This is a genomic window from Frankia torreyi (genome assembly GCF_000948395.1).
In the GTDB taxonomy this organism is placed as follows: Bacteria; Actinomycetota; Actinomycetes; order Frankiales; family Frankiaceae; genus Frankia; species Frankia torreyi.
The window spans coordinates 72,772-130,442 of sequence record NZ_JYFN01000009.1; the positions used below are offsets into that span (position 1 = coordinate 72,772).

The 57,671-nt window shown below is 73.6% G+C and carries 42 protein-coding genes, 1 tRNA gene and 4 pseudogenes (1 of these 47 running past the window's edge); 26 read left to right on the top strand and 21 right to left on the bottom strand.

Features of this window, described 5'->3' with window-relative positions; all coding sequences use genetic code 11:
• Together FF36_RS08030 and FF36_RS08035 are read right to left on the bottom strand one after the other, a co-directional pair.
• Window positions 1–5,907 (bottom strand): type I polyketide synthase (locus FF36_RS08030; RefSeq protein ID WP_052681006.1); only part of this gene is annotated, 5,907 nt, incomplete at its 3' end.
• A gap of 1,917 nt (window positions 5,908–7,824) precedes the next feature.
• Complete coding sequence (locus tag FF36_RS08035) at window positions 7,825–8,706, bottom strand: helix-turn-helix transcriptional regulator (RefSeq protein ID WP_044884354.1); 882 nt, start codon at window positions 8,704–8,706, stop codon at window positions 7,825–7,827.
• Between the two features lie 949 nt (window positions 8,707–9,655).
• On the opposite strand from FF36_RS08035, the gene FF36_RS08040 reads away from it, so the two are divergent.
• Window positions 9,656–10,168, top strand: coding sequence for a hypothetical protein (locus tag FF36_RS08040; protein WP_044884355.1), 513 nt, complete (start codon window positions 9,656–9,658; stop codon window positions 10,166–10,168).
• Window positions 10,169–10,324: 156 nt separating this feature from the next.
• Here FF36_RS08040 and FF36_RS35365 read toward each other — a convergent pair whose 3' ends face one another.
• The 3 genes from FF36_RS35365 to FF36_RS08055 form a co-directional block, all read right to left on the bottom strand.
• Window positions 10,325–14,341 carry a helix-turn-helix transcriptional regulator gene (locus FF36_RS35365; protein ID WP_157871708.1) on the bottom strand — a complete coding sequence of 1,339 codons (4,017 nt, stop codon included), beginning with the start codon at window positions 14,339–14,341 and terminating at the stop codon, window positions 10,325–10,327.
• Between the two features lie 756 nt (window positions 14,342–15,097).
• Window positions 15,098–15,397: a DUF4193 family protein gene (locus tag FF36_RS08050; RefSeq protein WP_009740125.1), complete on the bottom strand. Its 300-nt coding sequence runs from the start codon at window positions 15,395–15,397 to the stop codon at window positions 15,098–15,100.
• A gap of 442 nt (window positions 15,398–15,839) precedes the next feature.
• Entirely contained in the window at window positions 15,840–16,232 is a 393-nt protein-coding gene (locus FF36_RS08055; RefSeq protein ID WP_044884356.1) for a GroES family chaperonin, read from the bottom strand.
• A 454-nt stretch (window positions 16,233–16,686) separates the two neighbouring features.
• On the opposite strand from FF36_RS08055, the gene FF36_RS08060 reads away from it, so the two are divergent.
• The 4 genes from FF36_RS08060 to FF36_RS08075 all read left to right on the top strand — a co-directional run bounded on the left by FF36_RS08060 (window position 16,687) and on the right by FF36_RS08075 (window position 22,214).
• Window positions 16,687–17,349, top strand: a complete 663-nt coding sequence (locus tag FF36_RS08060) for a hypothetical protein (protein WP_044884357.1) — start codon at window positions 16,687–16,689, stop codon at window positions 17,347–17,349.
• A 233-nt stretch (window positions 17,350–17,582) separates the two neighbouring features.
• A complete protein-coding gene (locus tag FF36_RS08065) occupies window positions 17,583–20,105 on the top strand; it encodes a hypothetical protein (protein WP_044884358.1) in 2,523 nt (840 codons plus the stop codon).
• A 244-nt stretch (window positions 20,106–20,349) separates the two neighbouring features.
• Window positions 20,350–20,796, top strand: a complete 447-nt coding sequence (locus FF36_RS08070; protein WP_044884359.1) for an ATP-binding protein — start codon at window positions 20,350–20,352, stop codon at window positions 20,794–20,796.
• A 188-nt stretch (window positions 20,797–20,984) separates the two neighbouring features.
• Entirely contained in the window at window positions 20,985–22,214 is a 1,230-nt protein-coding gene (locus FF36_RS08075) for a lysylphosphatidylglycerol synthase transmembrane domain-containing protein (protein ID WP_313949795.1), read from the top strand.
• A 46-nt stretch (window positions 22,215–22,260) separates the two neighbouring features.
• Here FF36_RS08075 and FF36_RS08080 read toward each other — a convergent pair whose 3' ends face one another.
• Both FF36_RS08080 and FF36_RS37400 read right to left on the bottom strand, forming a co-directional pair.
• Window positions 22,261–22,863, bottom strand: a complete 603-nt coding sequence (locus FF36_RS08080) for a histidine phosphatase family protein (RefSeq protein WP_044884361.1) — start codon at window positions 22,861–22,863, stop codon at window positions 22,261–22,263.
• 172 nt (window positions 22,864–23,035) lie between these two features.
• A pseudogene (locus tag FF36_RS37400) lies at window positions 23,036–23,273 on the bottom strand (DUF3618 domain-containing protein); the annotation flags it as partial.
• 507 nt (window positions 23,274–23,780) lie between these two features.
• Between FF36_RS37400 and FF36_RS08090 the strand changes: the two are divergent.
• The 6 genes and pseudogenes from FF36_RS08090 to FF36_RS37405 form a co-directional block, all read left to right on the top strand.
• A complete protein-coding gene (locus tag FF36_RS08090; RefSeq protein WP_236705649.1) occupies window positions 23,781–24,683 on the top strand; it encodes a hypothetical protein in 903 nt (300 codons plus the stop codon).
• A gap of 503 nt (window positions 24,684–25,186) precedes the next feature.
• Window positions 25,187–25,762 carry an SCO family protein gene (locus FF36_RS08095; protein WP_044884363.1) on the top strand — a complete coding sequence of 192 codons (576 nt, stop codon included), beginning with the start codon at window positions 25,187–25,189 and terminating at the stop codon, window positions 25,760–25,762.
• Complete coding sequence (locus FF36_RS08100) at window positions 25,762–26,301, top strand: DoxX family protein (RefSeq protein WP_044884364.1); 540 nt, start codon at window positions 25,762–25,764, stop codon at window positions 26,299–26,301. The genes FF36_RS08095 and FF36_RS08100 overlap by 1 nt, the downstream gene beginning before the upstream one ends.
• A complete protein-coding gene (locus FF36_RS08105; protein ID WP_044884365.1) occupies window positions 26,285–27,223 on the top strand; it encodes a DsbA family protein in 939 nt (312 codons plus the stop codon). The genes FF36_RS08100 and FF36_RS08105 overlap by 17 nt, the downstream gene beginning before the upstream one ends.
• Before the next feature lie 184 nt (window positions 27,224–27,407).
• Window positions 27,408–27,763, top strand: a 356-nt coding sequence (locus FF36_RS08110) for a peroxiredoxin (protein ID WP_242422372.1), incomplete at its 3' end; no start/stop codon positions are given.
• Window position 27,764: 1 nt separating this feature from the next.
• Window positions 27,765–27,899, top strand: a pseudogene (locus tag FF36_RS37405) (peroxiredoxin); the annotation flags it as partial.
• Between the two features lie 49 nt (window positions 27,900–27,948).
• Here the strand turns inward: FF36_RS37405 and FF36_RS37410 are convergent.
• The gene (locus FF36_RS37410) at window positions 27,949–28,683 is read right to left on the bottom strand and encodes a hypothetical protein (protein ID WP_242422373.1); all 735 of its coding nucleotides are present in this window, start codon (window positions 28,681–28,683) and stop codon (window positions 27,949–27,951) included.
• Between the two features lie 318 nt (window positions 28,684–29,001).
• Between FF36_RS37410 and FF36_RS08120 the strand changes: the two genes are divergently transcribed.
• A tRNA-Leu gene (locus FF36_RS08120) sits at window positions 29,002–29,082 on the top strand.
• A 99-nt stretch (window positions 29,083–29,181) separates the two neighbouring features.
• On the opposite strand, the gene FF36_RS37415 is transcribed toward FF36_RS08120, so the two are convergent.
• The 4 genes from FF36_RS37415 to FF36_RS08145 all read right to left on the bottom strand — a co-directional run.
• A partial coding sequence (locus FF36_RS37415) for a tetratricopeptide repeat protein (protein WP_277912834.1) occupies window positions 29,182–31,234 on the bottom strand: 2,053 nt, incomplete at its 5' end.
• A 1,342-nt stretch (window positions 31,235–32,576) separates the two neighbouring features.
• Entirely contained in the window at window positions 32,577–33,914 is a 1,338-nt protein-coding gene (locus FF36_RS08135) for an esterase-like activity of phytase family protein (RefSeq protein ID WP_044884368.1), read from the bottom strand.
• 163 nt (window positions 33,915–34,077) lie between these two features.
• Window positions 34,078–35,346, bottom strand: a complete 1,269-nt coding sequence (locus FF36_RS08140; protein WP_044884427.1) for a cytochrome P450 family protein — start codon at window positions 35,344–35,346, stop codon at window positions 34,078–34,080.
• A gap of 113 nt (window positions 35,347–35,459) precedes the next feature.
• Window positions 35,460–35,906, bottom strand: coding sequence for a winged helix-turn-helix transcriptional regulator (locus FF36_RS08145; RefSeq protein ID WP_199865348.1), 447 nt, complete (start codon window positions 35,904–35,906; stop codon window positions 35,460–35,462).
• Window positions 35,907–36,086: 180 nt separating this feature from the next.
• On the opposite strand from FF36_RS08145, the gene FF36_RS08150 reads away from it, so the two are divergent.
• From FF36_RS08150 to FF36_RS08165, 4 genes are all read left to right on the top strand, one after another.
• Complete coding sequence (locus FF36_RS08150; protein WP_242418077.1) at window positions 36,087–36,653, top strand: NUDIX hydrolase; 567 nt, start codon at window positions 36,087–36,089, stop codon at window positions 36,651–36,653.
• A gap of 151 nt (window positions 36,654–36,804) precedes the next feature.
• Window positions 36,805–37,125 (top strand): putative quinol monooxygenase, encoded by a 321-nt coding sequence (locus FF36_RS08155; protein WP_044884369.1) that lies wholly within the window; start codon window positions 36,805–36,807, stop codon window positions 37,123–37,125.
• Window positions 37,126–37,225: 100 nt separating this feature from the next.
• A complete protein-coding gene (locus FF36_RS08160; protein WP_044884370.1) occupies window positions 37,226–38,098 on the top strand; it encodes an NAD(P)-dependent oxidoreductase in 873 nt (290 codons plus the stop codon).
• Between the two features lie 425 nt (window positions 38,099–38,523).
• Window positions 38,524–38,952, top strand: a complete 429-nt coding sequence (locus tag FF36_RS08165; RefSeq protein ID WP_044884371.1) for a DUF3307 domain-containing protein — start codon at window positions 38,524–38,526, stop codon at window positions 38,950–38,952.
• 33 nt (window positions 38,953–38,985) lie between these two features.
• Here the strand turns inward: FF36_RS08165 and FF36_RS08170 are convergent, their stop codons facing one another.
• Window positions 38,986–39,525 carry a hypothetical protein gene (locus tag FF36_RS08170; protein WP_044884372.1) on the bottom strand — a complete coding sequence of 180 codons (540 nt, stop codon included), beginning with the start codon at window positions 39,523–39,525 and terminating at the stop codon, window positions 38,986–38,988.
• A 935-nt stretch (window positions 39,526–40,460) separates the two neighbouring features.
• Here FF36_RS08170 and murI point away from each other — a divergent pair.
• The 4 genes from murI (at window position 40,461) to rdgB (ending at window position 43,689) form a co-directional block, all read left to right on the top strand.
• Complete coding sequence (gene murI, locus FF36_RS08175) at window positions 40,461–41,381, top strand: glutamate racemase (protein ID WP_044884373.1); 921 nt, start codon at window positions 40,461–40,463, stop codon at window positions 41,379–41,381.
• Window positions 41,378–42,124 (top strand): MBL fold metallo-hydrolase, encoded by a 747-nt coding sequence (locus FF36_RS08180; RefSeq protein WP_044884374.1) that lies wholly within the window; start codon window positions 41,378–41,380, stop codon window positions 42,122–42,124. The genes murI and FF36_RS08180 overlap by 4 nt, the downstream gene beginning before the upstream one ends.
• Window positions 42,125–42,247: 123 nt before the next feature.
• Window positions 42,248–42,967, top strand: a 720-nt coding sequence (gene rph / locus FF36_RS08185; RefSeq protein WP_242422374.1) for a ribonuclease PH, incomplete at its 3' end; no start/stop codon positions are given.
• A 113-nt stretch (window positions 42,968–43,080) separates the two neighbouring features.
• Window positions 43,081–43,689, top strand: a complete 609-nt coding sequence (gene rdgB / locus FF36_RS08190; RefSeq protein ID WP_044884430.1) for an RdgB/HAM1 family non-canonical purine NTP pyrophosphatase — start codon at window positions 43,081–43,083, stop codon at window positions 43,687–43,689.
• 158 nt (window positions 43,690–43,847) lie between these two features.
• Here rdgB and FF36_RS08195 read toward each other — a convergent pair whose 3' ends face one another.
• From FF36_RS08195 to FF36_RS08225, 8 genes and pseudogenes are all read right to left on the bottom strand, one after another.
• Window positions 43,848–44,795 (bottom strand): PLP-dependent cysteine synthase family protein, encoded by a 948-nt coding sequence (locus FF36_RS08195; protein ID WP_044884376.1) that lies wholly within the window; start codon window positions 44,793–44,795, stop codon window positions 43,848–43,850.
• Between the two features lie 21 nt (window positions 44,796–44,816).
• The gene (locus FF36_RS08200) at window positions 44,817–45,137 is read right to left on the bottom strand and encodes a MoaD/ThiS family protein (RefSeq protein ID WP_044884377.1); all 321 of its coding nucleotides are present in this window, start codon (window positions 45,135–45,137) and stop codon (window positions 44,817–44,819) included.
• A gap of 358 nt (window positions 45,138–45,495) precedes the next feature.
• Window positions 45,496–45,900, bottom strand: a complete 405-nt coding sequence (locus tag FF36_RS08205; protein WP_044884378.1) for a M67 family metallopeptidase — start codon at window positions 45,898–45,900, stop codon at window positions 45,496–45,498.
• 109 nt (window positions 45,901–46,009) lie between these two features.
• Window positions 46,010–46,549 (bottom strand): DUF2017 domain-containing protein, encoded by a 540-nt coding sequence (locus FF36_RS08210; protein ID WP_044884379.1) that lies wholly within the window; start codon window positions 46,547–46,549, stop codon window positions 46,010–46,012.
• A 1,057-nt stretch (window positions 46,550–47,606) separates the two neighbouring features.
• Window positions 47,607–47,897, bottom strand: a complete 291-nt coding sequence (gene clpS / locus FF36_RS08215) for an ATP-dependent Clp protease adapter ClpS (RefSeq protein ID WP_041938928.1) — start codon at window positions 47,895–47,897, stop codon at window positions 47,607–47,609.
• Window positions 47,898–48,007: 110 nt separating this feature from the next.
• Window positions 48,008–48,670 (bottom strand): NUDIX hydrolase, encoded by a 663-nt coding sequence (locus FF36_RS08220; RefSeq protein ID WP_044884431.1) that lies wholly within the window; start codon window positions 48,668–48,670, stop codon window positions 48,008–48,010.
• A gap of 250 nt (window positions 48,671–48,920) precedes the next feature.
• Window positions 48,921–49,400: pseudogene (locus tag FF36_RS37420) on the bottom strand (nicotinate phosphoribosyltransferase); the annotation flags it as partial.
• 1 nt (window position 49,401) lies between these two features.
• Window positions 49,402–50,552 (bottom strand): annotated as a pseudogene (locus FF36_RS08225) (nicotinate phosphoribosyltransferase); the annotation flags it as partial.
• Window positions 50,553–50,686: 134 nt separating this feature from the next.
• Between FF36_RS08225 and FF36_RS37425 the strand changes: the two are divergent.
• The 6 genes from FF36_RS37425 to FF36_RS08255 form a co-directional block, all read left to right on the top strand.
• Window positions 50,687–51,010: a hypothetical protein gene (locus tag FF36_RS37425; protein WP_236705641.1), complete on the top strand. Its 324-nt coding sequence runs from the start codon at window positions 50,687–50,689 to the stop codon at window positions 51,008–51,010.
• Between the two features lie 169 nt (window positions 51,011–51,179).
• Entirely contained in the window at window positions 51,180–52,676 is a 1,497-nt protein-coding gene (locus FF36_RS08235) for a helix-turn-helix domain-containing protein (protein WP_044884381.1), read from the top strand.
• A gap of 8 nt (window positions 52,677–52,684) precedes the next feature.
• On the top strand, window positions 52,685–53,680 hold the full coding sequence (locus FF36_RS08240; RefSeq protein WP_044884382.1) for an NAD-dependent epimerase/dehydratase family protein: 996 nt from the start codon (window positions 52,685–52,687) through the stop codon (window positions 53,678–53,680).
• Window positions 53,681–54,005: 325 nt separating this feature from the next.
• Window positions 54,006–54,401: a hypothetical protein gene (locus tag FF36_RS08245; RefSeq protein WP_044884383.1), complete on the top strand. Its 396-nt coding sequence runs from the start codon at window positions 54,006–54,008 to the stop codon at window positions 54,399–54,401.
• Between the two features lie 686 nt (window positions 54,402–55,087).
• Window positions 55,088–55,576: a hypothetical protein gene (locus FF36_RS08250; RefSeq protein WP_044884384.1), complete on the top strand. Its 489-nt coding sequence runs from the start codon at window positions 55,088–55,090 to the stop codon at window positions 55,574–55,576.
• 102 nt (window positions 55,577–55,678) lie between these two features.
• Window positions 55,679–57,671, top strand: partial view of an ABC transporter permease gene (locus FF36_RS08255; RefSeq protein ID WP_044884385.1) — the 5' portion only. The gene runs 299 nt beyond the window's last position; 1,993 of the gene's 2,292 nt are visible here — the first part of the coding sequence; its start codon is at window positions 55,679–55,681; its stop codon lies beyond the right edge, outside the window.

Below are 57,671 nucleotides of genomic sequence, written 5' to 3' on the forward strand. Positions count from 1 at the left end.
GGACCGGACCACCGGCGCCGCGGAGCCGCCAGCAGCCGCGGGGGCGCCGACCGGCGGCAGGGCCGCGCCCGCCACGTCCGCCACGTCCGCCACGGGGGCGGACCGGGGCACCGCGGGCGTCACCGGTACGCCGGCGCTTCGCGCCTGCTCCGGCTGGGCCTGGCGGGGGACCGCGGGGGTGGCCGCGACGCGGTCGACGCCGTCGATGCCGTCACGCGACGCCGGGCGGCCGAGTCCGGTCGGGTCGTAGCCCAGGTAGCCCAGCACCACGTCGCGCTGTGCCGCGACCAGCTCGCGGGTGGTCCGCAGGAACTCCAACACCACGGCGTCCACCGGGCCGCCACCTCCAAGCTCGGGCAGTGCGGCGGCGAGGACCGCCGGATCGTCGATCGGGTCAGCGGGAACGAGCGGTGGCGCCGGGTCCTGCGGGACGAATCCCCGCACGCCCGCGATCTCGGGAAGCTCCCCACCGGCCGCCGCCGCGGTCTGTGCCGCCGCGGTCTGTGCCGCCGCGGTCTGTGCCGCCGCGGTTGGAGATGCCGCCGCGAGGGACGCGGATGGTGCCTGCGCGCGAGAGACGGGTGGCACCGTGAAGCGGGGTCCCGCCGGTGCGGCCTCGGCGGCCGCGCCCGGACCGGCGGCGAGGGCCAGTCGGGTCGGCGACCGCAGGGCGCCCGGCAGGAAACGGCCGTCGGCGGTGCGCACGTAGGCCCCGTCGATCAGCCAGCCGGGCCGGCGCGGCACGTCCGCGTCGCTCACCACCCGGGCGTCACGCCCGGTGAACAGGGGCGCCGAGTCGACACCGACGCCGGCCGCGGCGAGCTCGGCGAGCGCGAGCAGCAACCGGCGCAGCCCCGGCTCCCCCGCGACGTCGGTGGCCACGACCCGATGCGGCCGGCCGGCGAGGATCTTGCCGACGAGCTGCGAGAGCACCCGACCGGGGCCGGCCTCGACGAAGGTCCGCACGCCGGCCGCGTACATCGCCTCGATCTGCTCGACGAACCGCACCGGCGCCGCCACCTGGCCGGCGAGCGTCGCCCGCACCTGCTCCGGTGCCGCCGGATACGGCTGGGCGGTGGTGTTGGACCACACCGGCAGTGCCGGGGCCGCGACGTCGAGCGCGTCGAGGCGGTCGGCGAGCGCGCCGGCGGCCGCGGCCACGACCGGGCTGTGGAACGCGCAGGCCACCGGGATCGGCCGGGCGGCCAGGCCGGCCCGGCCGAGGGCGGCCACGGCCTCGCCCACGGCGGCGGTCGGCCCGGAGATCACGCTTTGCCGCGGGGCGTTGTGGTTGGCGACTACGACGTGAGCGCCGACGTCGCCGGCGGTGGCACCGAGTTCGGCCAGCGCCTCGCGCACGCGCTCGACGGGCGCCTGGACGGCGGCCATCGTGCCCGGGTCATCCCCCGCCGCGGCGAGGATCGCGGCGGCCCGTGCCTCGCTCAGGCCGACGAGGTCGGCCCGGTCGAGCGCGCCGGCGGCGCACAGGGCGACCAGTTCGCCGTAGGAGTGGCCGCCGACGTGGTCCGGGCGGACGCCGAACCCGGTGAGCAGGTCGTGCACGGCGAGGCCGGCGAGGCCGAGCGTCGGCTGGGCCGCCCGCGTGTCGGTGATCGCCACCACCTGCTCGGCCTTCTGTTCCCGGGTGAACGCGGCCGGCGGGAACATCGTCTCGGCCCACTGGGGGGCCAGGTCGAGCACGGCACGCAGCCGGGGGAAGGCGACGAACAGATCGGCGAGCATGCCCGGCCGCTGGCTGCCCTGGCCGGGGAACAGGAAGGCGGTCGCGCCCGGCTCGGCGTCGTCGCGGACGAACACCCCGGCGCGCGGGTCCGCCGTGAACGTCCGCGCCGCCTCGATGGCGGCGGGCAGCCCGTCGAGATCGTCGGCGACGAACGCGACCTGCACCGGGCCGCCACCGGCCGCGCAGGTGGTGCGGGCCAGGTCCCGCAGGCGGAACGGCCGCCCGGCGTCGTCGTTCGTCGTGACCAGGGCGGCGAGGCGGTCCAGCGCCCGGCTGGCAGCCGCCCGGTCGGCGCCGCGCACGGCGAACAGCTCCGCGGGCCAGTGGTCCAGGCCGTGGGCGGGTTCCGGCCCGCCGTCGTAGGCGGACAGCACGACGTGGAAGTTGGTGCCACCGAAGCCGAACGCCGAGACCCCGGCGTGGCGCTGGCCGGCGGGTGCCGCCCAGGGCTTGGCGGCCTCGTCGAAGTAGAACGGGCTGGTCTCGCCGTCCCAGTAGGCGTTGGGGGTGTCGATGTGCAGGGTCGGCGGGCGCACGCCGGTCTCGACCGCCTTCGCCACCTTGATCAGCCCGGCCAGGCCGGCGGCGCACTTGGTGTGCCCGATCTGCGACTTCACCGAACCGACCGCGCACTGGCCGGGGGTCGCGCCGTGGTCGGTGAACACCTCGGTGAGGGTGGCGAGCTCGGTGCGGTCGCCGACGACCGTGCCGGTGGCGTGCGCCTCCAGCAGGCCGACGTCGCTCGGGGAGATGCCGGCCCGCGCGTAGGCCCGTTCCAGGGAGAGCACCTGGCCGGCCTTGCGGGGCGCGGTCAGCCCGAGCGCGCGGCCGTCGGAGGAGCCGGCGACGGCCCGGATGACCGCGTGGATGCGGTCGCCGTCGCGCTCGGCGTCGGCGAGCCGCTTGAGCACGACGACGGCGACCCCCTCACCCAGGCTGGTGCCGTCGGCGCCGGAGTCGAAGCTGCGGCAGCGTCCCTGCGGCGACAGCGCGTGCACCGAGGAGAACAGCAGGAAGTCGTGGGCGCCGGCGTGGGTGTCCACCCCGCCGCAGAGCACCAGGTCGGAGCTGCCGGCGAGCAGCTCCTTGCAGCCGGCGTCGAGCGCGGCCAGCGACGAGGCGCACGCCGCGTCGACGGTGAAGTTCACCCCGCCGAGGTCGAGCCGGTTGGCCACCCGCCCGGCGATGACGTTCGCCAGCATGCCGGGGAAGGAGTCCTCGTCCAGTTCCGGCAGGAACTCCTCGAGCTCGGCGGGCAACTGCCCGAGCAGGCCCGGCCACAGTGAGCGCAGCCCGTAGGCGCCGGACAGGTCGGTGCCGGCCTCGGTGCCGAAGACGACCGAGGCGCGGGAGCGGTCGAACGGCCGACCCTCGCCGGCCGCCTTCTGCCCCGTGTCCTTCTGCCCCGTGTCATAACCGGCGCTGCGCAGCGCGCGGGTGGCGACCTCGAGGGCGAGGAGCTGGCTGGTCTCGATGCTGCGCAGGGACCGCGGCGGGATGCCGTAGGCCAGCGCGTCGAACGGGATCCGCGGCAGGAAACCGCCCCACTTCGACGGGGTGCGGCGTCCGGCGTCCTTCACCACCGCGTCGGCCGAGTAATACACCTCGGGGTCCCAGCGGTCGATGGGCACCTCGCGGATCGCGTCGTTGCCGGCGACGACGTTCGCCCAGAACGTGGCGAGGTCGGGGGCGTCGGGGAAGATCGCGGACATCCCGACGATCGCGATGTCGAGCGGCTGACCGGCGGGACGGGAGGCCGCCGCAGCCGCCGTCACCGTCGCCACCGCCGGGCGATCGACGCCGGTCGCCCGGCCCCGCTCGCCGCCGGAACCCGTACCCGTACCTGCACCCGCGCCGGCCATGTCCGCCTCGTTCCCTTCGCCGCCCGCCGGGCGTCGCGTACCGTCGACCGACCCGAGCGCGGGCTCCTGCCCGGCCGGCACGCCGAGTTCGGCGGCCCGGTCGGCGAGACCGGCGGTGGCCCGCGTGGTCACCTCGTCGTGCAGGGCGGCGATGCTCGTGCGGTCCGAGCGCAGCGCCGCCACCTGTCCGATCATGAACATGCCGTCCCGGACCTGGGCCGCCGGATCGACCTGGACGACCTCGGCACCGTCGCGGCGCAGCCCCTTGCTGGCCACCCGCAGCCGGCCGAGGTTGAGCGCCTCCAGCTCCTCCCACATCTGCTGGCGGGGCGTGGCGGCGGCGAGCAGCTCGCGGCGACGGTCGAGGAAGGTGTGGACGTAGGCGGACTCGACGCATCGGGTGGCGTGCCCCGGGGACGTCTCCAGCAGCACCGTGCGCTCGCAGTCGAGGGCGGCCTGCTGGAAGCCGGGCAGGATCGCGCCGGAGGCGACGGCCTCATCGGTGAAGAGGTAGGCCGTGCCCATCAGCACGCCGATGCCGGCGCCCCGTTCGGCGAGTGGGGCTGCCGCGGCGGCGACCATGGCCGCCGAGCGGGCGTCGTGCACCCCACCGGCGAACAGCAGGTGCAGGCCGGCGAAGAAGTCCGGGCCGGCCTGGTCGCTCTCGCCGAACGCGAGCAGCCCCGCGATCTGCGCCTCCCACAGCGGGAAGCTCGCCCGCGGCCCGACGTGCCCGCCGCACTCCCGCCCCTCGAAGACGAACTTGCGCGCCCCGTCGGCCAGGAACCGGTGCAGCAGGCCCGGGGACGGCACATGCAGGAACGTGTCGATGCCGGCCGCCTCCAGCGGCGCCGCCTGCGCCGGCCGGCCGCCGGCCACGATCGCGCACGGCGGACGAACGTCGCGCACGGCGGCGAGCTGCTCGTTGCGCAGGGCCGCCGGGGCGAAACCGAGCAGGCCCACGCCCCACGGCGCGTCCTGGAGCAGGTCGGCGGTTTCCGTCAGCAGCGCGCGGCAGTCCTCGCCGTTCATCAGCGCCAGAGCGAGGAACGGCAGTCCGCCCTCGTCGGCGACCGCGCGGGCGAACGCAGCCCGGTCGCTGACCCGGGTCATCGGTCCCTGCGCGACGGGATGCCGCAGCCCCCGTGCGGCCGCGAACGGCGCGCCGACGGCCAACGGCCGGGTGCGGGCGGCGGCCGCGATGCCGTCCCGGATACCCTCGCGCACCGCCCGCACCACCCCGGCGGCGCTGCCGTGCCGGTCGGCGAGCGTGGCGGCGAAGGCGCCGTCCTGGCCGATCGGGAGGAACTGGTCGACCAGGTCGCGGGCGCCGAGCCGGGCCGCTACCGCGGCGGCGGCCGCGGCACCGTCGGCCGCGCCGTCGTCCCCGCCGGACCCGCCTCGGCCGCCGCCCGCGGGGGCGGTGACCGCGCCGTCCGAGGCGAGTTCCCCGCCGGTGTCGCGCAGGTCGGCCGCGGGCCGCTCGATCCGCCCGGCGAGGGCGGCGATGGGCAGATCTGGCCGGATGTAGAGCCGGTGGCCGGCGTGCAGGATGGTCTCGCTGCCGTCCATGGCCCGCACGGCGGCGGCCACCTGCTCGGGCAGCTCCACCTCCCGGACCAGGGCGAGCTGGGAGTCGAGCACGACCCCCGCCGCGCCGCCCGCCACCGCCGCCGCGGCCGTGGCGGGGCCGATCCCCCCGGCGGCGAAGACGGGCACCGCGCCGCCCGCGTCGTCCCGCAGCCCGGCGGCGAGCAGGTGCTGCAGCAGGGTGAACGTGGTCAGGTCGCCGACGACGCCACCGGACTCGTTGCCCCGCGCGACGAGCCCGACCGCGCCGGCCGCGACCGCGCCACGGGCCTGCGCAACCGAGGTCACCTCCGCCCAGACCCGCCGGCCCCGCCGGATCAGCTCCCCCGGCTCCCAGCGCCGGTCGGTCCCCGGGCCGCCCGCCGCGACGAGCTCGCCGGCCGAGGCACCGCCCGGTCGGGGGGCGAGCACCACGAGATCCACCGCGGCAGGCAGCTCGTCCGGGTCGACCGGGCAGCCGGCGGCGACCCGTACCCCGAAGCGTCCCGGCGTCCAGCGCGCCGCGTCCCGCAGGGCGTCGCGCGCCGCCCGCGCCGAGCGCCCCAGGTCGAGGACGCCGAGACCGCCGGCCCGCGTCACGGCTGCGACGAGGGCGGCGGCGGGCTGGGCGAACGGTGTGATCACGACAACCAGCTCGCGTGCGTCGAGCGGGTCGGGCGCGTCGGAACCGGCCGGGGAGGCCTCGGGTGACACGCGGGGTGCGGTGGTCATCGGCAGGTCCTCCTGGCAGGTCGCGGCCGGGGGCAGGGTGATGAGGGGGACGAACTAGTCCGGGTCACTGGGCCCGCCGAGGCCGTCCGATCGTCCGACCGGTCCCGCGCCTCCAGCGCGTGGTCCGCCCCCGGGTCACCACAAGGCCATATCCAGGACAAGAGGCGCACCCACCAAACCAACGTGATGGACACGTTCCGGACGACGGGATCGTCGACATCATCGGTGACCTCCTGGCCGGTGCCGCTGGGCGACAGACGTCCCGGGGAAGCTGCATCTGCACTGACTACGCGGAAAGCGAACGGACCCCCAACAACTCTCGCGGAACTGGTGCGCCCGGCGCCCGGAGCGACCGACTTCCTTAGCCGACCCGGTACCGTCAACGTGCGCGGAATACTAGTCGGCTCGGTCCGGAGCACTGCACGGTGGCAGGCCAAAGTCACGATCACACGCGCCTTGGAGAGCGGCTGTGATCGCCGTGACCTGGTCGGAGCCCCTTCGGCCCAGCGGTTCCCCCGCCGCCGGACATCGCCGGTGATGTCGCGGCTCGGGATTACGCAGAGCCCGCGCGGATGTGCACCGGGCGACCTCATCAATCCCGGTGACGATCGGCGGAGGTCACGAATTGGTAGCACGCAGGCGGTATCCCGGACCGCCGAACCCGGCGGTTTCCATTCGACTTCGGTCGGCTAAAGGGGCGATGAACAGTCGAGGCTACATTCCTCGGACACGGACCAGCACGCGCAAGGCCAGAAGAAAACGGAAGCGAGAGTGGCGCCGCGGAAGGTATCGAACCACGGGTGTAGGGCATCCGGAAATCGATCGTGGTAACCGCCGGCCGGGTCAGTCACCGGCGGTCGGGTGGCCCCTTCGGGCCCCACCCGGCTAGCAAGGACACGGGTCAACCTAGTCACAGCGTGCCATCAGCCGCAAGCGGGGCCGAGCGGAAAGATGACGACGTTCATCACCGTGCCACCCAACCGGACCAGCCTGCTACGACGGGCAAGGGTCAGCATCCCACAGATGGGGCATGACGCGCATCTGACGCAGAAGCCATAAATATGATGATCTACGATAATCAGGACAAGACGGGGACCAGCGGGACCCGTCGGCACGGCCCGCTGACACGGCCCGCCCTGGCCTTCCTTCGGTGGCCGCTGCCATCGGGGCAGGGTGGACGGCACCCGAGGCGCTCACGTGGACGCGGCGCGGCGGCGAACCACCGGTAGGTGATTGCCCGAACCGCTGCTCGGCCATCCGACCGTCAGGAATCGACCGTGACGGGGTGGCGCACGACGACGGCGGCAACCGGCGGGCCCGGGCCCGCCGACGCCAGGCCTGGGCGGCCCACAGGGTAGCGACGGCCAGCACGCCCGGCAGGGGACAGCCATCGGCGGCCGCCGGGGGCGGCGCTGCGCGAGGACCGGGACATCGGGGCTGCTCGGGTCGTGCGAGCCCCGGACATGACACGACCGCGGGTGGCGCGGCCGGTCTCGGCCCGCGCCACCCGCGGTTCGTCGGAAGTCAGTTGTCGAGGCGCGCCGTGGCGCGTCGCGTCGGTGCGCCGGCCTTCCGCCCTGCGGGCGGGCCGACCGGCCTGCGGGCCCCATGGGTCGATGGGCACCTGGCGCCCGCGCCGTCGCGGCACGGGCCGGTCTCCTCGCCGGGCATGTCCGGCCTGGTCAGGCTGCCGGGCAGGCCCGGCGTGTTGCCGGCCGGTAGACGACCGGCCAGCATGAGGACCGCCGCCGCGGCCGAGGACCGGCATCCGGGGTCCGGGGTGGGAGCGGCGGCAAGGGCAGGGGCAGGGTGCCGGGGCGGCAGCGGGCCGCAGACGCGCGACCTCGAACCGTGACCCGTCGCGTCTGGACGCGGCCGGGGTTCTCCGACGGTCGGGTCAGTTCCTTGACCGGCGAGTCAGGGCCGGGGCGGGCTGGGCGGCGCGAACGCGCTGGTCTCGCGTTGCCAGGCGATGGCGAGCTGCGTGCGGTTCGAGCATCCCGTCGCCACGAGAGCGTGGGTGAGGTGATGCTTGACCGTGTCGATGCTGATGCACAGCGCCTCGGCGACCTGCCGGTTGGACCGGCCCTCGGCGACGAGTCGCACCACGTCCCGTTCGCGGGCGGACAGCCGTCCCGCGACGGACGGACCGGGATCGGTCCGGATGTAGAAGCGCAGCAGGTTGCCGAGATGGCGGCCGAGGACGGCGCCGACCGCCCGGTCCCGCGGGCCGAACGCGCCCGGCCGCGAGTCCAGCAGGGAGATGAGCGCGCCCACGTTCGACGGACCGAACAGGCGCACGAGCAGCTTGGCGTGGATGCCGTGGGCGCGCAGGAAGCGCTCGAGGCGCATTCGCACCTCGGGACGCTCCGGAACGCCCAGGTCGTCGAGGGTGGCAAGGCCACGCTCGCGGACCGAACGCAGGCTTTCCGGGTTGCTCAGCGCCTCCAGCTCCCGGTAGCGCTCCATGTACGGGCCGGCGAGGCGCAGGGCGAGGCCCCGGCCGGTGGGCCGGGCGTCCTGGAACGCCGTCTCGATCGAGGAGCCCAGGAAGAAGGCCGAATGGCGATAGCCCAGGTGGCGGGCCATGCCGTCGAGGGCCAGTTCACGGAAGGAAGCCAGCGAGGAGGCCCGCTCGCAGTCCTCCACGACGCGCAGGATGCCGCGCAGCTCGGCCGCGCCGAGTGCGAGGTCCCGCGGCATCGGGGCGCCGGCGCGGGCGGCGGCCACGCCCGGGCGCATCGGCGCACCCGGGGCGGTCCGGGCGGCGGGCGCGCCCGGGACCTCACCGCGTCCCATGGGGGACCCGGTCATCGGGGGCCCGGAGCGGGGATGAGACAATTGCCGAGCAGTGGCACTTCCCGTGCTCGTGGTCGGTGCGGGGTGCCGCGCCGGCGCCGGTGCCGCACGATGTGGGGTGGTCGGCGGAGCGGGTGAGCTCGCCGAGGCTCGCCTGGCGATGTGACCCGCCATGCCTATCTCGGTCGATGTGTCCACGGTCACGCCGATTCGCGGCCGATGGGGCGCGTCCTCGCCGATAGCATCGGTCGAGCGGGGAACTCGGTCGGTCACGCGTGCCTCCGGGGGTCAGACTCAGAATCAAACCGGGCGGTAGTCCGGTTGTGGCGATGCCACCGGGTGAATTTCCGGTGAAGATGGACATGTTCGGCAAGCGTAGGGCCCACCTCCCTCGCTACGCCACCAGTTGCCCGCGCCCCTCATTCGCAGTCGGGCCAAACCCACCGCTTCGGTGGGAGAATCGTGCCCCCAACCCGGCCATATATTTCCGGGCCCGCCACCCTCGCGCGTGAAGTGTCCACTTCGCGTGATTTTTCCCTCCCGGAACCATCCCCTAAACGGGCCACCTCGCCAGCGGTATGCGGGCCCTGCGGGCCCCCGCTCGCCCGCGCAGGCCGGGATCCAGCCCGGCGGCGGGGCCGGACGGCGCGACGGACGCGAAACGTTCCCGCCACCCGCCACCCTCCACAATGGGTGACCACCTACCCACTAGGTGCCTCACCGGCATGGGCCATCGTCACCGAGGGTATTGATATAGGCGGCCCACCGTTTCGGTAGGGGCACCTCCGCCGGTCCCCCGCGAGGTCCAACGCCCACGACGCATCCCGCCGGATTCGCGCAGACCCGGTACGGTCTCGCGCCACCGATGCCCTCCCACCGAAGCCGGGCGGCGGGCGACCATCCCGGTCCGCCGCCGCCCCGCCCGCGGGACGAACGAGGTGAACAACTGATGACCCTGGGTCTGTCGGTCTTCCTGGTTGTGGCGGGTGCCACGCTGCGATACGCCCTGACGTGGCGAGTGGTCGGGGTAGATCTCCCGGTTCTGGGTCTGATTCTGATGGTCGCGGGGATCGTCACCTCGGTCATCTGCGTGCTCCGGGCCGTCGTGCCACTGCCGACGCGGGCCGCGGCTCGCGAACGCGGCGCCGACCTCCGCGGCTGGTCCGCAGACGCCGACGGCCGGGGTCAGGCGAGCGATTGGCCGCTACGTCGGACGATCCCGCTGACCGACGGCCGACGGGGTGGGACCGCGCGGCCCGCATCCGCCGATTCCCTGACCGTTCCGGACGTGCCCGGCGTCGCCGCCCCCTTCCCCGGCGCGGACGCAGACGCGGACGCGCTCGAGTTCCGGGAGCCGTATCCGGACCTTACGCAGCGGCCGTACCTCACGCTGGAACAACACGTCTTCGGCGACCGGGACGAGGCCGAGCCGGCCGAGCCCCGTGACGAAGCCGGAATCTGAGGCGACCGGACCTCCTGGCCCGCCGCCGCCGGCGGCGGCGGATTCTCGCAGTTCGCCGTCCGGGAATCCGGCCGCCTCACCGCCTCAGGCCGTCTCAACGCCTCAGTCCGTCTCAGTGCCTCAGACCGCCTCAGCGCCTCAGCGCCTCGGACCGTCTCAGAGCAGGTGGAGTTCGCGGGCGCGGTGCACCGCGTCCCGGCGCCGCGGCACGTCGAGCTTGCGATAAATGCTCTTCAGGTGCGTCTTCACGGTGTTCACCGAAACGTAGAGCTCGGCCGCGATCTCGGCGGTCGTCAGCATCGTCGGCAGGTAGCTGAGAACCGCGAGCTCCCGATCGCTGAGGCGGTCACCGGCCGCCGGACCCCCGCCGGGCCGACGCCGGTCCGGCTCCCGAAACCACCGGTCCGCCGCCCCGGCCCGCGGGACGCCACCGAACGCGTCGCCCCCCGCGCCCGGGTGCGGACCCGGGTACGCGCCGCCGGGTCTCCGGCTGTGCCGAGCCGGGTTGGCCGTGGATCCCGGTCCGCCCGATCCGCCCGATCCGCCCGGCCCGCCCGGCCGCGAGGCCCCGGGCGGCGGCGGGCGGCGGCGCCAGTCGACCGGGGCGCCCGCGCTGCCGCTCCCACCGCCCCGGATGTGGGATGAGTCCAGGCCTACCGCCGGCGGGCCGCCGGCCGTGGGCGCCTTGGGCGAGCCGGCGGCGGGAATCCCTCGCCCGGGCGGCGAGGCGTACTCCCCGCTGTGCCGGGAACCGCCGCCACCACCGTGGCCGGCGCCGGCCCGCCCGGACGGCGTGCCGCCGGGCGCCGGCCACGGCAGCCGGCCGCCCGCGGCTGTGGGCCGGGCAGGCGGGACCGACCGGGCCGGAGCGGGCACCAGCACGCCCGAGCCTCGCGTCCCGGTCTCCAGCGCAACCCGGCGCTGGTCGACACCAGGTCTCGGCAAGAGCTCGGCCCCCGCGACCACTCCGGCGCCGTCTGCAGCCGGCCCGCCGGCCGCACCCACCCCGCCGGCCGGCTCACCTCCGCCGAGCGTGGTCGCTGCGCCGGCCGCCCCACCTCCGCTGGCCAGGCCGACTCCGCCCACGAGGCCGACCCCGCCCGCCGGGCCGACCCCGCCCGCCGCAGTGACTCCGCCGCCCGATCGGTCTCCGGGCCCCGCTCGCCACGTCCCGGCACTCGCCGTCGGCGCGGCTGCGGCTGCGGCTGCGGCTGCGGCTGCACGCAGGCTGTCGACGAACTCGGGATGGGCGGCGGCCAGCCCCGGATGCGCGTCGAGCAGCGCCAGCAGCTCATCGCCAAGATCGAGAAACGGAGCGGCCAACCCCTCGTCCTCGGCGAGGACCAGGGCCCGGGCGAGCAGCCCGGTCGCCCGAGCGTGATCATCACGGCGGGCCGCCGCGACGGCCGCGAGCGCGCACGCGGCGACGACCGGACCGCCCCCGCCGCCGTCGGCGCGCAGCAGACCGGCGACCGCGTTCTCGGCCGCGTCCAGATCCGCGCAGCCAAGATCAGCCCGTGCCGCGGCCAGCGCCAGGACGTGGTCCGGGCGACGGCCGTCGACGGGGCGCCCCAGTGCCTGCCGCGCGGCCTGGGCGTTGCCGACCGCAAGCAGCAGGTCGACCTCGACGGCCTGCCACAGCGACAGACACAGCGGCGGACCGGCCGGACGGCCCCGCCCGCTGAGCAGGCGGCGGGCAGTGCGAACGTCGTCCGGACGACCCCGCCGGCACCGCGACCGTGCGTCCAGCACAACGACGAGATCGAGCAGATGCGGCGGATGCCCAGGCCCCAGCCCGGACCGGGCGGCCTGGAGGTGACCCACCACCCGTTCCTCGTCGGCCCGGGCGATGGCCACCATCGCCATCGCGAGATGCGCCTCGACGGCACCGGCCATCCCCGGCGGATTGGCGACGGTAGCATCGCCTTCCGTCGCGTCAACCCAGCCGACAAGCGCGGAGACGGCACTGATCGTCGCACCATCCTTCCCCACCGTGGTGCTGGGAAGGGTCGCCTCGCCGGGGCGAGCGCTCAGCTCGCCGACCGCAGCGAACACCACCGCGGCCGCCGACTCGGCCAGCCGAAGCCGGCCCCGTAGCGCGTAGGCGAGCGCCAACGCGCCGGCCGCGGACATCTCGACCAGCCGGGCCCCCGCCAGCCGGGCCGCCTCGACCCCCTCGATCAACGCGTCCACCGCGGGCTCGGCGCGGCCGAGCCACAGCTCTGCCCGCCCCCGCCCGCACCAGGCGAGCGCCGTGACGATCTCGCCGAGACGATCGTCGTCCCGGCCGGGTGAGCCGGGTGGCCATGCCGCGCCCGGCCGGTCCGGCCAGCCACCCGCGCCACCAATCAGGGTCGGTTCGACGCGAGCGGATGATGGCAGGCCATCCTGCTCGGCGGGTCGATCGGCGGGTCGATCGGCGGGCCCGGCGGCCGGTCCGTCGCTGCGGAGCGGTCCGTCGCTGCGGGGCGGCGCGCTCACCCGCCGGCCAGAGCGCCGCCGCTGGCTGGTGCCAACGTCCGGGCCGGCGCGCAGCAGGCGACGGGCCACCCCGAGCATCTCCTCGCCCGCCCCGACCAACTCGGCCCGGCGCAGCTCGACGAGATCAGCCTGGGTGGACAGCGCAGGGCGCCGGGAGATCGCCGCCGCCGCGATCGCCACGCGGGCCATCTCCAGGCACCGGGTCGCCTTCGCCACCCGGCCGTGGCGAAGATGCCCGTCCGCGGCGACCAACGCGCATTCGGGCGCCCACGACACCCACGACGCCGGCATCGCCGCGAGGGTTGGTTCGAGCCGGAGCGCTGCGCCGGACAGCGCGTCCACCATCCCGGCGCCGTCGACAAGCAGGCAGGACGCATACCACCAGTCGCCGGCCCACGCCGCGTGCCGCACCGCCTCAGCCGGCCGGCGGTGCGCGGCGAACCACAGCGCCGCCCGCAGATGCAGCTCGTCGACGTCCTCGGTGCGGTCTCGCGCCAGGTCGGAGCGCAGCAGCGCGGCGAACAGCCGGTGGTACCGGAACCGGAGCCCGTCGTGGTGCGCGACCACGAACCCGTACCGTTGCGCGATCTCCGCGAGCACCTGCGCCGCCGGGGCCAGGTCCGCCTCTCCCACCACGGCGTCGGCCAGCGGGCCGGTCATCGACTCCAGCACGCTGGTGCGCAGCAGGAAACGGTGGACCGCCGGGGGCTGGCGGGCGAGCAGCTCCGCGCGCAGGAACTCGACGATCTCCGGTGTTGCGGCCAGCGAGGCCGACGGCGGATCCGGATCCGCGGCCCTCACCCGTCCCCCGACCGGCGCCCACTGCGGTACGGACGCCGACGATGCCCACGGCGAAGACCCTCCGGTCCGGCCACCGGCCCGCTCCGCGTCGAGCGCACCGCCGAGGCGGGCCGCCGCCCCACGGCCCAGGGCACCCGCCGCCAGGCGCAGGCCGGCCGGCCATCCCTCGGTGGCGTGCAGCAGTCCGCCGACCAGTCCCGCCGTCGCCGACACCCCTTGTGCCCGCAGAAGATCGACGGCCTCGGACCGGGTGAACGCCAGCGCGCCCGCACCGATCTCGGTGACCCGCCCGGCGGCGCGCAACCGGTGCAGCGCCACCGGCGTCGTCCGACCCACCAGGATCGTCCGGACACGCTCGCCGACCTCGTTGACCAGGAGTTCCAGCCCGTCGAGGTCACTGCGCCCGTGCAGGAGGTGGACGTCGTCCAGGACGAGCACGAACGGCGCCGGTAGGTCGGCGAGAAGATTGGCAAGCTGCCGGTAGCCGCGGTCGGGCGGGTGGTGCGCCGTGGCGGCGCCGGGAGGGGCGAGATCGGCACCGGCCGGGATGAGGCCGGCGCGGCCGAGACCGTGCAGAAGTTGCGGCCACAACGGCACGGTCGGACCGCCGGGAACCGTCGGCGTCGCCGCCGGATCGATCCGGATCCAGACGAACGGTGGCTGCGCGGGCCGGGCTGCGACCCAACCGGCGAGCAGCGTGGTCTTGCCCCACCCGGCCGGGGCCCGGACCACGGTGAGCGGGCGCGTCACGGCCTCGTCGAGTACCTGGCGCAGTCGGGGCCGGTCGAGGCAGTCGGACGGGGGCATCGGCACGACGAAGTGGCCGCGTACCAGGGGCAGGCCGGCGGCCGCGACCGGCCGGGGCGCCGCACGGCCGTCCGGACCGGACACGGGATCCGGACCTGGGGCGGCCTCGGCCGAGCCGAGGGGGGCCCGATGGGCGGGCGCAACGGGATGGGACGGGACAGCACCGGGCACCAGTGACTGTTCATCGAGCATTCCACACCACCCCCACGGCAAGTTGCTCTCGGTAGTGGTACAGCTACTCGGCCGTATGAGCAACCTGTCGTTCCCCGGCGCCGCCGCCGCCACCGGCTGGGCGACGGGGCAGGCCGGACGGGCCCGGACGACTCGCCGTACGCGGCCGTCCCCGAACCGACATCCGCAACGCCGCCAGCGACGGGCGGATCGGGGACGGGGGCACCAGGTCGGGGGCCCACGTTCAGGTGTCCCGCGCAGCCGCGCCGGTCAGCCCCGCGACTCGCACCGGACGACTCCCGATGTCCGCAACGCGGAGCCGGCGGTGGCGTGCGGATGCCCGCCATCCCCCCGGATAGCGGTCCAATGAATAACAGGTGGTGGCGAACAGCGCCCCAGGACGGCGGCCACGGTCACGAACGCGGTCGCGGCACGCCGCCCGGCGTGGGTTCGCGCCCCGCCGGGGTCATCCCCGTCGCGGCCCTCCCCCGGTGCTGGCGGTGCTGGTGGTCCTGGCTTGGTGCTGGTGGTCCTGGCTGGTGCTGGTGGTCCTGGCTGGTGCTGGTAGTGCTGGTGCTGGCGGCCCGGACGAGGGCGGCGGCGGGCCGACCGGGGGGCGTCGGGTCGGTCATGACGCCCGCCGTGCCGACCGCCGATCCCCCGGACCTGTCAGGCCGCGCAGTCCGAGCAGACGATGCGGCGTGGATCCGCCAACTGGCTGCGGTGCTGCACCAGAAAGCACTGGGTGCAGGTGAACTCGTCCGCCTGCCGAGGAAGCACCCGCAGCGACAGTTCCTCGTCGCGGACCTCGGCGTCGGGCAGGTCCAGTTCGGCCTCGAGGGCGTCCATGTCGTCCCCGAGGTCCGCCGCAGCGCCCGCGCGCTGCGCCTTGAGCGTCTCCAGGCTCTGCTCCTGGAGCTCGTCCTCCTCGACATCCGTGCTTCGCCGAGCGTCGAAGTCACGAGCCATGCGTCTCCTTCCTTTCCCTGCCGTCGTTCCCCAGGGGTTATGCCAACCCGCGGGTAGTGGTTCCCGCCGAACACGGGGAGCCATTCAACACGGCACCCCGGGACATCGGCTGGCTACGGTACGCAATAACCCCGAGGATGGGGGATGCAGTGCCTTATGTCCGCATTTCCCGGTGCCTCCGCCACATCCAAGGGTCCCGGCCGGAACGCGGATCTCCAAAGCCGAGCGAAGGATACGGGGCGCAACCGCGTCAGGCCAGACAGGGGGCCGTCGGCGCGGTGTCGCTCCCACCACATTCACGACCGGACGTCACGACCCGGGCGGATCGCCTCCATCCCGATCGATGCGGCACCGTACACCATTCGGGCCCGGGGGCAGCGCCGGGTGGTCGGTGGATGGCGCACGCACACCAGGCGGGGTTGCCCCGCCCCGGGGCGAGGCCTCAGAGGTAGAGACCGGCGAGCCCGTCGTCGAGCCGCTCGGCCGCGACGGCGTGCAGGTCCCGCTCCCGCAGCAGAACGTAGGTGGTCGAGTGCAGCTCGACCTCGGCGCGGTCCTCGGGGTCGAACAGCACCCGGTCACCGACCTGGATGGTCCGCACCGCGGTACCGACCGCGACCACGTCGGCCCACGACAACCGCTTGCCCATGTGCGCGGTCGGCGGGATGACGATGCCGGCCTTCGACCGCCGGTCCACGGCGTCCTCCCGGGGCTCGACGAGCACCCGGTCGTGGAGAAGCCTGATCGGCAACGCCCCGGCCTGCATGACCCCCGCCTGGGTGCCCGCCCCGGCCACGCCACCGACCCCGTTGACACCGCCGGACACAACGCTCACAGGGCGGACACTACCCGCCCGCGCCGGGCGCGCGGCACCCCCGGCGGTCTTTACGTGCGGACGGGCGCACCGTGCGCGCGCCCGGCGGATGGGGACACCGTCCATCTCGGACTGACCGCCGGCGCCCCTCCGCCTTCCGCGCCGCCCTGGTCCCGGCGTCCGTGGTCCCGGCGTCCGTGGTCCCGGCACGCCGACCCGGATCGACATCGTGCGACCGATTGACCTGGGGTAACGAGTTGATGCACGCAATCGGCGTTGCCGGCATCGCGCACTATCGGCGCAGAGCCCTCCGAAACCTCCCCGGATGGGGAATGGTCCCCCAACGGGGTATAAGCTGCCGCCCATCGCTGCCCGGGCTGGCGCTGACGGGCGGCGTGCCGTGGCACCTCTCGATCGTCCGTTGGCGCCCAGGTAACCGTCGGCACGTAACGAACCTCAGGGATGGGGCACCACCATGGCATTGCGCATCAGTGTCGATCTCGATGGTCTGCGCTGGGCCGATCTGTTCCGCTTCGTCGATCTGGCCCGCAACGGTGGGATCAGTGCGGAGGATCAGGTCGACGTCATCACCTACGGCAGCGACCCGATGTCGGTCAGCCTCTCCGCCCGCATCTACCCGGCGACCGAGAGCTTTCTGGCCTCGGAGCAGCCGGACGCGTCCGGTGATGGTCTGCGCGGTGCCCCGCTCTCGATCGCCCCCGGTAGCGCCACCCCCAACGGCTCGGGATTCGCTTACGACGGAGGTTCCGCCGAGCGGAACGCCGGCCAGAACGGCACGCATTACCCCGCGTTCGACAACGGCCAGGATCGCGCCGGCGCGGCGGGCGGGGGCAACCTGCCGCCGTACGGTCCCGGTTACGACGCGCCGACCGACCGAGGTGGGCCCGCGCCCGGTGGCCATTACCCCGCCTTCGACGGCCAGCCCGACCGGATGTCACCGAACGGTGGCGGTCAGTTCGCGGGATTCGAGCCATTTGATCGATCCGGACCGGGCAAGGAGCCCGGAGGTGCCCCCGGGCAGGTCGAAAGTCCCTACATCGAGGAATTCGCCCGCCTTCAGGAGGGCCTGATGCGCCAGGTTCGGCGCACCGACGAGGTCCGGCCGGACCGTTCCTGATCAGCGATTAGCCCCGTCGCGCCGCCGCGATTCCCGGGCCCCGGCCGGGAGGTGACCGCGCACCCGTCCGCCAGGCGGCCCGCCACCATGCTCACGGCAGGTGAGGAGGAGAAGACCGTCAGCGTCGCCCCGTGCCGCCCATCGGACGCGGACCGTGAGTCAGCCGTGACGGCACCCTCCATGGTTCTACGCCGTTCGCACCCTCTCGCCCGCTATGGTGCATGCTGCCTGTGATGGACGATCCGCGCCTTGCCGACGTCGAGCAATATCACGGGCGTTTGCGCTCCGAGCTCGACGTCATCGCGCGTGGGCCCGTTCTGGTCGGCCCGAAGATCATTGAGCACATCCATTCCCTGATCACGCTCATTGATCTGCACCAACCGAACGAATTTGATCTCTGCCTGAGCTGCGACCGGCTCTGGCCCTGCGCCTCGATCATCGCCATCACCGGTATCTCGCAGGACGCCGGAGACGGCGCCCACAACGGCGAGGCCGAGTCGGGCTACGACGAGCCCGGGGCCGAGAGCGGCGCCCTCGCGGCCGCCCACGCCGCCGCACCCGACACCGGCCGACCGCCTCCCCCGCCGCCTGCCGGCTACGACGACCGGGAGCACAGCCGGGACGACCGCTCCGACCGCGGAGCCGAAGACCAGCGCTTCGGTGAGCCACGGTTCGGTGACCCGAGGTCCAGTGGGCCGCGGTTCGACGAGCCGAGGTTCGACGGCCAGCGGCCGGACGACCGGCGGTTCGCCCCCCAGAGCGTCGACGACCAGAGCCTGCACGACCGAAGCTTCGACGATCCGCGATCCGAGGACCGAGGCTTCGACGACCGGCGGCCCGAGGACCGAGGCTTCGACGACCGGCGGCCCGAGGACCGAGGCTTCGACGACCGGCGCTTCGACGATCACAGTGCGGGCGGTCGGCCCCAGGAGGGTCGCCCGCACGCCGGCCGGGACCGCGACGATCGCGGCATCGCAACCCACCCGGACGCAGGGCGGGACCGCGGTCACGTCCCGCAGCCGGGTCCGGGCCGTCCCCCGATGGACGTCGCGGCGCAATCGCGCCAGCCGGCCCTGCCGGGCACCCGACCCGCCGGCCCGCCGCCGCCCGCCCGCCCCGGCCCGCCCACGCCCACGCCGCCGCCCTCGGTGCCAGGTCGGCCTGGCGGCACGCTGCCGGCGGTCGCGGCGTACGGCGGAACCATGCCCGGCGACGTCGACCGGTCCCCGGACCGCACCCGTGACGGCTATGCCGACTACCCGCCGGCGGTCGCGGCCGGGCAGCCGACCCCGGCCCGGCCGACGGGGCCCGCGCCGCGGATCCCGGCACCGCCCGGCATGCCCCGCCCGAGCGGCGCGACCCCCAGGCTGCCCGGGATCAACGATGCGGGCCGACGACCGACCGCGGAAGTCGGCCGCAACGACGGGTCCTCGGGACGCCACTACGCGCCCCACCCCAACGGCACTGCGCCCCACCCCAACAGCACTGCAGCCCATCCGTCGGCCGGCGCGCCGAACCTGCCCGGCACCACGCCGCCCTCCCCGGGGACGCCGCGCCAGCCCGGGGCACCCGGTTTCGCACCGGCGCCCACGGCGGCGAGCAGGCCGTCCTCGGCGCAGCCGCGGGCCACGGGCGCGTTCCCAGTCGCCGGGGAAGCCGGCCGGGAGCGACCGGACGAGTACGGCTCGGCGCTGCCGGGCCTGGCGCCCCCCGCGCCTGCCGCCGGCCGACCGGGCCGAGCGGCCGATGTGCCGGCGCGCCCGACCGGCGCTCAGCCCCGGTTGGCGGGCGGCCAGCGGCCGGACGGGCCGCCGGACGCCTTCCCGAGTCAGCCCTTGCCGGTCGATCACAGCGCGCCGCCCGGATATCCCGATCGGGTGTCCGTGCCGGCGTCCCGGCCCGCACCGCCGATCTCCGGCCCGGTCGAGATGGCGTCGGCGCGGGCGAACGGCACCTGGTCGCCACCCCAGCACGCGCAGCAGGCTCGCGCCGCCGGCCCGGCGGCCCGCGGGCCGGTGGACGGCCCGGGCGAGCCCGGACGCCCGGACGGACCGGGCGCCCCCGGCCGAGCTGAGGGGCCGCGCATGCGGGCCAATCCGGGAGCTGGTCCGAACCACGAGGGATCGCGGCTCCCCCCGGGCCGCGTCGGAGGCGACGGCCCAGCCGGCCTCCGCCAGCCCCTGCCGCCAGGCGCCGACCACGAACGGTCCGTCACGCTCGGCGGTGGCCCGCCGCACCGCGGCGACGCCCCGCCCGAGCGTCGGCCCGCGGGCTGGCACACGGACGGCGATCTGCCCGGTCGTCCCGGGCAGGACGGCCCCGGCTGGGCGGGCCCGGACCCGCGGGAGCGGCGGGGCCGAGGGCAGACACCTGCGCCGGACCGGGCAGGACCCCCCACCGGCGCGCCCCCACCGAACGGCCGATCGCCCTACGCGGCGCCCGCCGGAAGCCCGGCAGGCGTGGTGGCGGGTGCGGAACGCCCGGGGAGTCCCGGCCGCGGCCGTCCGCTCGGGGCGGGCGGTTCCGGCACGCCGAACCCGCCGGGCCGCGGGCCGGATCCCCGCCCGGGGCGCCCCGGGCGGGCCGAGCCGCCTCGCCGGCCGGGTGGCCAGCCGGATCGGTCCGGGACCGCGTCGGCTCGGGAGGCCGAGCTGTCGGCGGCGGCCGCGCGCATCGACCAGGCCCAGGTAGACGAGGTGACCCAGGCCTGGTTGGCACGCCGCGAATCCGTGCTGGACGGCATCGACGTCATCTGAGCCCCCGGCAGACCCCGCTGCGCCGCATGCCGAGCCGTGTCCCGCGGCGCGTCGTTGCCCCGGATGGCCACGCCGCGCGGTATCCAGATGCGGCACGTGGTCGTCAAGGCGACCGAGGGCCACGGACGGTGCAGGTTTGAGGTGGCGAGCGGTGTGGCACGTACGCGTCGCCGGGCAGCTCGCCTGGCGCGAGGACGGCAACGGACGACGGAGTTGTCCCGCCCGATTTCACGGAAGGTGAGGCGTGGCCGAAGCACTGACCGCACGCTTCGACCTGCCCGCCGATCCTCGCGCCGCCGGCCGGGCCCGCCGTCTGGTCGCCGAACTGCTCGTCGCCTGGAGCCGCCCCGAGACCGTCGAGGTCGCGCAGCTACTCGTCAGCGAGGTCGTGACCAACGCCGTGCGGTTCGTCGGCGACCGGGAGGCGCTGTGCCTGACCGTCGAGCTGCAGGCCGACCGGATCCGCATCGCCGTCGACGACGGGACCGCGCAGCATCCGGCGCTGAAGCCCGCGGGGGAGGACGACGAGTCCGGACGGGGCATGCACCTGGTCGCCGCGCTGGCGCTGCAGTGGGGTGTCGTCGACATCCTGGACGAGCAGGGGCCGGGCAAGCAGGTCTGGTTCGATCTCCCCCGCCAGCCGGATCCGCCCCGCCAGGAGGAATCGCTGGAGGCGGCCTGCGGCTCCTGACGGAGTCCCGAACGCCACCCGGCACCAATCACCCGAAGAAGTGTAAAAGCGGCTTTTCTGCCACATATCTCTGACATGTCTCGCACGTGGCCCCGCGGGGCACCGCCCATGTGGCCATCACCGGCACCATTGGATGATTTGTCCGCTCCATGCGCCGACGACCGGAGTTAGTCAGGCCGACAATGCGGATGCTTCAGGTGTTGTTCAGGCAACTCGCGTACCGTGACCTGCGTCTCCATCGTCACGACCGTGACCACTGCTCCGGCCCTACGGGGGTTGTCATAGAGATCCCGGTCCTGCTCGGCGCGGAGAGCGCCACCGTACCGACCGACCAGCCCGAGACGCTGCCCCACCAGCGCCGCCGCCCGGCCAGGCCCGAGGGTGCCGGGGCCGTGCTGGTGGAGCACCCGGCCGGTGTCACCGACCCCGACCGTCACGTCTTTCACGAGCCCCTCGCGGTCGGCTTGGCACGGTCCCGGCGCCGGCCCCTGGTCTGCGGGATCGTCGTCGCGGCACTGCTGGTCGTGCTGGCGGTGCGCTTCCGCGGGGACGCCGTCTCCCGGCTGTCCGGGGTGCCCGCCCCGCGGTGGCACTGGCTCGCCGCGTGCGCCTGCTGCACGGCGCTGTTCTACGTCGCCAACGGCCTGTCCATGCGGGCGGCCAGCGGCCTGCGGGTGGAGCTGCGCACGGTGACGGGCGTCCAGGTGGCGGCCGCGGCGACGAACCGGATCGTCCCCGCCGGCCTCGGCGCCATCGCGGTCCATCTGCGGTTCCTGGAGAAGCGCGGGATGACCCGGCCCGCGGCGCTCGCCGCCATCGCGTCGATCAAGGGTGCCGGCGCGATCACCCACCTGGCCGGCATCGTCATCGTGGCCGGGACACTCAGCGGTTCGGGGATCGGCGAGGCGGTGGTCAGCCCCGTCCGGTCCACCCTCGACGGGATCGGCGCGGGGCCGGTCCTGCTCGGCTGCGTGGTCGTCTGCGCGCTCGTGACCGGGACCGTCGCCCACCCGCGGGTGCGGGTGATGGCGCGGCCCGCCGTCCGGGCGTTCCGCGCCCACGTGTCGGTCCTCGCGCACTCCCCCGGACGCACCACGGTCCTGTTGCTGTCCCAGGCCGGCACCCGCCTGTTCCAGATCCTGGCGCTGGCCTGCACGGTCTGGGCGTTCGGGGCCAGCATCTCGGTGATGGCGGTGGCCACCGTCTACCTCGTCGGCTCCATGGTGGCCGGCGCGGCGCCGACGGCCGGCGGGGTAGGCGCGCTCGAACCCGCGCTGGCCTTCGGGTTGGCGGCCGCCGGCGGCGACGCGGCGACCATGCTCGCCGCCGTCCTCGTCTACCGGGTGATCAGCTTCTGGTTGCCGGTCCTGCCCGGAATCGTCGCCCTAGCCGGCCTGCGGCGCAGCGGGAACCTGTAACGCGCCGGCCCGGGGCGCCGGGCGTCGCGACGTGGATCAGGTCAGGTCAGGCGGGCAGGTTGAGGGCCTCGACCACCGGCGCCTCGTGCTCGTGGCCGAGCACCGACAGCCCGCCCGCGGCCAGCACGAGGTACGCCCCGGCCCGGGGCGGCAGGCCGAGCCAGCGGGCGACGAGCACCCGCAGCATGTGCCCGTGCCCGACGAGCGCGACGTCGCCGCGCCTCAGCCAGGGGCGCAGCCGGCCCAGCACCGCGTCGGCACGCGCGCCGACCTGTTCGACGGTCTCGCCGCCGGGCACCGGCGCGGTCCACACCGTCCAGCCGGGCACTGTCTCGCGGATCGTCGCCGTGGTGATCCCCTCGTAGCCGCCGTAGTCCCATTCGACCAGGTCGTCCCAGCTCTCCCGCTCGGTCTCGGGGGTGGCGACCAGGCCGGCGAGGTCGGCGGTGCGGCGAGCCCGAGCCCGCGGGCTGGTCGCGACGAGCCTGAAGGACCACGTCGACAGCCGGGCGGCCTGCCCGGCGGCCTGGCGTTCCCCCTCGGCGGTGAGCTCGACATCCGTGCGGCCGGTGTGCCGACCGAGCCGGCTCCACTCGGTCTCCCCGTGGCGCAGCAGCACCACTCGGCCCGGCGGAACCTGTGCGGTCATCCGCGGCGGGACGACCGGTGCCGACGGCGCCGGACCCCGCCGGCGAACAGCAGCAGGCCCCCGCCGACCAGTGCCACCCGATCCCACCGCACGACCCGCACGAGGGTGACGCCGCCCTGGGACAGCCGGTTCGCCCCGGGCCCGCCGACCTGGCCGCCGCCGGGGACCAGCNCCCCGCCGGCCGCGGCGCCGGATCCCGCCGGTAGCTGCGGTGCACCCGGCCCCGGGCCGAGCCCGAGCGCGGGACCGTAGCGCTGCCGCAGCTCGGCAGCCTTGATCCGAAGCTGCTCCTGAGTGCGTTCGGCGATCCGGCGTGGGCTGACGATCTCGGCGATCGAGTCGATCGTCTCGGCCAGTTCGGCGCGGGTCTCCTCGATCTGCCGCTGGATGACGGCCGGGTCCTGCGGCACGAATGTTGCCCTCTCGTCCGGTGCGGATGGCGGCGGTCACGGTGCGCGCCGATCACTCGCCGCCGCACCGCGGACGTCCCCGCCAGGCGCGGCCCTGTCGGGTGTGACTCCGTCAGGTGCGGCCCTGTCGGGTGCCGCCCTGCCGGATGCGACCCCCTCGGGTGCGGCCGGCCTGTTCCGATCGTGCCAGACCGATCACCCCCCGGCGAGGCGAAACGTCGAGTGGTCGCCAGGAGGTCTCTCACGTTTATCCACGCGTGCCGGCTTGCCCCCACTTCGGCGCCTGCCCCGCCCGCCATCCCCGGCCCACCTCCGCGGATCAGCCCAGGCCGTCGACCGGCTCGCCGACGCCGGCCCAGACTGACCGGGGATCGTGAGTCGCCGGACATTACGCTGATGGCTGTGCGCGGCGGTCGGCAACGGTCTGACCCGGGAGGGCATCGCCCCGGGCCGACCAGTCCTGACCCCCTGCACCCACGCGATCCCCCGCACCCGCGGCGCGGCGGGGTGCTCACCGACGCGATCCCCCGCGGCACACTCGCGGGAGCCGCGTTCGCGGTGCCGGCGGTGGCCTGGGCGCTCCTCGCCCACCTACCGCTGGCCGGCCAGGCACCGCCGCCCGGCCGGCTGCTCCTCGTCGTGTTGGCCGCCGTCCTGCTCGCCGCCGCGGCCGAAATCATCCGATCGGCCGTGGCCGCCTGCCAGGCCGCCCCCGGGGCCCGTCGCCAGCATGACCCGCGCCAGCATGACCCGCGCCGACGGATCGGCGGGCCACGGTCGTTCGGCGGTCTGCTCGCCGTCCAGGGCCTCCTGCACGCGGCGCTCGCCGCCGCCGGCTGCGGGGCCGCGCCGCGGACTGCGCGGGGCGATCCCCTGTTCGGCCTGCTCCTCTGCCACGACAGCCAGGCCGGGGCCGCGTCGGCGGCGCACACCACGGGGGCGGTGGTCGGCCCGGCGCTTCACCCCGGGCTGACGCACGTCGATCCGGCGCTGCTGGCGGCCGCCCGCCGGGTCTCCGCCGGGGCCGGATCGGGCCACGCGCCCGCCGCGGGGCATCAGCACCTCGGTGGCCTGGCCGCTCTCGGCTCCGGGTCCGCCTCGGCCGCCGCCGTCGCGCTGGCGATGCTGCTGACCCACACCTTGGCAGCGGCGTTGATGTTCTGGTGGGCCCGCCGCGGCGCGGAGGTGCTGGCCGCCGCCGGTCGGCTGCTGGCTCGCCGGCTGCCCGCCCTACCGGCGGCCCCGCCGGCCCCGATGCCGGCCCCGCGGCTCGTGCGGCCCCGGCGAGCCCGGTCGGTGGGACGGCCGCGCCTGGCGTTGCTGCGTCACGCCGTCGCCCGGCGCGGCCCGCCGACGCCGCTCGCCAGCAGATCGTTCCGGGATGCGCCGTGGCGGGTCGCAGCGGTCTAGCCCCGCTGCGCCGCGGGCCGGGCAGGGCACCGCGCCGTCGCCTGTGCCATCGCCGCACGTCCCCGTTCCGTCCCGTCAGCCCGTCATCCACCGCGTCCGCGGCGATCACCTTTGATCACGCTCGCCGCCGGCCGGTGGCGATCCCGCGCGCCTGCGGCGCCCGCTCCTGGAGTGTCATGTCCCTGATCCGTCCCCGTCGCGAGGCATCCATCCGCCTCGGGCGGTCCCCCTCCCGCCACGCGGTTCCGCCTGCTCCGCCGTCCCCCCCGGCCGGGCCGCCCTCGCAAACCCAATCCTCCCCGGCCGTCCAGCCGTCCCCGGCCGTCCAGTCGTCCCCGGCCGTCCAGTCGTCCCCGGCCGTCCAGTCGTCCTTTGCCGCTCAGCCGTCGCCGCCGGCCGGTCGGCGCCGGTCGAGGCGGCTGATCGGCGTTCTTGGGTCGGCGTTGGCCGTCTCGTCGCTGTTGCTGGTCACCGCCTGCGCCGGTTCCGGAACGAACAACGGGGTGACCATCGTCGACGCGGGCGACGGCGACAACGACGGGTTGCACGGCACCGTCCCGGCGCAGCGGCTGGCCAAACCCGCCCTGAACCTGACCGACACCGAAGGGCGCCCCTTCGACCTGCGAGAACGGACAAAGGGAAAAATCACCCTGCTGTTCTTCGGCTACACGCACTGCCCCGATGTCTGCCCGACGACGATGGCGGACATCTCCTCCGCACTCACCGAGGTCAAACCGGACGTACGGCAGCAGATCGCGGTCGTTTTCGTGACGTCCGATCCTGATCGGGATACCGGGCCGGTTCTCAGTCGTTGGCTTAGGCAGTTCGACGCGACCTTCATCGGGGTCCGTGGCACGTTCGACCGGATCCGCACCGAGGCCGAGGCCCTGGGCGTCCCCCTGGAGAAGCCCGAGGTTCAGGCCGACGGTTCCGTTCTGGTCACCCACGGCTCCCAGGTGATCGCGTTCTCCCGGGACGACCGGATCCGCGCGCTGTACCTGGCGGGCACGGGCGTCCAGGCCTACATCGACGACCTGCCCAAGCTGACCGCCGAGCGGTCCGGACCAGAAGCCCGGTAATGAACACGATCGCCTACCGCCTCACCACGCCGACGCAGCCGGCGAGCCGGGGCATCTCCACCGTCCTGCGCCTGGCCCTCGGCGTCGTCTGGCTCGTCGCCGGCCTGCTGAAGGTCAACGATCCGGACGGCATGCTGCGCTCGGTGCGGGCATTCCGCATCCTGCCCGAGGCGCTGGTGCAGCCGGTGGCCTATGGCGTGCCGTTCCTGGAGATCGCCCTCGGCGTGCTGCTCATCGTGGGACTCGCGGTGCGGGTGACCGCGCTGCTGTCGGCGCTGATGTTCGCCGCCTACATCACGGCCATCGTCTCGGCGGCGGCCCGCGGCCTGCGCATCGACTGCGGCTGCTTCTCCTCCGGTGGCGACCTGACGGCCGACGCCCCCACGCACTACACCTCCGAGCTGGTCCGCGACAGCCTGCTGCTCGCCGCGGCCGCGCTGCTCGCCTGGCGGCCCGGTGGTTATCTCGCCGTGGACCGCATCCTCGACAAGCCGGTCAACGACCGTTCCAGGAGTGACACAGATGGCCTCGAATTCTAAGACCCGCGGCAAAGGCGGGAACGGCCGCAACACCCCGACCTCGACCAAACCCGCGGCCCGTCCCGGCTCCGGTTCCGGCGGCGGCTCCGCCCCCCGCGGCGGCTCCGGCCCTGGCGGCGGCGTCCGTGGCGGCACCGGGGCGAACTCCGCGGCAGGGTCGAACTCCGCGGCAGGGGCCGGCGGCGGGACGGGCCCGGCCCGGCGGGGCAAGGCGAGCGCCGAGGACCGGCGGGCGAAGGCCGCCGCCGCCCGCGCCGCGGCGGCGGCCCAGGAGCGGCGGCGCCGCAACCTGATCGTCGCTGGGGTGGTCGTCGTGGCGCTCATCGTCGCCGGCGTGATCGGCTTCGTCGTGCAGAACTCGCGGGAGGAGTCGAAGCCGGTCGTGCTGCCGGCCGCGGCCACCGGGAGCCACAACGGCATCATCGTCGGCCAGGCGTCCGCCCCCGTGACGGTGGACATGTACGAGGACTTCCAGTGCCCCGCCTGCGAGGCGCTGGAGACGCAGACCGGCCCGACGATCCGCACCCTGCTCGACCAGGGCAAGATCAAGATCGATTATCACGTGATGTCGTTCCTCGGTCCCGAGTCGAAGCGGGCGGCGAACGCGGCGGCCGCTGCGGCGAACGAGGGCAAGTTCCGCCAGCTTCACGACGTCCTCTACGCCAACCAGCCGAAGGAGCACACCGGCGGGTTCACCAAGGACACGCTGCTCACGCTCGGCGCCAAGGCCGGCCTGACCTCGCAGGCCTACAAGGACGCCGTCGACAAGGGCACCTACGACGGCTACGTCGCCAAGGTCGACGGCGACGCGTCGAAGGCCGGCGTCACGGCGACGCCGACCGTCCTCGTCGGCGGCAAGCAGCTCTCCGGCACCCAGCTCACCCCCGACGGCTTCCGCGCCGCCGTCACCGCCGCGAGCTGACCCCGACGCCCCCACCAGGGCGTCCGGCCAGGGCAACCGACCAGACAACCGACCAGCCCGCGCCGCCCCGGCCGTCTCCTCCCCTCGGACGAGACGGCCGGCCGCGGCTGCGTGGCCCACCCCCCGGCCACGGCGGACGGGGGTGGTTTGCCGTTCCGCGCAGGCCACGACTACTTTTCGGGCCATGACTGAGACCGCCAGCGCCGCCCGTCTCGCCCCCGGCGACCCCGCTCCCGAGTTCACGCTGCCCGACGCCGACGGCAACGAGGTGTCGCTGTCGTCGTTCCGGGGCCGTCGCGTCGTCGTCTACTTCTACCCGGCCGCGTCGACGCCGGGCTGCACGAAGCAGGCGTGCGACTTCCGGGACAGCCTCGCCCAGCTCAACGACGCCGGCATCGACGTCCTCGGGATCTCCCCCGACAAGCCGGCGAAGCTGGTGAAGTTCCGCGACAACGAGTCGCTGACGTTCCCGCTGCTGTCCGACCCGGAACGCAGCGTCCTGGCCGCCTACGGCGCGTTCGGCGAGAAGACGATGTACGGNAAGAAGACCGTCGGCGTGATCCGCTCGACGTTCGTCATCGGCGCCGACGGAAAGGTCGAGGTGGCCCAGTACAACGTCCGCGCGACCGGCCACGTCGCCAAGCTCCTGCGCGACCTCAACCTCGCCGCCGCCTGACCGCCCGCGCCGCACCCGGCCGCCCGGACCAGCTCACCGGCCGACCAGACTAGCTCGCCGGCCGCAGATCCCAGCGCAGTAGCACGTTCTGCGGCCGGCGCGGGTCGACCAGCACCGGGATGCGCCGCGGCCGGCCGGACGAGGCGATCGCCGCGCGGCTGAGATCCATGTCCGCGTCGGGCAGCACCGCGCTGCGCACCACCGAATACGGCGCACCCCCCGGCCGATCGACGAGCAGGTGCACCTCGGCGACGGCCCGCCCGTTCACCCGCACGCCGGTGTCACACACCGTGTCGACGGTCGCGGTCGTCGCCTGCCCGGAGTGGATCAGCGTCAGCGCCCGGTTGCGTTCGAGCAGGGCACGCTGGGCGGCGTGCCGGGGCCCGGACCGCCCCAGTCGGGACACGGTCCGCGCGGCCCCGTCGGCCGCCGCCGCGTCCCCCGCCGTCGGATGCCCACCAGGAGAAGCGTCGGCAGCGGCGAGATGCCGGCGGGCGGCTCGAGCTTCGTCGCCCCGGTCGGCGGCACCCGCGCGCACACCGCCCGAGCCGCTCTCCCCCTCGGCGACCGAGGTACCAGCGGTAGCGGCCGGCACATCGTCCGAGCCGGACCCGTCACCAGCGACGGACCCGTCACCAGCGACGTCGACGACCACATCGGCCATGGATGTGGGCGGAGTATCTGTGGGGCCGGTGCCGGACGAGCCGGTGCCGGACGAACCGGTGGTAGCGGGAACGGCGGTGTCGGTGGACGCGGCGGTGCCCGGGGCCTCCGTCGTGGTCATCTGTTGTCGTCTCCCAGTCGTCCTCGCGCGGACCGGCGCACGCATCAGCCTGCCGCCGGGCGGCCGCCCGTGCGGGTCGGGCTGGCGACAGCGAAGCCGCCGCGCCTGTCGGCAAGGCGACCGTCGGACGAACGAAGGTGGCCGACGACGCGAACCCTGTTGACGGCCCGGTATGTGTCCGGCTCCCCTCTCCCCAAACCTCCCGAATCCCGACGAGACGCATCTGGACCGGCGTCGCAGCCCACGGTGACCGCCGATCGACGCTTCGGAGAACCGCCATGCCACCGTGGTGCCGGGCCTCGCTACCCTGGAAGCCACGCGGGAGTGGCGGAATGGCAGACGCAGCAGGTTTAGGTCCTGCCGCCCTAGGGCGTGGGGGTTCAAGTCCCCCCTCCCGCACCCCGTTCCCAGGAGCGCTACGCGCCAGGGATGAGGCCCGCGACGAGGAAGATGGCGGGGCGACGAAGTCCGCGCCGCTGCCCGGGAGAACCGGGGGGCCTACGCGCGCCGACGCCGTTCCGCGGCAGCTCGGGCACCTTCGAGATTGGCCTGGAACGTCGCGATGAAAGGATGCCCCCGGTCCAGGACCCGCTCCGCGTCGGCCAGGGTCCGCTCGAACAGGGCGATCGCCTGCTCCACCCGCCCCACCGCCTTATAGGCGTAGGCGAGGTTGTTCCGCGAGACCAGGGTGTCCGGATGATCGGGGCCGAGCCCGGTGGCATCGAGGGTCAGGCCGCGGTGGAGGTAGTCGAGGGCGACGTCCGGACGGCCGTGATGCTCCAGGTACAGGCCGGTGCGGTCACACAGCCACGAGACCTCGCGGGCCGTAGGGTCGTCCCAGCGGCTGTCGTCACCGTCGAGCACCGTCCGGACATGGGGCAGCAGCTCCCGCCACCGCGGCCAGCCCGCCGGATCTCGCACGTCGGCGGGCAGGGTTGCGGCGAGCAGCCGTACCACCACGGCGGTGGTCGCCGTCCGCTCCGGCACGGCCATCGCCGCCTGGGTCGCGGCGGCGACCAGCCGGTGCACCGTCAGCGCCGGCCCGTCGCGGCGGGCCAGGCTGTAGCCGACCAGTGCCCCGACCGTGTCCGCCCACTGCACCGGATCCCCGGCCGCCTGGCGCACCGGCCCGTCCGGCAGCGCGTCCACAGCGCTGGTGAACAGGTCCAACGGAACCGGATCGGGTCCGCAGACCGCGCACAGCTCCAGAAGCACGGCGGCTTCCGGCCGTTCCGCCCGTAGGCGGCTGGTCGACAGCTCCCACAGGTTCGCCACCGTCACCCCGGGCCGGTCCGCCACCCGCCCCCGGCCCACCATGTCCCCGAGCCGACGGGCCAGCAGATTTGCATATTCCCCGGCGGGCATTCCGGTCTGACGCAGGTAGCCGGCCGCCTGTTCCAGCGCCAGCGGCAGGTAGCCCAGCAGCTCCGCGATCCGCCCCGCCACCGCCGCGTCCAGCGACCCGACCCGCCCGGTCAGCAGACTCACCGCCTCGTCCGGGCTGAACTCCCCGACCTCCACCCCACCGCCGGCGACCCCGACCAACCGGGACGTGACCAGCAGCCGCCCCCACGGATCAGCCGGCCGCAACGGCCCCACCACCGCCACACCCGCGCCATCCACACCTGCGCCATCCAGGTCCTCGACGTTGTCGAGAACGAGCAGCCATCGAAGCCGCCGACGACGCAGCTCCCCGGCCACCGCCGGCCACTGCGCCCCGTCGGCCAGCCCCAGCTCCACCCCCAGCGCGGCCACCTGGCCGGCGATCAGCTCCGGGTCCTGCGCACTCACCCACCACACCACATCGAACGAACCCATCTGCCGGTAGGCGAACTCCACCGCCAACGCGCTCTTGCCCACGCCACCCGAGCCGTGCACCGCGCACACCGCCGCCGAACCCCGCGCCGCCAACTCCTTCGCCACCGCAGCAAGCTGCTGTTCCCGGCCGACGAACCGGCCCAACCGCGGCGGCACATTCCACACCTCCGGCAGCTCCGCCGGGAACGTCGGCGCCGCCTCCGCCGACCCACCAGCGGAACCGGCGGAACGGGCGGGACCATCGGAACGGGCGGGAGCGGCGGAACGGGCGGGACCGGCCGGACTGCCCTGGGCCGGCAGGCCGGCGGGGAAATCAGGTTCCACCGTCGGCTTGCGCCGCCCGAGCCGGACCATCTCCAGCAGCCGGATCCGGGCCTCCTCCCGCGACACTCCGAACAGGTCCACCGACACCACCTGGCGCAGCAGACCGGGCCGGTCGCAGTCCTCCGCCCGCACGACCAGCAGCCGCTGCTCCGTACCGACGGGGTCAGCAGCCCACGCCGCCTGCCACTCCTCGGTCGCGAACGCCGACTCCAGATAGGCCGCCGACAACACCGCCACCGTCCGCCGGTCATCGCTCAACGCCCGCTGCATCTCACCGACGAAATGCGATCCCGGGCCGAAGTCCCACGCCTGGATCAGCGCCTCATGACCGGCAGCCTCCAACGTCCACGCCACCCACTCCGCCCACCGAACATCCACCCCCGTATACGAGACGAAGAACCGCTGACTCNCCTCGCCCGCNCCCCCGCCGGTCACCCAACCAGCATCCCACTCCTGCGCAGCGTCAAGACCAATCACCAGAGACCACAACCCGACACCCGACCCGGCGTCTCGAGGTGCACGCGCCAGCCGACATCGACTCAGGGCGAGACTGCGATGGTCCTGATTGCGGCGTTGACGGCCGACGGCGCGTCCGAACGGCGAGGTCGTCGGTGGCGTACGGATCGACGGTGCCGTAGTCGTGACGCCCGCGGGACCGCTGTCAGCAGGTCCGCCGGCGACGGTCCGTACAGGGGCCGGCCGAGGTCGCGGCCGGTCGCCGGGTCGAGCAGAAACCAGTGGCTCGACTCGGTCGACGGATCGGTCGAGACGTGGCGGGCAATGTCAGTGCCGGTATCGAGGGTGAGCTGATAATGCGGGTGATGGGCCACCGGTATGACGTCCTGGATGTCGTAGCACACGAATTCGAGACGACGGACCGGGCACGGGAGCACCGTATGGTCGAGTTCCTCGATGAGCCGGTCCCACGCTCCCCATTCGAGGGGGCCGGCGATACGGACCCGGCGAGTTGCCGCTATCCGGTTGGCCTGCCCGCCGCCGGCCGGGGGCGCGCGGCCAGGACACCGGGCGGTTCGGGCGGAGCAGACACGCGTTGAGCACGCACATATGGGCCACATCAGACAAGTTTGCCGACTGTGCTGGGCGGAAATGGTGGGCAGCCACCGACCGAACGGGCACGCCCGCAACCACTGCGGCGTTCCGCCCTGCAGCGACGCCTTCGCGGAAGGCCGATGAGGACACCACAGCGGGAAGAACTACCGTTTTTCACGATGTCACCGAATCCGGCGATTTCGCCCGCGGGTTGATTGCCGACGATGGCGAACCCCGACCCCGCACCGCCTGACGGTCTATCGCCCGGCTACGCTGCCGGGCGTGCCCACCTTTGAGCTAACAGAGCGATTCTGGGACGACTGGCACCGCCTTACGCCTGCTCAGCAAGAGCGATTCCTTCGCGCCCGAGACCTTTTCGCCTCGAATCTCATCGCGGGCCGCGGCTTCCAGAACAGCCTACGCGTGAAGGGCGTCCAAGGCTCTTCTGGCGTCTATGAAATGACGTGGGCGGATGATGGTCGGGCGACCTTTTCCTATGGCAGGTCCAACCAGCGGGGTGCGCCACACATCATCTGGCGCCGCGTAGGCACACACGAGATCTTCGGCTGCCCGTAGTTGCGCACCATGCGGTAACCGCCAGGTCCGCGAAGTGCGGACCTGGCGGCACCTTGCTTGCGGGCGGCGCCTTACGTGCGGGCGGCGCCTCATTGCCTCGACGCAGGACGACCGAGGCGACAGGGTCAGGACAGGGGACGGTTCAGGCGGAGGAGGAGAATCTTGCTCTTGACGCCGGAGTCGACGAGCTGGCCATTGGCGTCGAAGGTGCCGAGGCCGAAGTCGTTGTCGTTGGCGACGGCGATGGTGCGGGGGCCGAGGACGGCGACGCCCTCGATCTTGTCGGGCAGGCCGGGGACGGCCTCGAGATCGACGGCGAGGCGCTTGGGCAGGACTGTGACGCCGGCCGTGGCCGGGTCGGCGAGGGACTCCAGCGACGGCGAGGTCGCGGCGCTGTCCCACGCGGTGCCAAGGATGTTCGTGGCCTTGCGCAGGTCGACGGTGTAGAGGCGGGCGACGGGGTCGGTGCGCTCGTCGACGAGCAGGGTGTGCTCGTCGACCGCCGCGAGCGAGGAGATCTTCATCTCGGCGGGGTCACCGTCGGCGCTCGGGTCGAAGGTCCTGACGTCCTCAAGGCGGTAGACGAACTCACCGGTCACCTTGTTGGTGGCGGTGTCGAAGCGGAAGATCCGGGTGCTGCGGGACGCCTCGCCGGTGTCCTTGTCCGGCACCAGCAGCGGGCTCTGCACGGCCAGGTAGAGCGTCCGGCCGTCGGGCGCCAGCGCGATGCCCTCGAAACCGCGGTTGATCTTACGGTTGGTGAGGATCGCGGGCAGCGACGGGATGACGGGGTAGTCCGTCCCGGTCAGCTTCAGGCCGGCGGGGACGTGCCGGGCCAGCACCTTTCCGCGGGCGCTGATCCGCAGCAGGGACGGGCTGTACTCATCCACCAGCCAGAACTCGCCGCCGCGCGTGCGGACGAGGCCCTCCGTGTCCAGCCCGTTCGGGTTGAACGGGAGCTTCGTCTGGGCGTCCCAGGTGTACGGGGTCTCGTCGTAACCGTCGATGTTCGACAGACCGGTGACGGGTGCTCCGTGCGCGGTGGTGATCGGCAGGGATTCCAGGACCTTGAGGGCCGATCCGTCGACACGGACCTTGAGGATGGCCGGGTCGAAACCGGGGACCGGGAAGGTTCGCCGGTTCTTGCCGGCCACCTTGATCTGGCCGTTCGGACCGCGGTCGGTGACGGTCCAGAACTCGTTCGGCCGACCGGCCGGGTACAGATCACTGCCGATGCCGCCGAGGTTGACGCCGCGGTCGGTGTCCACCGAGCCGGGGATCAGCCCGTTGGAGAACTCGGCCAGTCCGGTGTCCGGCAGCGTCCCCGTCGCCACCACCGTCGGCACGGTCGACCCGGCGCTCGCCGGCGCGGCCGACGCGATCCCCTGCCCCGCGACGAGGCCGAGCGGCACCGTCAGTGCCAGACCCGCGACCGCCCATCCACGAAGTCGTCTCGACGCCACGACACTCCCCCCTGATTCCCGCATCGGAATCTCCCGCCGTTTCCCCAGGTGCCGACCGTCGACACGGCCGACAACGGACGTTAGGGCCCATCGATGGACAGCTGATGAACCGCGGCCGTCCGGCGACCCTCCGCACTACGACCAACAGACGGAAACGCCCTTGTCACGCGCCGCGCAGGCGCGCGCCCGGAGCAGACCGGGCGGGCGGCGAGAGCCGGACGGGCAGGGCCTGCCAGCCGTGGACGATGAAGGAGGGGGCCTGCGGCAGGTCACCTGCCGGTGCGGCGAGGGCGAGGCCGGGGAAGCGGGCGAACAGGGCGGGCAGGGCGTACCCGGCCTCCAGCCGTGCCAGCGGGGCGCCCAGGCACCGGTGGACGCCGATCCCGAACGCAAGATGGTCGGCCGCGTCCCGGCCGGGCTCGAACCGGTCGGCCCCGGGGCCGTGGTGACCGGGGTCGTGGCCGGCGGCGAGGATGCCCGCGACGATCGCCGCCCCCGCGGGGATGGTCACCGCGCCGGTGTCGATGTCCGCCACGGCGAAGCGCAGCGGGATGTTGGCGATGCTGGGCGCCCAGCGCAGCGTCTCCTCGACGATCTGATCCCAGGTGATCTCCCCGGCGCGCAGCCGGCGGAGCTGGCGATCGTGGGTCAGCAGCGCGTGCACGGCATTGCCGAGCAGGTGCCGGGTGGTCTCGTGACCTGCGCTGATGAGCAGGAGCAGGGTATCGAGCAGCTCCCGATACGCCAGTCGGTCGCCGGTGACCGCGTCCCGCACCCCGATGAGTTCGGTGGTCAGGTCGTCACCGGGGTCGCGCAGCTTCCCCTCGACGAGGGTCGCCAGGACCGACCGGGTGCGGGCGAGGTTCGCGGCGGCCTGCTCCGAGCTCACCGTCGTGTTCATGATCTGCTCGACGACGTGGGCGAAGTCCGGGCGCATCCGATCCGGGATGCCGAACAGTCCGCCGATCACCGCCAGCGGCAGCGGCTGCGCGAAGGCGCCCACCAGGTCGACGACCGACCCGGCGGTCTCGGCGGCCAGGTCGTCGAGCAGCCGCTCGGTGACCGCCGCTACGGCGGGGCGCAGCAGCTCGGTGCGCCGGGCGCTGAAACTCGGCGCGACCAGCCGGCGCAGCCGGGCATGATCGACGCCGTAGGTGCTGAGCATGTTCACCACGCCCACCCACTGCAGGACCCAGCCCCATTCGGGCCGGCGGCACGCCTCGTCCCACTGGGCCCAGTGGCGGCGTGGGTCCTTGCTGACTCGCGGATCGAGCAGCAGCGCGCGCAGCAGCGCGTGCTGGTTGACGGCGTACGCGGGAATGCCGCCGGGCAGGGTCACCTCGGCGACCGGCCCGCGGGCACGCAGGGCGGCGGCCTCCGCGACGAGGCTCGGCCCCGCGGCGGCGACGGACAGCGGCTGGACGTGAACCATGCCGATCCCCCGCATCTCCTCGGATGCGCGCGACCGGCCGGGACGGCGCCCCGCGGGCGGCGCGCAACGATGTCCGCGATCCCCGACCACGAGGTGATGCCCGCCGTCAGCGGTCAGCGCACCTGGCCGAGCCGGACCAGGGTGGTCGTCCCCGGCAGCACCGGCGCGTGGCAGTGCCCGCACACCATCTCGGGATGCAGCTCGGCGCCGCAGTCGTGCTCCCACCTGGTCGGCCCCGGGCCGTCGGTGACGTAGCGGTCGCCCCACTCCATCAGCCCGAGCAGGATCGGCCGCAGCGCGCGGCCGGCCTCGGTGGGGACGTACTCGTAGCGCGGCGGGCGTTCCTGGTACTGCACCTTGGCCAGCACCCCGCGCTCGACGAGGGTGCGCAGCCGCGCCGCGAGGATGTCCCGACTCGCCCCCGTGTTACGGGCGATCTGGTCGAAACGGCGCTCACCGAGCAGCACCTCGCGCAGCGCGAGCAGGCTCCACCGCTCACCGACGACCCCGAGCGCGTTCGCGATCGAACAGTCCCGCCCGGCACCGGTCATGGTGACCATCCCCTCGACCGCACGTTCCGCCAGCCCAACCCGGCCCCGCCGCCCGGATCTCCCGGGCAGCCACCAGAAGGTGCCAGTTGGGTAATCCAACCTATCAGGACGACGGGCCGAACCGACAACGGCGCCCCGCGCCTCGCGGTAGACAGGACCCGGGAGCCACGCCACGGGGAGGAGCCTGCCTTGACCACAGCGGGAGAGGACCGACGGCCCGTGCGGCGCCGGCGGGGCGGCACGACGACGCTGACGTGCCTCGGGCCATCGCCGGACCCGCCGTTCGAGCAGGTGACGAGCGCGTCGGTGGTGGCGGTCACCGACGACGGCCGGCTGGTCGTCGCCGAGCTGACCCGCGGGCTGGACATACCCGGCGGGCACGTCCAGCGCGGCGAGTCGTCGATCGACGAGACCGTGCGGCGGGAGGCCTGGGAGGAGGTCCGGGCCCGGCTCGGCGTCCTGCATCCGGTCGAGGTGATCGAGTCCGACTACTTCGGCGCCGACGACCGGACCTACATGGTGATCCGCACCGCCCGGGTCACCGAGCTCGCCCCCTGGGAGTCCACCCACGAGTCCGCCGGCCGGGTGCTGATCGAACCCGAGGAGTTCCTGCGCCGCTACCGCGGCGGGGACCCGGCGCTCATGCGCCACCTCGTGACCGCCGCCCTCGCCGCCATTCCCGCCATTCCCGCACTCCGACCAGGACCGACCGAGGTCTCCTCGGTGCGTCAAGGTCCGGACGGCCCCTTGCGGTGACGACACAGGGCTGTCGAGGTCGGGCCGCGGCGAAGTGACCCGAGTCTCGCGATAGGCACTACAGTGATCTCTAGCGAGTCACACACCGTCACCTACGAAGCGGTGATGGTGAGGACCTCGCTGCCGACAACTGCGTCGCGGAGGTGGAGCCATGTTCGGTTTGACGGTGCGCTTCGAGGTTCGCCCGGACACTGCGGACGCGTTCGACGCCCTCGTGGCGCAGACGGTGCCCCTCATCGCGGAACGGGAGCCCGGCACGCTGATCTACACGACGCACCGCGTCGCCGGCGACCCGAACGCCCGCCTGTTCTACGAGCTCTACCGGGACCGCGACGCCTTCGAGGAGCACGAGAACCAGCCGCACGTGCACCACTTCGTCGCCGGCCGCCAGGCGCTGCTCACCGGTCCGCCGCGCATCGAGTTCATCACCTTCACCGCCGGCACCGGGGTTCCCGTCGCGACCGACGCCTGACAGCCCGGCAACCCCGGCCGGTCCTGCACACCGGTGACGGGCCAGACTGCGGTATGTCACCGACAGGGGCGTCGACGTGCCGCAGTCAGGAGTGTGCCGGATGAGGATCGGATTCATCGGTCTGGGCGGGATGGGCACGGCGATGGCCCGCAACCTGGTCGCCGCGGGCCACACCGTGCTGGTCTGGAACCGCTCCCCCGGGCCCGTCGCCGAGCTGGCCGCAGCCGGCGCCGTCTCCGCGAGCATCGAGGAGGCGTTCGCGACCGGGACCGTGCTGAGCATGCTGGCCGACGACCGGGCCGTGACGGAACGCCTGCTCGACCCCGCGGCGCTGGCCGCGGCGCCCGCCGGTGCCCTGCACGTGAACATGGCAACGATCAGCACCGCCCTGGCGGAACGGGCCGCGCGTGAGTACGCCGAGCGGGGCCTGCGCTACCTCGCCGCGCCGGTGTTCGGCCGGACGGAGGCCGCGGCGGCGGGCAACCTCACCATCGTCACCGCCGGTGAGCCGGCGGCGATCGCCGAGGTGCAGCCGCTGTTCGACGTCCTCGGCCGGCGCACCTGGACGGTCGGCGAGGTGCCGGCGCACGCCAACCTGGTGAAGATCCTCGGCAACTATCTGGTCGCCTGCTCCATCGAGGCGATGGCTGAGGCGACGACCGTGATCGAGGCTGGCGGCCTGGACCCGGCTCTGTTCATCGAGGTACTGACCGACAACCTGTTCCCCGGCCCGGTCTTCGCCGGCTACGGCAGCATGATCGGGAAGAGAAGCTACGAGCCGGTCAACTTCCGGCTACCGCTCGGGTTCAAGGACGTCGGCCTCGCGCTGTCCGCCGGCCAGGAGCGCAACGTCCCCCTGCCCTTCGGTGGCGTGCTGCGCGACGCGTTCATCGAGGCGCTCGCGCACGGCCAGGGGGAGCAGGACTGGGCAGCGGTCGCCGAGACCGCCCGCCGCCGCGCCGGGCTCGCCTAACGCGGCGGCGGGCGGCTGGGCGCCTCGGGCAGCCGGGGCAGCCGGGGCAGCCGGGGCAGCCGGGGCAGCCGGGGCAGCCGGGGCAGCCGGGGCAGCCGGGGCAGCCGGGGCAGCCGGTGATTGTGCGGGGCCCGGCGAAAGCCGTCTCAGGATGCGGTGTCGCAGCTCGCCGGGTCGCAGGCTGAACGGCGACGAGTCCACCCGGTCGGCCCGACGAAGGCCGGGTGCGCGCTCGCACCCGCCGTCCCGGCCGACTTCGCCGGTGGCCGCCGGCGGGCGCGCCGCCCGGTGCGTGCCGCCCGCCGACGCCAGCCACCGGTGGGCGGCCCCGAGCCGTCCGCGGCCCGCCCGGCCCGCCCGGGCGTTGGGCGCAGAGCAGGATTGACGATGAGCGCAGCTCCGTCCCGACGTCCCGCCCCGGCCTCATGACCAGGGCCGTCACTTTCGCGGTCCTGCTGGTGACCCTGTTCGCGGCACACCAGCTCGCCGATCATGTACTGGGCCAGACCGACGCCCAGGCCCGGTTGAAGACGACGCCGGGCCCGGCCGGCTGGGCGGCGCTGGGACGCCACCTGGCCGCGTATCACGTGGTCGTCGTGGTGATGGTGACGGTGACGGCGGTCGGGCTCGACCTGCGGCTGTCCGCGTTCGGGGCCGTCGCCGGGTTGGTGATCTCGGTGTTCACCCACGCGCTGTGGGACCGCCGGGTCGCCGTGCACTGGCTGCTGACCAGGACGGGTGGCGGCGACTTCGCCGAGCTCGCCGACAACGGGATGAACGGCATGTACCTGGCCGACCAGTCTCTGCACGCGGCATCGCTGTGGCTGGCCGCGCTGGTCGCCGTGCTGCTGTGAGTCGGGTGCCCGCCGGCCTGGGCGGGGTCGCTCCTAGCAGGCCGTCGCTGTGCCGCCCGGTCCGTCCGACGAGCCCGACGACATGCTCCCCGACCCGCTCGACCCGCTCGACCCGCCGGCGGACCCCTCCGACCAGCTCGACCCGCCGTCGGCGCCGCCCGACCTGCTCCAGGAGACGCTGTCGGCGCCGCCGGGCACGGACCAGCGATCGTCGTCGGCACCGTCGCGACCGGCGTAGTCCCAGCACGACGACCATTCGTCGGCGCTGGGTTCGGCGGTGAGGTCACCGCTCGGCCAGTCGAACCCGACGTGGGCGAAACCGAACGACGAGCCGCCGGCGGAGTCGGAGCGCGCGGGCACCGACCCCTCGGCGGCCCCGGACGCCGAGGCGAACGCCGAGCCGACAACCTGCGGGATCACGAGCCAGGCAGTGATGTTGACCCCCACGACGACGAGGATGATGACAAGCGGGACCAGGTAGCTGTACGCGGGTGGGAGCACGAGCGCCAGGGTGACCAGCCCTCCCACCAGGAGGGCGACGCCCGCGGCGACCGCAGCGAGGAACCGTGCCATAGGCATGTTCCTATCGCCCTCGACGGGGCTACGACCTCGATCGACGCCAACCCGACAAGCCGGTAGGGCGGTTTGACGGTGATCATCCCGCTTGCTCCGTCCGTCCTCGGGTCGGCGGCCGCGACGCAACGGTGAGCTGACGGCACCCACCCGTGTCGCCGGCACGCGGTGACGCCCCGGCATCCCCCGCTGGCGTTCGATGACCTGCCCGGCCCACAGCGGCGGCAATCACGGCATCTCGTCATCGTAGGGGCACAGGGGGACATCAGAGAACGGCTCACGGCCTGAAACGCGGACGGATCACGCCCAACCGGCGCGACGCCGCGGGCCAGCCGGCGACCCCACCGCACGGCCGGGCGGGGGCGCTGCGGCGCCGATGCCCGCGCGGCACGGGCACTGGCCCGACGGTGCCGGTCGGGGCATCACCATGGATACCCCGACCGGACGCCGCCGAGCTCGAGGATGCGACTGGGACATCGCGGTTCGGGGACGGATGGGAACGACCCGGACGCCTCAGCCGCGTCCTCAACCNACCTGGTCGATAGCTATTAGTCACTGATCGATTACAGGCAGTTCTAGCGTACACCCCGTTTGAGGTCCCTGTACCCGTATGCCGCTGCCAGGCGGGTACCTTTCGTCGCGGGAGGACGAGCGGGCCGCACCGGATCGATCCCGACCCGATCGGCCGGACATTGCGCATTCCCCTGGGGCCAGGGGGCCGCCGGGGGATGTCGACCCCGCCACACATCGTCCGGCCCCGGCACACCGGGACCGGAGCATGGGTAGCAACGACGTATGACACACGGCGAGGCAACCCGAAGCGCCGGACAGATCGGCACGATGTGCGACTTGCGCATGCTGTCCCGTATTGGACAAAGGTTTCGTGATGACAGCCACAGGGTGAGCATCGGGTTTCCGGCTTAGTCTGATCGCTCATGAGCGGCGCGCCGGTCGGGGTGTTCGACAGCGGAGTAGGCGGTCTCACAGTGGCGCGCGCCATTCTGGACCAGCTTCCGCATGAGCCGTTGGTCTATCTCGGCGACACCGGACGGGCACCCTACGGACCACGCCCCATCGCCGAGGTACGCCGCTACGCCCTCGAGTGTCTTGATCGTCTGGTCGACGAGGGGGTGAAGCTGCTCGTGATCGCCTGTAACACGGCCAGCGCGGCGTGCCTGCGCGACGCGCGGGAACGCTACAGCGTCCCGGTCGTTGAAGTGATCATGCCGGCGACCAGGCGCGCGGTGGCGGCCACCCGCAGCGGTCGGGTCGGCGTCATCGGCACGGTGGCCACGATCGGCAGCCGCGCCTACGACGACGCGTTCACCGCCGCCGCGGGCGTCGACCTGACCGGCGTCGCCTGCCCCGCGTTCGTGGACTTCGTCGAGCGGGGTATCACCTCGGGGCGGCAGCTACTCGGACTGACCGAGGCATATCTCGCACCGTTGCAGGAAGCCGACGTCGACACGGTGATACTCGGATGCACCCATTACCCGCTGCTGACCGGGGTGATCGGCCTCGTGATGGGAGAGGGCGTGACGCTGGTGAGCAGTGCCGAGGAGACAGCGAAGGACACCTACCGGGTGCTCGCGCGGGACGGGCTGTTCCGCGACCCCGACCTACCACCACCCAGCCACCGCTTCCTGACCACGGGTGACCCCGCGCTGTTCACCCGCGTGGGGCGCAGGTTCCTCGGGCCCGAACTCGTCCAGGTCTCGGCCGTGGCCTCCGGGGAGCCGTCCCTCCCGGCTCCGTCCGCGCCGCCCGCCACCAGGACCTCGACCGCAGCCGTCTGGACCGCCCGACCCGCGGCGGATCAGGATTCCTCCCAGCAGAGCCCGGTGGTGCCACGGTGAAACTGACCATTCTCGGCTGTTCCGGCACGTACCCGGGGCCGGCCTCCGCCTGCTCGTCGTACCTGGTGGAGTCGGACGGGTTCCGGCTCGTCCTCGACGCGGGCAACGGGTCGATGGGTGAACTGCAGCGGCACTGCGACCTGCGCGACATCGACGCGGTCCTGCTCAGTCACCTGCACGGCGATCACTGCCTGGACCTGGTGGCGAACTCCTACGCGCGGCGCTACCACCCCGAGGGCATGCCGCCCAAGCTCCCCGTCTACGGCCCGATCAACACCCAGGAACGGCTGTGCGGGGCATTCGAGAAGTGGCCGGAAGACAGCCTCGCCGACATCTACGACTTCCGCACCATCGGCGCCGGCTGCCTGCACGTCGGGCCGTTCCGGATCGACCTCACCCGGGTGGCGCACCCGGTCGAGGCGTACGGCGTCCGGGTCACGGCGGAGGATCGGGTGCTCACCTACTCGGGCGACACCGGCGCCTGTGACCGGCTCGTCCGGCTCGCCCGCGACAGCGACCTGTTCCTGTGCGAGGCGTCGTTCCTCGACGACGAGGACAATCCGCCCGACCTGCACCTGACCGGCCGGGAGGCTGGCGAGCACGCGCAGAAGGCCGGCGTGGGGCGGCTGGTGCTGACCCATCTCGTCCCCTGGGGAAACGCCGCCCGTTCGGAGGAGGAGGCGGTCGGGGCGTTCGACGGGAACCTGACCATCGCCACGCCCGGGGCCACCTTCGAGATCTGACCCGCGTCGCCGATCGGACCGCGTCGCCGATCGGACCGCGTCGCCCGATCGGACCAGGCCAGGCCGGGTCCAGTCAGACGGGGCCGGGTGGCCGGTCCGGGGCGGGCCGATAGTGTCGCGGGCGTGACACGAGTCGATGGCAGGAAACCGGACGAACTCCGGCAGGTGACGATCCTGCGGGGCTGGCAGGAGCACGCCGAGGGGTCGGCGCTGATCAGTGCCGGCAGGACCAGGGTGCTGTGCGCCGCCTCGGTGACCACCGGCGTCCCGCGCTGGCGCAAGGGCAGCGGCCTGGGCTGGGTGACAGCCGAGTACTCGATGCTGCCGCGGGCCACCAACACCCGCAACGACCGCGAGTCGGTGCGTGGCCGGATCGGGGGGCGCACTCACGAAATCTCCCGGTTGATCGGGCGCAGCCTGCGGGCCTGCATCGACCTGGCCGCCCTTGGCGAGAACACCATCGCCATCGACTGCGACGTGCTGCTCGCCGATGGCGGCACCCGCACCGCCGCGATCACCGGCGCCTACGTCGCGCTGGTCGACGCCGCCCGCTGGCTCGGCCGGCCTGCGGCGATCACGACGAGCGTGGCCGCGGTGAGCGTCGGGGTCGTGCGGGGCGAGCCGATGCTCGACCTCGCCTACACCGAGGACTCCACCGCCGACACCGACATGAACGTGGTGTGCACCGGAGCGGACGGATTCGTCGAGGTGCAGGGCACCGCCGAAGGCGCCCCGTTCGACCGGGCGATGCTCGACAGCCTGCTCGACCTCGCCGTGTTCGGCTGCGCCCAGCTCACGGAGATCCAGGCCGAGGCGCTGCGCGGTCCAGCACCGGCGGGTCCCNCCCNACCGGAGGGGGCCCGGTGACCGCGAAGCCGACTACCGGATCGACTACCGGCTCGACCATCGGCACGGACGTCGCCGCGGCGGGGGCGCCGGCCGGCTCGTCGAAGCCGGTGCGGGTGGTGCTCGCCAGCCGCAACGAGGCGAAGCTGACCGAGCTACGCCGCATCCTGGCGGCCAGCGGTCTGGCGGTGGAGCTGGTGGCTCTCCCCGACGGCGACGAGGTGGCCGAGACCGGGACCACCTTCGCCGAAAACGCCCTGATCAAGGCGCGGGCGGCGGCCGAGCAGACCGGGCTGCCCGCCGTCGCCGACGATTCCGGGCTCGCGGTCGACGAGCTGTCCGGCATGCCCGGCGTGCGCTCGGCCCGCTGGTCCGGACGGCGGGACGGCACCCGCATCGAACGCGACGAGGCGAACAACGCCCTGCTACTGGCCCAGCTCGACGACGTGCCGCCCGCGCGACGCGGCGCGGCCTTCGTCTGCGCGGCGGCCCTGGTCACCCCCGCCGGCGTGGAGCGGGTGACGCACGGGGAGCTGCGGGGGATCCTGCTGACCGAGCCCCGCGGCCAGGGCGGCTTCGGCTACGACCCGCTGTTCCTCGCCGACGGCCAGACCCGGACCAACGCCGAGCTGACCGCGGCCGAGAAGGACGCGATCAGCCACCGCGGTCTGGCCTTCCGCGACCTGGCCACCCTCCTCGGCGAAGTCCTGGCCTCCTGAGCGGGCGGATTCCCGTCGCCCTGGGCGAGGGGTCCCCGTAGATCGCCGAAGGCCCCCACCGGCTCCCCCAGGAAGATCGCCGAAGGCGATCTGACAAAAACCCCGAACGGCGCCCTGGGCGAGGGGTCCCCGTAGATCGCCGAAGGCGATCTACGGGGCTACGCCCATAGTTGACCTTCCAGCGCCGCCTCGGCCTCCTCGAGGGTGCCGGCGTAGGCGCCGGTGGACAGGTACTTCCAGCCGCCGTCGCAGACGATGAGGGCGATGTCGGCCCGTCGACCTTCCCGGACCGCCCGCTCGGCCTGGGCCAGCGCGGCGTGCAGGATGGCTCCGGTGGAGATCCCGGCGAAGATGCCCTCCTCCTGGACGAGCTCGCGGGTACGGCGCAGAGCCTCGCGTGGACCGACGGAGTAGCGCGAGGTAAGCACCGACGGGTCGTACAGCTCGGGCACGAAGCCCTCGTCGATGTTGCGCAGGCCGTACACCAGCTCCCCGTAGCGGGGCTCGGCGGCGACGATCGTGATGTCGGGCACCCGCTCCTTGAGGTAGCGGCCGGTGCCCATCAGGGTGCCGGTCGTCCCGAGGCCGGCGACGAAATGGGTGATGGCGGGCAGGTCCTCGAGGATCTCCGGGCCGGTCGTCTCGTAGTGCGCCTGGGCGTTCGCCGGGTTGCCGTACTGGTAGAGCATGACCCAGTCGGGGTTCTCGGCGGCGAGCCGCTTCGCGACGGCGACTGCCTCGTTGGAGCCGCCGGCGGCGGGCGAGTACCGGATCTCGGCGCCCCACATCTGCAGGAGCTGGCGGCGCTCCACCGAGGTGTTCTCCGGCATGACGCAGACGAGCCGGTAACCCCGCTGGCGGCAGACCATGGCCAGCGAGATACCGGTGTTGCCGGAGGTCGGTTCCAGGACGGTCGCGCCGGGGGTGAGCAGGCCGCGCTTCTCGCCGTCGGCGATCATCCACAGCGCCGCCCGGTCCTTGATCGAACCGGTCGGATTGTCCTGCTCCAGCTTCGCCCACAGCCGGACCTCCGGCGACGGGGACAGTCGCGGAAGCCCGACCAGCGGGGTCCGGCCGACCGAGTCGGCCAGGGAGTCGAATCGCATGAGTCGGACCTGCCGCTCGGCTTAGTGCTGACCGGCGCAGGCGCCGGGCGAGCTGTCGACGGAGCCACCGGCGACCGCGGGCAGGATGGTGACCTCGTCGCCGTCGTTGAGCTTGGCGTCGAGCCCGCCGAGGAACCGCACGTCCTCGTCGTTGACGTAGATGTTGACGAACCGGTGCAGCTCGGTCCCGTCGTCACCGGTCACCAGGCGGCCGCGCAGCCCGGAGTGCCGGGAGTCGAGATCGAGGAAGAGCGCGGCGACGGTGTCGCCCGTGCCCTCGACCAGCTTCGAACCTCCCGTGTAGCTGCGCAGGATCGTCGGCACACGGACCTGGACTGCCATGGTGCTCCTTTCGCGGGTGCCAGCGGTCGGGCTCGACCGAGGCGCCGCCCGGATGGGCGGGGTGTTGTGCGGGCGGGGGTCTGCGGGGTGTCAGGACTGCTGGCCGGGATGCGCCGGGGCGGGGCCTTCGCCACTCGCAGGCCCAGGATGCCCCGACGACGGCACGGCTGTCTCCGATTCGGCTGGCGCAGGCAGGGACGATGGCGCAGGCAGGGACCGTGACGCAGGCAGGGACGATGCCGCCCCGGGCCGCCCTGCTCGCGCACCGATGAAACCGGCCACGCCGTCACCCCCCTTGCTGCCCCGTCGCGCGCCGGCCCCGCCCGCGCCGGCCCCGCCACTGCAACGTCCCAGGCCCTCAGACGATTTCCACCGGCTCCTCGGTGACCACGCCGTCCGTGATCCGGAAGGACCGGAACTCGGTGTGGTCGGGCTCCCGAGTGGACGCCAGCACGTAGTGTGCGTCGGGCTCCCCGGCCAGGGAGATGTCCGTGCGGGACGGGAACGCCTCGGTCGCGGTGTGCGAGTGGTAGATGACGACGGGTTCCTCGTCACGGTCGTCCATCTCCCGCCAGATCCGTAGCTGTTCCTTCGAATCGAAGCGGTAGAAGGTCGGCGAACGCTCGGCGTTCTCCATGGGGATGAACCGCTCCGGCCGATCCGAACCCACCGGGCCGGCGACGACCCCGCACGCCTCGTCGGGGTGATCACGGCGAGCATGGGCGACGATCGCCTCGTAACAGGCACGGTCGATGCGCAGCACTGGCCCACCGTACGACGCGGAAGGGGTGGTCTGGGCAGGTCCTGGCGACGAGACGTCCCGGCCACGACCCGGATCGCCCCGGGCGGCCTGGTCCGGGCCTTGTCCGGGCCTAGTCCAGCGCCCGGGTCAGCTCGTCGAGCAGCCCGGTCAGAAAGACGTAGGTCGCCACCAGCGGGTAGCGCGGATCCTCGGGATCCATCCGCTCCAACTCGTCGGAGGAGTCGTCGTCGGTCAGGGCGAGGCGGGTGCCCAGGAACAGCCGCAGGTCGTTCAGGGTGGTCAGCCAGTCCTGGGCGGCGTCCTCATCGAGAACGAGCACGGACCCGGGAGCGGGCATGGCGGCCAGCACCCGGCGGGCGGCGTCGCGCTTGCGGGCGAGCAGGTCGTCGGTGCGGCGGCGACGGAAGTCCCCGGAGGCCATCGGGTCGTCCGGGTACGGGTCGGGAAGCAGCCGGGCGATCGCCGGGTCCTCGGGCGGGGGCGGGGCGGTGTCGCGCAGCCCGACCATCGCCTCCAGCGGGTCCTCGACGGGCGGCGGTTCGAGCAGCGTCTCGATCTGGCTGACGAGTTGGGACAACAGCGCCGACTCCCATTGCGGCAGCCGCAGCTCGATCCCGGACCGGGTGCGACGGAAACCGTCAGCAGCCACGACGTCGTGCCCTCCATCACCGCTCGTCCGCGGCGCCCGCCCGCGGATCTCTCGTTGGTCACCGCCGACGCCGCCGGGGCCGCCGGGGCTCGACCGTCCGCGCGACGGGTCCCGCGGCGCCATCGCCTGGAAAGCCAGGCGGGCGCGCGGCGGGCCACGGCGGGCGTCCGGCGGTTGACCATCGCCAGCCTAGTCGAGCCGGCGGGGTGGCCCTGCGTGCCGCATCGGGGCGTCGGGCCCAGGACCTCGAAGGCGGCGCTGACCGGGCGCCGACGGCCGTTGCGCGACCGGGGTGCGGGTGGCCCGCGGGCCTCCGGAGGCGTTTTCGGGGGTGATCCCCGGGAAGGGGTAGCTCGCTCGTCCCACCCGGAATCTGGCCAATTTTGCGATACGGACGCTACTGAACCCGGCACCGAGCGGAGTCATGCGGTGGCCGCGCGACGCCTGCCGGAGGAGGTCGCGTCCTAATTACCCGAATATTCCGGACGATGGAGTCGAATTTTCCTTGATGACCGATACGCACAGCCCGGATTCATCCCCGGAGTCCGGCAGAACCGAGCCGCGGAACGTATCGATCCGCCGAGAAACGGGGAATACGGATTCAGCGGGCTTTTCGGAATCACTGCCGCGGGACTCCTCCGGGACCGATCCGGACGAATCCCGCCCGCATCTTCTCGACCCGCCGAGCACATTGTCGGACCATCGCCCACGGCCGGGCCCACCGGCCCCCGGCATTCCGTCCTACCCGGCCAGAATCACCCGCCGCCCCGGGCGGCCGGCGCGCGCGGCGCCGCCTGCCGCCGGCGCTCAGCCTCGCCCGACCCGACCCCGATCCAGCTAGCTCTTTGTGGCCCCGTTGCCCCGACGGAGCCCGATGGTTGGGAAAAGTCGGGCCCACGCGAGACCGATCGGCCGCCTCCGCGCACGGCAGACGGCCACGGCACGGCGAACGCGCGGTCGGGAGAGGGACCATGGCGGCCAGGGCCGAGGCGACCCCCTGACACCCGATCGGATCCCCCACCGGCGCCGGGTGCCCGGGGTCGCCCGTCCAGGCTGGTCAGTCCTGGGCGATCGTCGCCCACAGTCCGTATGCATGCAGGCGCTCCGCGTCGGCCTCCATCTCCTCCCGGGTACCGGTGGCGACCGAGGCCCGCCCCTTGTGGTGGACGTCGAGCATCAGCTCGGTGGCCTTCGACTTGGTGTAGCCGAACAACTTCTGAAAGACGTAGGTCACGTACGACATGAGATTGATCGGATCGTTCCAGACGATCGTGACCCACGGCCGATCGTCGTCGAGGGTCTCGTCGGCTTCCTCGACGTCGACGGGCGACACGGCGGTGACAGACACGAGGCCTATTGTTACGCCATTCCCGCGCCCTGACCCGTCGCCGGGCACGGTGAGATGCAACGGCGCACGTCCCGCTCACGGCACGTGACGAGGCAGCGAGGCGACGGCGGTCAGACGGAGCGGCGTAGCAGCGGCGGATGCAGTGCGGTGGCCGAGCCGCGCCGGTACAGCTCGGCGGGCCGGCCGCCGCCGCGCGGGGAGGTGCGCCGGCCCACCGGGACGACGAACCCGGGCGTGGACAGCACCTTGCGCCGGAAGTTCGGCGGATCCAGCGCGACGTCCCAGGCGGCCTCGTAGACGCGACGCAGGTCCGCGAGGGTGAACTGGTCCTCGCAGAAGGCTGCGGCCAGCGGGGTGTACTCCAGCTTCGCGCGAGCCCGCTCGACCCCGTCGGCGACGATCCGTGGATGGTCGAAGGCCAGCGCGGGGCCATCCGGGGAGTCCAGGTCCGCCACCGGCCACCACCGCGCACGGGGGCCGTCCCCGCCGGGCGCCGGCTGCGGCAGGTTCGGCAGCAGGGCCAGGTAGGCGACGCTGACCCCGGGCGCCCGCGGGTCGCGGTGCGGGCCACCGTAGGTACGCAACTGTTCGAGATGGCCGGTCGTGGTCACCCCGGTCTCGGCCCACAACTGGCGCGACGCCGAGGTGTCGAGGTCCTCGTCGCCGTCGACGAAGCCGCCGGGCAGGGCCCAGGCCACGTCGAACGGCGGGTCCCGGCGGATCAGAAGGACGCAGAGCCGACCGCCGCGCAGGGTCAGCAGAACCAGGTCCACGCTGACGGCGACGACCGGCGGCGTGACGGGGTCACCATGACGCCGCCCGTCGTCGCCGTCACGCGGACCGCGGACCTGATTCGGCGGCGAGGCGGGCGGCACCCCTCCAGTCTGGCCATGCCCATCCCACCGCACACGGCCCCCTCCCTGGAGCGGGTCCGCGGGGCCGTGGCGGTGCGGCCGGGCCGCCCGAACGTGACCGGTGGTCGGGCCCGATTGGGCCTGCCGGGTCAGGCCTGCGCCACCGCGATCAGGCGTGGGTGGTGTGCACGACGGGCAGGCATGGCTGACCGAAGCGCACGTCCCGTGCCGTCGGGGGCAGCGCGGTCAACGCCCGGCCGTGGTGCTCGCGGGCCCGTCGGGTGCCGGCGGGCCCGACCAGGTCGGTGTCGACGAGCTCGCCCCGCACGACGATCGACTGGAGCAGCTCACGGTCCCGGGACTCGCCGGGCCGGAACCCGGAGTCCGCAGCCGCCACCGGCGCGGCGACGAAGGTCGAGCCGGCGGAGGGGGTATCGGCGGTCGGCGCCGCGGCCGCAGCGGTGGGACCGGTGGCGGTAGGAGCGATGGCGGTGGGCCCCGCGGCGGAAGGGGCCGCAGTGGCCGCGGAAGCGGAGGAGGCCGTGACGGCGGGAGCGGCCGTCGCGGCGAGAGAGTCCGTGGCGGCGGGAGCCGCGCTGCTGGCGGCTGTGGTGGCGGGAGCAGCGGTGGCGGGAGCGGCGGTGGCGGGNGCAGCGGTGGCGGGAGCGGCGGCGGGGAGGACGACGTCGGCGACGGCGCGGCCGCTGGGGTCGTGGCGGCGCACGACCCGCTTGCGTCCCCCGCGACTGGTCTTGCCCACCGACTTCTTGGCGACGGCGACGCCGTCGACCTCGACGAGCTTGTAGACGAACCCGGCGGTCGGCGCCCCGGAGCCGGTGACCAGGCTCGTCCCGATGCCGTAGCCGTCGACGGGCGCCTCGCCCAGCCGGGCGATGGCGTGCTCGTCCAAGTCCCCGGTGGCGATAATCCGGGTGCTGGGCGCGCCGAGCGCGTCGAGTTGCGCCCGGGCGGCCGTGGCCAGCCCACCCAGGTCGCCGCTGTCGATCCGGATGGCGCCGAGCTCCGGCCCGGCGGCGGCCACCGCCGCGGCGATGCCCGCGGGGACGTCGTAGGTGTCGACGAGCAGCGTCGTGTCGCGGCCCAGGGCGGCCACCTGGGCGGCGAACGCCTCGGCCTCGGTGGGATGGACGAGGGTGAACGCGTGCGCGCTGGTCCCCACGCTGGGCACGGCGTAGGTCCGCGCCGCCTCCAGGTTGGAGCTGGCCGCGAAGCCCGCCAGGTAGGCAGCCCGCGCGGCCGCGACGGCCGCCGCCTCGTGGGTGCGCCGCGAGCCCATCTCCAGGCAGGGCCGCGAGCCTGCCGCGGCGACCATCCGAGCAGCGGCCGCGGCGATCGCGCTGTCGTGGTTGAGGATCGACAGCACGAGCGTCTCCAGCAGCACCGACTCGGCGAACGTCCCCTCGACGGCGAGAACCGGCGCGCCGGGGAAGAACGGCTCACCTTCGGCGAAGGCGCGGATGTCGCCGCGGAAGCGGTAGTCGGCCAGCCAGGCAGCGGTGTCGTCGTCGACGACGCCGGCGGCGCGCAACGCGGCGAGCTCGGGCGGGGCGAAGCGGAAGTCCGCCAGGGCGTCGAGCAGCCGACCGGTACCGGCGAATACGCCGAAGCGGCGGCCGGGCGGCAGCGAACGGGTGAAGACCTCGAAGACCACGCGGCGGTTGGCCGCCCCGGAGCGGAGCGCCGCCCGCAGCATGGTCAACTCATAGTGATCGGTCATAAGTGCCGTGGACATCCGGAACAGGCTAGGGACGAGCTCGTCCAGATGCGCGCCTGACGACATCCCGCGGGCGGCGGAAGGGGATGGGTTCGCCGTGCCGGGAGGTGTGTTGGTCCGGCGGTGGGGCAGGCGCAATCCTGCATGATGTCCCTCACACCTTGCCGCCCCACGCCGCCAGCGACCCGGAGTACCTCGACGTGACCACGCCCGCGACCGACCTCGCGCCGGCCGGGTGTGTGCCCCGGGTGGCGCGGTTCGCGGCCGATCGGCGGCAATTGGACAGGACCTCCGTAGTCGTCCGACGCCGTCATGCGATCGTCTTGAGCGTGGACCAGAGTAATGCCGGCATCTTCATCGTCGTGGTCGGCGGCGCGTTGCTCGCTCTGCTCGTACTCGGCGGTCGAGCCGGCCGGAGCATCGCCCGCGACGTGTGGAGCCGCATCGGCTTCTTCCGCTGGATACTCGTCGCGATCATTATCGTGGTCGTCCTCGATCTGTCCGACGGGTTGCCCAACCAATGAACGCCGGGATGGCGGGAACAGCACCGCATAACGCAAGGCAGCGAAGATGTTGCAGGACGCCACCGGGCCACCTCCGTATGGGGTGGTCGATTTATGTCACTGCGCTCCCTGATGCCCGACTCGTTATGCTCACTTCGCGTAACACGATTGTCGGACGAGAGGACAGCGGGTGACTGGTCACACCTGGCTCTGGACGCCGCCGCGGGCCACTCCAGCCAGCGTCGGCGTCGGCCAGCTCCTGAGGGCTTACCGGCAGGCACACGGCCTGACGCAGCAGCAACTCGCCGATCGGCTTGGCTTCGACCAGTCGTACGTCTCCAAGGTGGAAAGCGGCCGCCGGGCCATCCACGACATCTCTACGCTGCGCCACATCGCCCGCAACCTCGCGCTGTCCCCGGAGGACGTGGGCCTGGCGCCCGGCGCGATGGCGGACCGCCGACGGGACAGCGGCCCACGCAGTCCCGCGGCCGAACAGGTCGCCGCCAGCCAGCGCGCCTGGCGGCTGACCCGGGACCACCTCAACCACCACCGGATCAGCCTGGCCCGGGCCGCGGTGCGGCTCTACCCGGAGACCGACCGGCTCGGCAGCGGACTGCTGGCCCGCCCGGGCTGGGTCTGGGACCGGCCGGTGGACATCGACGAGGTCGCCCTGCACTGGCAGGACAAGGTCGATCCGCCGCTGATCCGCGGGGACGAGCCGGAGACGGCCGGCAGCCGCCCGCTGCTCGGTGGCGGCAGCGCGCAGACCCGGTACCAGCGCTACACCCGGGCGATGCGCGACCTCGACCGGCCGACGCTGTTCGAGAACCGGCTGAGCTTCCGGCTGCTGGACATCGGCGGCGACGGCACGGCGCCGGTGACGGCGGACAACCGGCCGACGCTGAACTTCGGCCACACGACCTACTTCGACGCCGTCGACGTGTGCGAGACGGTGGCGCACGAGGCGGCCGCCGCGATGGCCGGCACCGGTCTGTCCTGGCCGGCGCTGCCGTTCCGGGCGCGCATCGGCAACCCGTTCGACTTCGGCCGCCGGGTGGCGCTGCCGTCGATCAATACCCTGACGATCCGGCACGATCGGGGCGGTCAGGCGAGTTTCTTCCTGCACCGGCGCAGCGCGGGCTCGGTGGCGACCGCCGGCGGGGTCTACCACGTGATCCCCGCCGGGGTGTTCCAGCCGTCGGGGATCACCGCGTTCCACCACGAGGCCGACTTCGACCTGTGGCGCAACATCATGCGGGAGCTCAGCGAGGAGCTGCTCGGCAACCCCGAGCACGACGGCAGCTCGTCCAGCCCGATCGACTACGACACCGACGAGCCGTTCCGCTCCTTCGAGCAGGCGCGGCGGGCGGGCTCGGTGCGGGTGTCGTACTTCGGCATCGGCCTCGACGCGTTGACCTTGTTCGGCGAGATACTCACCGTCGTGGTCATCGATGCGGACGCCTTCGACAAGCTGTTCGGCGGGATGGTCCAGAGCAACGCCGAGGGCTCCGTCGTCACGGCCGGCCCCAACCGGGCGGTGACCGAGGGCATCCCGTTCACCCACACCGCGCTGCGCCGCCTCGTCGACACCGAACCCATCGCTCCGTCCGCGGCGGCGTGCCTCGAGCTCGCCTGGCGCCACCGCGAGACGCTGCTGCCCGGCGTACGCGCCCGGACGGCGTCCTGATCCGGGACATGCGCGTTCTGGTCACCGGTGCGTCCGGATTCATCGGCGGAGTGGTCACGGACGCTCTCGCGGCCGACGGCCATGCGGTGACCGCGATGGTGCGCGACCACTCCTCGGCGCCGGTCTTCGCCCCCGGCGTCGAGGTGGTGGCCGCGGACCTGCTCGACCCGCGGCAGCTCGCCGCCGCGGGGGTGAACCGGGGCTTCGACGGGGTGTGCCATCTCGCGGCCCTGACCCGGGTCCGGGAGTCGCGGATGGCTCCCCTGCGCTACTTCCAGGCCAACCTCACGGGCACCGTCAACCTGCTCACGGCGCTGGAGATCGGCACGGAGCGGACCGGGGTCGCGCCCGCGTTCGTGTTCGGCTCGAGCTGCGCCGTCTACGGCGACGTCGATCTCACCGGCGTCCCGGAGAGCCGCCCGCCGGACCCGTCGAACCCCTACGGCGCGTCCAAGCTCGCCGCCGAGCGCCTGCTGAGTCACCAGGCCGGCACCGGCCTGATCGGCGCGGTCATCCTGCGCTCGTTCAACGTCGCGGGCGCCGTCGAGGGGCACTACGACCGGGACGACAGCCGGATCATCCCGGCGGCGATCGCGGTGGCGAGCGGGCGCCGCGACGTCTTCCGCGTCAACGGGGACGGGCAGGCACTGCGGGAGTACGTCCACGTCGGGGACATGGCGGCTGCCTACCACGCGGCGCTGATGGCGGCCACGCCGGGACGCTGCTCGGTGTTCAACGTGGGCAGCGGCGTCGGAGTGAGCATCATCGACGTGCTGACGGCCGTCGGCCGGGCCAGCGGGCGCCCGGTGCGGCGCATCCACTGCCCGCCCGTCCCCGAACCCAAGGCGCTCATCGGGGACAGCCGGCGGATCCGCACCGAGCTGGGCTGGGGCTCGCCCCGGTCGAGCATCGACCAGATCGTCTCGGACGCCTGGCGGTTCGGCCGGGCATCCGGCGGGACCGGCGTGCCGCCGCGCCAGCGCAACGTCCCGATCATCACCTGACGTCACCCCGACGCCCCCGCCGTCACCGCACGTCCCCGGCCCCGCCGTCACCGCACGTCCCCGGTGCCGCCCGGCCTCCCCGGCGGCGTCCCATCCGGGACATCCCCCGGGCTACCGCCCACCGTGCACACCCCGTAACCTGTAGCGAAGTAGGACCTCTGGGCTCGAGACCAGCGCCTCCGGCGCAGCCGGCCCGGGGTCACATCCCGGACGATCGGGTTCCCGAACTGGTCGGACCGACCCGGTCCGTTCCGTCGGCAGGGAGTTCCGACCCGCGGGACGATGGATCCTGACAGGCTTTCCCGACCCCGAAGGGCTGGCTGTGATGGTGGCGGACCGACACCTGGGCCTGCGGCCCTGTCACGTCTACGACTACGACGGCGAGTACCTGGGCTCCTTCACGAGCTGGTCGGCGGCGCACGAGTGGGCCCATCTCCAGGCCGCGATGGGTGGCGTCCCCGGGCCGTTGGAGGTCGAGGATCGGCAGCTCGGACAGCGTCGGCGCGTCTGGGTGGACCGCTGCGCGGACCTGCTCGCCGCGCCGCCCACCGCAGCCGAAACGCCGGCCGAGGCCGCCCACGCCCCGCGGCCCGGCGGCGCCGGGCCCGACGCGATCAACCGGGAGCACGGCGCGATCGTCGCGACGCTCGGCGCCCCCGTGCTCTGCAACGTCCTCGACGCTCCGACCGTCATCCCCGCGCAGCCCCGCCGGTCGGACTGATCCGCGGCGCCGCGGGTCCGCCCGGCGAGCCCCATCCCACGGGCGGCAACCGGAAGTCACCGCTTCCGCAATGCGGGCCCAGAAACATCGCCGATGGCCCGAAAGGGCAATTTTCCAGCACGAGAAACCCAACACATCATCACCGTCCGAGGACGTGCGGGCCGGTCGGCGGACGGGTCCGCCGACCGGCCCGAATCCCAGGGGACGGCCGGCAGGTGCGGGGAAGGCCGTCGGTCCGGCCCGGACCGCGGCGCTCCGGCCTGGTCGCGTCGGGCCGCGCCCACCCGCAGCGGCGCCCGGATGGACAGCGCGCCGCCAGATCCGGGCGGCGGCCTGCGCCGCAACAGCGCCCGCCGGTGTCGGTCCGCGGCCTCGGGCCCGCCGGGCGGAGGCGAACCGATCGTCCTAGGGTCGACGGCCGCCGACATAAGGCCCAGACTGTCCGTGAACGGACATACTTGACCGACCTTGGCGGACGTTGGCCTATCCTCATATACCGAATGCGACGAAGCCTCCCGTGCCGCCGGAGCTCGCCGGGAACATCCGTGGGCCACCCGACAGAGCACCTGGTCAGCTCCGCGCACTAATCTGACGTCTGTCGTGGCCCGGATCATCTACCGGGACGGGCGCCACGCGGGACTCCGCCCGAACGACCGACGACGAGACGCTCCATGGGGGAGACGAAAGTGGACGAGCAGACCGCTGGGACCGGTAACCCCCGGCCCACCGCGCGCCTGGTGGTCGACGTGGTCCGTGCGCTGCGTGGATGGGTGGTGGCGGCAGCCGGCGGCGTCCTGCTTCTCGGCTGCTACCTGGGCGTCTCCAAGCAGACGGACGTCGCACTGCAACTACCGTACGTGGTGTCCGGCGGTTTCGGCGGGTTGGCGCTCGTCCTGATCGGCAGCGCGTTGCTGGTGGCCGACCGCTTCGAAGCGGCCCAGGCCGCGCAGGCCCGCACCGTCGGCCAGGTCGACGACCTGCACTCACTGATCATCGCGGCCGCCACCGTGGGTGAGCAGGCCGGCGGCGAGCTATCCACCGCCCCGGCCCAGGCGACCTACCAGCAGCAGCCCGCCGCCCCACCGCAGAACTCCTACTACAACGCGGCCGGTGACACCGCGCCGGGCGGATCGACTCGCCCGGCGGGCGTCAGCGCCCCCGGCCCGCGCGCCTGACCCGCCGGCGTCTCCCCGCATTGCGACGGCGCCCCGGAAGGCTGACGTTCCCGTGATCACACTTGACCCGGCCGGCGCCGGCGCACGCCGAGGGGGTGGCCGATGACCAGCATCGACCTGGCGCTGGCCGGCATCTCGCTGGGCGCGATCGCCGCCCTGTCCGGCATCGGCCTGCTGGTCACCTATCGCACCAACGGCGTACTCAACCTCGCCCAGGGCGGGATCGCCACCCTGGTGGCCTACATCTTCCGCGAGATGGTCGTCGAGTGGGACCTGCCGATCTGGCTGGCCGCCGTGATCGCCCTCGCCGTGGTGTCCCCCGGCATCGGGCTGCTGCTCGAACGGCTGGTGTTCCGGCCGCTGGCCCGCCGCCGGGCGTCGGCCGCCGAGGCCCTCGTCGCCAGCCTCGGCGTGCTGGTGCTGAGCCTCGGCATCACCGCGGGCATCTGGGGACTGGGATCACGCAGCGACGCGCCCAGCATCTTTCCGAACTCGTCGGTCCGGGTGTTCGGCGATTCCCGGCTCGGCGTCGACGCACTGGCCGAGCTGATCATGGTCGTGGTGTTCGCCGCGGTCATCGGGATCATCGCCGCCCGCACCGCCTTCGGCCGCCAGATCCGGGCCGTCGTCGACGACCGGCAGCTCGCCGAGCTGTCCGGGGTGCCCGCCGACAAGGTGGCGGCCGCGGGTTGGGCCGCCGGCACCACGATGGCGGGCCTGACCGGCATCCTGCTGGCGCCCCGCTTCCAGCTCACCCCCTACGGCCTGACGCTGCTGGTCCTGGAGACCTTCGCGGTGGTCGTGGCCGCGCGGCTGTCGAGCATGCCGGTGGCGGTCCTCACCGCGCTGGGCATCGCCATCCTGCAGAGCGAGCTCAAGCAGTTCACCCTCCACGGCGACGCCGGCCAGATCCTCACCGTGCTCCAGTCGAACCTGTTCATCGTCGCCCTGCTGGTCCTGCTGCTGGCCGTCCCGAAGCTGCGGGAGCTGGGCTCGGGCGACTCGGGAGCGACGGCGAGCTTCTCCAGCCGCGGCGCGCCGCCGTCCGGGCGGGTCAGCGGGGTCCGTCTCCGGCGGGACTACCTCGGCAAGCTGGGCGGCGGGGCGCTGCTGCTCGCGCCGCTCACCTTCGCGCCCTCCGACCTGCGCTCGGCATTCATGGTGCCGGCGCTGGCCCTGATCTTCCTGTCGATGGTGATCGTCACCGGCTACAGCGGGCAGCTCTCCCTCGGGGCGGCCGGCTTCGCGGGTCTCGGCGCGCTGCTGTCGCTCAAGCTCGCCAACGGCGACCTGTTCGGCCTGCCGGCGATCCCCGGGATCGCGTCGATGTTCGTCGGCGCGCTGTTCGTCGCCCCCATCGGCCTGATCACCGGCTACCCGGCGATCCGGCGCCGCGGGCTGACCCTGGCCCTGACGACCTTCGCCGTCGGCGCCGTCGTGAGCCGGTTCGTCTTCGAGCAGCCCACCTTCGCCACCGGGCTGTACCTCGACCCGCTGTCGCTGTTCGGCTGGGAGCTGTCCGAGAAGGCCTTCTACGTCTTCGAGCTGCTCTGCCTGGGCTTCGGCCTGCTCGTGGTGCGCAACCTGCACCACGGCCGGCTCGGCCGGGCCCTGCTCGCCCTGCGCGACCACTCCGAGGGCGCGGCCGCGGTCGGCGTCGACGTGCGCAACCTCAAGCTGCTGGCCTTCACCGTCTCCTCCGTCGTCGCCGGGCTCGGCGGGACGCTGCTGGTGCACAGCAGCTACTCGTTCTCCGCCGACGACTTCGCCCCGCTGCAGAGCCTGCTGTGGTTCACGGCGGTCGTCGTGTTCGGCGCGGACAGCGCGGCCGGCGCGATCGTGGCCGCCGCGTTCATGGTCACGATCGACGTACTGGCTCCGGCCGGATCGTCGACGCTGGCCATCGGCATCCTGGCGCTCGCCCTGGGGTGGATGCCCGGCGGGCTCGCCTCGGCCGTGCGCGGGCTGCTCCGGCTGCTTGCCCAGTACCTCGCCGACAGCTTCGTCGACCCTAACCAGCGGGCCCCGCGGCCGGTGCCGGTGCGCATCTCCGCGGTGGGCCACCTGCCGGCCACCACCGGCATCACCGGCAGCA

Coding starts and splice junctions, on each gene's coding strand:
- FF36_RS08035 (WP_044884354.1), bottom strand. CDS start 8,706: ATGGGACGCGGTGAGGTCCCGGGCGCGCCCGCCGCCCGGACCGCCCCG.
- FF36_RS08040 (WP_044884355.1), top strand. CDS start 9,656: ATGACCCTGGGTCTGTCGGTCTTCCTGGTTGTGGCGGGTGCCACGCTG.
- FF36_RS08050 (WP_009740125.1), bottom strand. CDS start 15,397: ATGGCTCGTGACTTCGACGCTCGGCGAAGCACGGATGTCGAGGAGGAC.
- FF36_RS08060 (WP_044884357.1), top strand. CDS start 16,687: ATGGCATTGCGCATCAGTGTCGATCTCGATGGTCTGCGCTGGGCCGAT.
- FF36_RS08065 (WP_044884358.1), top strand. CDS start 17,583: ATGGACGATCCGCGCCTTGCCGACGTCGAGCAATATCACGGGCGTTTG.
- FF36_RS08075 (WP_313949795.1), top strand. CDS start 20,985: ATGCTTCAGGTGTTGTTCAGGCAACTCGCGTACCGTGACCTGCGTCTC.
- FF36_RS08080 (WP_044884361.1), bottom strand. CDS start 22,863: ATGACCGCACAGGTTCCGCCGGGCCGAGTGGTGCTGCTGCGCCACGGG.
- FF36_RS08100 (WP_044884364.1), top strand. CDS start 25,762: ATGAACACGATCGCCTACCGCCTCACCACGCCGACGCAGCCGGCGAGC.
- FF36_RS08105 (WP_044884365.1), top strand. CDS start 26,285: ATGGCCTCGAATTCTAAGACCCGCGGCAAAGGCGGGAACGGCCGCAAC.
- FF36_RS37410 (WP_242422373.1), bottom strand. CDS start 28,683: ATGACCACGACGGAGGCCCCGGGCACCGCCGCGTCCACCGACACCGCC.
- FF36_RS08140 (WP_044884427.1), bottom strand. CDS start 35,346: ATGGTTCACGTCCAGCCGCTGTCCGTCGCCGCCGCGGGGCCGAGCCTC.
- FF36_RS08145 (WP_199865348.1), bottom strand. CDS start 35,906: ATGGTCACCATGACCGGTGCCGGGCGGGACTGTTCGATCGCGAACGCG.
- FF36_RS08155 (WP_044884369.1), top strand. CDS start 36,805: ATGTTCGGTTTGACGGTGCGCTTCGAGGTTCGCCCGGACACTGCGGAC.
- FF36_RS08160 (WP_044884370.1), top strand. CDS start 37,226: ATGAGGATCGGATTCATCGGTCTGGGCGGGATGGGCACGGCGATGGCC.
- FF36_RS08165 (WP_044884371.1), top strand. CDS start 38,524: ATGACCAGGGCCGTCACTTTCGCGGTCCTGCTGGTGACCCTGTTCGCG.
- FF36_RS08170 (WP_044884372.1), bottom strand. CDS start 39,525: ATGGCACGGTTCCTCGCTGCGGTCGCCGCGGGCGTCGCCCTCCTGGTG.
- murI (WP_044884373.1), top strand. CDS start 40,461: ATGAGCGGCGCGCCGGTCGGGGTGTTCGACAGCGGAGTAGGCGGTCTC.
- FF36_RS08195 (WP_044884376.1), bottom strand. CDS start 44,795: ATGCGATTCGACTCCCTGGCCGACTCGGTCGGCCGGACCCCGCTGGTC.
- FF36_RS08200 (WP_044884377.1), bottom strand. CDS start 45,137: ATGGCAGTCCAGGTCCGTGTGCCGACGATCCTGCGCAGCTACACGGGA.
- FF36_RS08240 (WP_044884382.1), top strand. CDS start 52,685: ATGCGCGTTCTGGTCACCGGTGCGTCCGGATTCATCGGCGGAGTGGTC.
- FF36_RS08245 (WP_044884383.1), top strand. CDS start 54,006: ATGGTGGCGGACCGACACCTGGGCCTGCGGCCCTGTCACGTCTACGAC.